Below are 50225 nucleotides of genomic sequence, written 5' to 3'. Positions count from 1 at the left end.
GGAACTAGCATTACGAACAGTCTCTAATGACCAATGACACAAAATAGCTTTTATCTTTCTCTTTCTTCTGTTGAAATAAATTTATAAAATTTTCAAAGAACTTCCTCTTGCAAACATAGGATGACAAAATTGTTTGAAAACTGGGACTGAAAACTGCTAACTTAGCACTGACGCCTAGCCCCGATTGTAATGGAAAGCACGGCTTGTTGGGTTTGTGTAAGGCTTGCTTTGCCAAAGCGACCAACGGAAGCTCTTGGCAGAGCTTAGCCGAACCAAACCCAACAAACGGACTTGGAATGAAAAGCGGGAAATAGCTTCAAAAAAAAAACAGCCATTTACCGAAGTAAACAGCTGATTTTTTCAATATAAGATACGATTAATCTAAATTTTTAATCCTCTCTAAAAAGGAGTAATTTTCTTTTATTTTATAATAATACTTAGATGTTTGAGGATTTTTAATCATTTCATCATTGTTTATGATGTCATTATGAAAATCGTCATTAATCGAATAGTTAAGTATTAAATTTGCATTCTCTTTAACAAATTTCGGATCATTGGATTTTAAGGCTTCTAATGCATTAAAAAGTAAACAGTATCCTAAATATTTTGACTCTACTAAGTCATTTACGTATTGTTTTACTTTTTTATTGTAAACTTCACTTTCTTGGTTAGATTTTAATAATCCAATCAAGTCTTTCTGAGACAAAATTATATAAGCTAAATTTTGCTTTTCGGCAGCTGTTAACTCATCTTTATAAAGCTTATCAAAATCTTCCCATGAATAATTTATGTTTACTAACATCTTTTCAACTTTTTGAAATATTTCAGATTTGACATTTACCTCTGCTTCTGAATTTAAATAGGGTAATTGACCTTTATAATCAAATTCATTTATTTCATAAAATGACTTGTGAGTCTCTATTTTTTTATTCAATTCATCATTTTTGATTTCTGATGTGTTTTTATCTTCATTACATGACGATAAAACTATTACAAAAATTAAAAAACAAACAGATTTTGAAATTGATGATAAATTTGTATAATTCATAATTATCTTTTTTAAAATTTAACAACTCATTGTAAATGATTGCGTGACACCTTGATCTATAATTACAGTTCTTTTGCCCGGTCCTCCCATAGCTATAGCATATGAAACGTTGCCATTTTGTGGTCTTTGACAAGTCGTGCCGTCTGGTTGAGACCATGCATAAGCATATCCAACTATCGTAGTCGAACCATCGGAATTACTGAAAGAATTTGCACATGATATTGTACAAACCTGTGCGTTTAAAGTTAAACTTAAACACATAAGACTTAATAAAAAAAATCTCTTCATATTGGCTAATTTTAAAATTAGCCTTAAAGAAAAAAAAAAAAAAGGAATTTCCAAAAAAAATGTAAAAAAAATCGCCTTAAAAAATTAAGACGATTCAATATTTATAATAAACATAAATTATTACGATCCGCACATTTCACAATCTTCCGGATCGGCGTTTTTGGCCATTTCGATCATGGCTCGGTATTCTTCTTGCGTCATTTCGACCGGTTCGTTTAAAACCGCAATTGATTCTAATTTTTTGGTCACAATTGGTTGCTCAATTACTTCTACCGGTTCTGCTTTTTTGTCATTATTTAAGGTGAACTTAATTGCATCAACGGCTGATTTTGTTCGCAAATAATACATTCCGGTTTTTAGACCCGATTGCCAAGCGTAGAAATGCATTGAGGTTAACTTGGCATAGGTTGCTCCTTCCATAAACAAGTTCAGGGATTGTGATTGGTCAATGAAATACCCACGTTGACGTGACATATCGATGATGTCTTTCATACTCATTTCCCACACGGTTTTGTATAAATCTTTGATGTCTTGCGGAATACCTTCGATGTTTTGCACAGAACCGTTGTGACGCATGATTTCTTGTTTCAACGTATCGTTCCACAAACCGAGGTTTACTAAGTCTTCTAATAAATGCTTGTTTACGACGATAAATTCACCGGAAAGCACTCTTCTGGTGTAAATATTAGATGTGTACGGTTCGAATGCTTCGTTGTTTCCTAAGATTTGCGAGGTAGAAGCGGTTGGCATTGGAGCGACTAACAATGAGTTTCTCACACCGTGTTCTACTACTTCTTTTCGTAAACTTTCCCAATCCCAACGACCTGATAAATCGCTGTCTTTTAATCCCCAAAGATTGTATTGAAATTCTCCTTGCGAAATTGGCGATCCTTTGAAAGTGGAATACGGTCCTTCTTCTTTTGCCATTTCCATGGATGCGGTTACGGCTGCAAAATAAAGTGTTTCAAAAATATCTTGGTTCAATTGTTTTGCTTCGTCGCTGGTGAACGGTAAACGCAATAAAATGAAAGCATCGGCCAACCCTTGCACACCTAATCCAATTGGACGGTGTCGCATATTTGAATTTTCTGCTTCAGGAACCGGATAATAATTTCTGTCGATTACGCGGTTTAGGTTTCGGGTTACTCGCTTGGTTACTTCAAATAAGCGTTGGTGATCAAACTGACCGTTTTCCACAAACATTGGCAATGATATAGAAGCTAAATTACATACGGCAATTTCATCCGGTGCGGTATACTCTAAAATCTCCGTACATAAATTAGACGAACGAATGGTTCCCAAATTTTTCTGGTTTGATTTTCTGTTGGCTGCATCTTTGTACAACATATACGGCGTTCCGGTTTCGATTTGTGACTCTAGGATTTTCTCCCATAGCTCACGGGCACGAACAGTTTTTCTGCCTTTCCCGGCGGTTTCATAGGAAATATATAACGCCTCAAATTCGTCTCCATACACATCACAAAGACCCGGACATTCGTTAGGACACATTAACGTCCACGTAGAATCTTCCTGCACACGTTTCATGAACAAATCGGATGTCCACATGGCAAAGAATAAATCTCTGGCACGCATTTCTTCTTTTCCGGTATTCTTCTTTAAATCTAAAAATTCAAAAATATCAGCATGCCACGTTTCTAAGTAAATGGCAAAACTTCCTTTTCTTTTTCCACCACCTTGGTCTACGTAACGAGCCGTATCGTTGAAAACACGCAGCATCGGAACGATTCCGTTAGAGGTTCCGTTGGTACCACGAATATAAGAGCCGGTTGCACGAACATTGTGAATAGAAAGTCCGATTCCACCCGCAGATTGCGAAATTTTCGCGGTTTGCTTTAAAGTATCGTAAATTCCGTCAATGCTATCGTCTTTCATTGTTAATAAGAAACAAGACGACATTTGCGGTTTTGGTGTACCGGCATTAAATAATGTAGGTGTGGCGTGTGTGAAGAATTTTTTTGACATCAATTCGTAGGTTTCTTTCACGGCTTCAATGTCATTCAAATGAATTCCCACTGAAACACGCATCAACATATGTTGTGGTCTTTCAACAATTTTCCCGTTTATTTTTAGCAAATAGGAACGTTCTAATGTTTTGAAACCGAAATAATCATAATTAAAATCTCTGTTGTAAATAATCATAGAATCTAATGCTTCTGCATTGACCATGATAGCTTCATACACCTCATCAGAAAGTAATGGTGATTTTTGTCCCGTACGTGGATTCACGTAGTGGTACATATCGGACATGGTTTCTGAAAACGATTTTTTGGTGTTTTTGTGTAAGTTAGAAACAGCAATACGTGCCGCTAACTGAGCATAATCCGGATGAGCAATCGTCATCGAAGCGGCAGTTTCTGCGGCTAAATTATCTAATTCTGATGTAGTTACACCGTCATACAATCCTTCAATCACTCGCATGGCGACCTTTACAGAATCAACCAAATCATTTAAACCATAGCACAGTTTTTTAATTCTATCTGTGATTTTGTCAAACATTACCGGTTCTTTGTGACCGTCTCTTTTTACTACATACATACTGTTACATGTTTTTAAAACAGAAAATCCCTTTTCTGTTTTAGGTTATTTGTTAGTTGAATTTGGGAAGCTAATCCCGGTTTTGAATCCTTCAAGGGTTTGAAACCCTTGAAGGATTATCTTTTAAAAATCGGCGTCGAAGCTAATTTTTTGTGCATCAGAATCCGTGTTCATTACACCTGCTTTTTGGTATTCTGCCACGCGTTTTTCAAAGAAATTGGTTTTTCCTTGTAGCGAAATCATATCCATAAAATCAAATGGGTTGGAAGAATTATAAACTCTTTCGCATCCTAATTCTACTAATAATCGGTCGGCCACAAATTCTAAATATTGTGTCATCAATGTCGCATTCATCCCAATTAAACTCACCGGAAGTGATTCCGTAATAAATTCTCTTTCGATTGTTAATGCATCGGTAATGATTTCTTTGATTCTGGCTTTAGATACTTTGTTTACCAAATGATGGTTGTGCAAGTGAACAGCAAAATCACAGTGAACACCTTCGTCACGTGAAATTAATTCGTTAGAAAAGGTCAATCCCGGCATTAAACCGCGTTTTTTCAACCAGAAAATAGAACAGAATGCACCGGAAAAGAAGATTCCTTCCACAGCGGCAAAAGCAATTAAACGTTCAGCAAACGAATCAGAACCAATCCATTTCAAAGCCCAATTGGCTTTCTTTTGAATAGCAGGAAACACTTCAATAGCATGAAATAATTGGTCTTTTTCTTTTTCGTCTTTCACATAGGTATCAATCAACAAAGAATAGGTTTCGCTGTGGATGTTCTCCATCATAATTTGAAAACCGTAGAAAAATTTTGCTTCCGGATATTGCACTTCGTTCACAAAATTTTCAGCTAAATTTTCGTTTACAATTCCGTCTGAAGCGGCAAAAAAGGCTAAAATGTGCTTGATGAAGTATTTTTCATCTGCACTTAATTTTGTATTCCAATCGGATAAATCTTGGTGTAAATCAATTTCTTCTGCGGTCCAGAAACTTGCTTCCATTTTTTTGTACCATTCCCAAATGTCATGATGTTTAATGGGGAAAATCACGAATCTGTCTTTATTTTCTTGCAAAATTGGTTCTACTGCTGCCATCTTTTTCTTTTTTAAGTATTTTTGAGGATTATTATTTGGTAATTGAGAGTTACAAAGATTGTAATTCAATTTGGTAAATGAAAGTCAAACTTATTCACAATTGGGGATAGTTTTTAACAACGGTTAGTTTTTTTCCTACTTTTAAAATTATCTTTTAATAAGCTAATAAACAAGCACTTAAAAACCTACTTATTAGCGGTCACGAAGTAAATTTGATAATTTTTAGGAATTATTGGGAAGGAAATTTGGAGAAAAACTTACTTCTCTTTTTGATATTCTTCACCCACTTTTTCGAGTTCATGGTACCACTCTTCACCGAATTTTCGGACGAGTGCTTCTTTAACAAATTTATACACCGGTACTTCCAATTCTTTACCTAAAGAACAAGCCGGACTGCAAATATCCCAACGGTGGTAATTCACTGCTGCAAAATCGGAGAAATCTTTTACTCTAATTGGATACAAATGACAAGAAACGGGTTTTTTCCAAGAAACTATTCCTTGGTTGTAGGCCTGCTCGATACCACACAAGGCTGTTTTTCCGTCAAAAATAACGTAAGCACAATCTTTTCCGTCAATTAACGGTGTTTCCAATTCGCCATCTTCGCCTTTAATCCAATTCCCTTGACTTTCAATTGCTTCGATTCCTTCTTTCCGGAGAAAAGGTTTTACTTTCGGATAGATCTCTTCTAAAATTTTTGTTTCTTCTTCACTCAAAGGTGCACCGGCATCGCCATCAACACAACATGCTCCATGACAAGCAGTAAGATTACAAACGAATTCTTTTTCAAGAATTTCTTCCGAAACGATAGTTTTACCTAATTGAAACATTTTAAAGATGCAAGGTTTAAAGGCACAAAGGTACAAAGGTTTCCGATAAACTGATTGTTATAATTTATCGTATTTTATGGAAAAGCCGTTTTAAAACTTTAATTTTGCCACAAAATTGGAAAATATGGAAATTGATTTGAGAGAAATTTTTACGGCTACCATGGTACTTTTTGCAGTGATTGATATTGTAGGAAGTATTCCCATTATTATTGATTTACGTCAAAAAGTAGGTCATATTCATTCTGAAAAAGCCTCGTTAGTGGCTGCCATCATGATGATTGCTTTTTTGTTTGTGGGAGAAACAATCCTTAAATTAATTGGTATTGATATTAACTCTTTTGCAGTTGCCGGTTCATTTGTACTTTTCTTTTTGGCTTTGGAAATGATTTTGGGCATTAAATTATACCGTGATGAAGAAACAGGCTCCACTTCTATTGTGCCTATCGCTTTCCCGTTGATTGCCGGTGCCGGGACGATGACGACAATACTTTCTATACGAGCGGAATTTCAAACGATAAATATCATTATCGCCATTATTCTCAATATTGTTTTGGTATATGGCGTTCTAAAATCATCGGCTAGAATTGAACGTTTTCTCACCAAAAATGGTCTGAGTGTCATTAGAAAAGTCTTTGGCGTTGTGCTACTTGCTATTGCTGTTAAATTATTTGCAGCGAATGTTAAAGGTCTTTTTGTATAGGTTGATAAAACTTATCTTTGCGTCATTATTATATTAGAAATGAAGATTTTCACTTACATCATTATTGCACTGGCTTTTGGATTAATCATCTTTAACGTGACTCAATTGGATTTTAATAATCTTTTTGAACAGGAAAGTATGATTGCGTTAATCGGAATTGTCGCTGCGTTTTGTGCGATAATTATCCTTCTTATTTTTAGAATGTCTAAATCAATTGAAGACAAACTGAAAGACCAATAATATGTTGGATGTACTCATCATTGGTGGTGGCGTTTCCGGAGTTTCTTGTGCTCTTTTGCTTGGTTCCGCTCATTCAAAACCATTTGCTTCCGACAAAAAAATCGCATTGATTTCTCACCAAAAAGCTTCCTCACTTCAAGATGCCTTGTTTAATAATGCCTACGGTATTGAAGCCGGAAAATTAGGCAGTGAATTATTAGTTGAAAGTCTAGTTCATTTGTCGTCGGTTTATCCGCACATTCAACAAATTCCAAACGAAAAAGTATTGAAAATTGAAGGTGAAATCGGGAATTTTTCGGTTACAACCAACAAAAATATATTTCATACAAAATTAGTTGTCATTGGCATTGGAGCAGGAAATCCTTTTACGATTGAAGGTTTGGAAGAGTTCGTGATCCCGCACCAAAAAGCAAATCCGGAGAAAAACCGCATTCAATTGAAAAACCAAGACCATTTAGTAAAAGACGGTATTTATGTATGTGGCGTGTTAGCCGGATGGCGAAGTCAGTTGCCTATTGCTGCCGGAAGTGGTGCAGCTGTGGCTAGCGATATTTTAACGTTGTGGAATGGCGGTGTGCACGTTCAGGTGCATGATAGTGTAAGACCTTGAAATAAATAAAGTAAATTTTTCCCTTCCTACAAAAATAAAAAGCATTTAAGGTATTTTTATGATACTAGCTTTTAATTATGGATAATGTCTGTCTTGTAGGTTCGAGATGATTATAAATCATGATAAGTATCAACTTTGTAACATCGTCTAATCCTCTTTTAATTAACTCCAAAGTTATATCTGTTTTTTTAAATTTTGATGTCGTACATCATGATTTAATTAAAAAAATAGGTTTTTATTCTATTATTTAATCCTTTCTAACTCCTAGTGAATAATTAAAATATCATTCATGAAAGTTTAAAGAAATAGTGTAACAATGGTTTCGCAAAAAATCTTCTTTTTTAACTTTCCAATGTTAAGTTTTCATCTAATGTTACCAAATTGTTAAGTAAAAGTTTTTTTATTGTAAAATAATGTGTATATTTGTTTAGTAATTGTTAACCTGCTAAAACGAAAGATTATGAAAAAGCTATTTATTACAGCAATGCTGGTAGTTTCAGGAGCATTATTTGCTCAAGATGATAACGCAAAACACGAAGTAGTTGACCAAATGGTTAAGTCTACTTTTTATCACGATAATGGTCAAGTGCAACAAGAAGGTTTTTATAAAGACGGGAAAGTGCACGGACAATGGGTTTCGTATGACGAAAACGGAAACAAAGTGGCTATGGGTCAATATCAAAACGGAATGAAAATAGGTAAATGGTTCTTTTGGACCGGAGCTGATTTAACAGAAGTGGATTACTCAGATAGCAGAATTGCACAAGTGAAAAAATGGTCACAAGGTGCTATAGTACAAGTAAATAAGAATTAACTACCTGAATATTTAACCAAAAAAAGAGCTTCAAAATGAAGCTCTTTTTTTATTGTATTTTCTTTTTGGTACGATTTAGTTCTTTAAAGGATGAAATGATATTTTCCATCGCTTCAGAATGTTCGTCTTTACGTTTAAGTTCTGTCCAATTGACAATTTGGTAGTATCGATTTTTTCCTTTCACAAATCCAAATTGATAATAAATGTCAATATTATCAACAGTTCCGCTCACGTTCATGAGTTTTGCATCCATTCCATTAATTTTAGTGTCTTCAAAGTTGGAGAATTTTGCATTTTTAACTGCTACCGATAAATTATCTTTCAGTAAGTAGGAGTATCCTGTTAAATTGGGCTTGTAGCTTTCTGCTAAATATTCATCTTGCGTAACTAAATCATTAAAATCGGAAATTGGCTCGTCAATTACTATTGTATAAAATTCACTAAATAGATTTTGATATTGCAGCGACGCATCTTCATGCAAATTATCTGCTTTGGAAAGTGTTGTAGGTAATTCTATTTCGTATTTCCCTTTCACTTTGATGGATTGAACATCTTCTTTTGCACAACTAAAAGCAAGAAAAATCATTAAAGCAAAACTGATGAAGCGGATTGTTTTCATAAGAAATATTTTGTGCAAGATAAAAAAAACCACGCTTGCACGTGGTTTAATTGGTTAATTTGTTTGTGGATTTATATCAAATTCTTTCTTCTTTTTCTTTTTGACTTTGATTTTTCCTTTGTGTAATAAAAAGAACATAACGGGTACAATTACCAATGTAAGGAAAGTAGCAAAAGTTAATCCATAGATAACCGTTTTAGCCAATGGTCCCCAGAAAATTACGTTATCACCTCCCATGTAAATATTAGGATTGTAATCGATAAATAAACCGAAAAAGTCAATATTTAATCCAATTGCTAAAGGAATTAATCCTAAAACAGTGGTAATAGCTGTTAATAAAACCGGTCTTAAACGAGAGCGACCACCCTCTACAATCACTTCTAAATATTCTTGTTTGGATAATAAGCCGTTTTCGTCTAATCCTTTTTCGTGTAATTTTCGGTCAATCAACAATTGGGTGTAATCTATTAACACAATCGCATTGTTTACAACAATTCCCGCCAAGGAAATAATTCCCATCATGGTCATAATGATGACAAAATCATCGCCGAAAATTGCCATACCAAAAAACACACCGCCAAAACTCAGTAAAACAGAAACCATGATAATGATTGGTTTGGAAACCGAATTAAATTGAGCCACCAAAATCAAGACAATTCCACCCAAAGCAATTAATAAGGCAGTTACTAAGAAGCCCATGTTTTTGGATTGTTCCTCTTGCTCACCCGTGAATGAGAATTGAATGTCATCGCTAATTTTATAATCTTCCAATTCTTTTTTGATTTTTTCTACAATTTCATTACCGTTGTAACCGGTCACTACATTTGAGTAAACAGTGATTACACGTTTTAGATTTTTACGTTTAATTGTATTAAATGTGAAGGAATCTTCTCTATTAGTTAATGACGCAATAGGTACTTGAACCAATTTTCCGGTGGCTTGGTCTCTAAACGTAATGGGTTGGTTATATATTAAATTATTGTCATTACGTTGCACCTCCGGTAATCTGACATTGATTTCAAAATCGTCTTTTCCATCTTTGTAGGTAGAAATTTTTTCGCCAAAAATTGATCTTCGTAACGTTTGCCCTACTTGTCCGGATGTAATTCCGAGTTGTCCGGCTTTGTCTAAGTCAACTTTTACATCAACACCGGGTTTGGCTTTGTTGACATCAATTTTTAGTTCTTCTATTCCGGCCATGTTTTTAGCATCGATAAAGTCTTTCATCTTTTGAGCTTCAAGTAGCATCGCATTGTAATCTTCTCCTGAAATTTCAATGTTTATCGGATAACCCGCCGGTGGACCGTTTTGTTCTTTTTCAACAATGACCGAAACTCCGGCATAACCTTGAACAGCAGAGCGAATTTCTTCCATTACTTCCAAACTGTTTTTGCCTTTACGGTATTTGAATTCACGCATGGTTAAGGTTACTTTTCCACGGTGTGGCATATCGTTTTGAGAACCGCCGTCAGTTTGTGGATTTCCGGAACCGTTACCCACTTGACCAATGGCACTTTCTACCATATAGTTTTCACCCTCTTCCACATATTTATTCGCAATGGCATATACTTTCTCTTCTATTTTCTTTACAAATTCATTGGTTTTTTTAATATCGGTTCCTTCCGGAAATTCGATATACACCATGATTTGATTGGGTTGGTTTTCGGGGAAGAAAAGCACATTCGGTTTTGCAATTCCAACAGCAATAAATGAAAGAATCAATAGTCCGAAAGTTCCAAAGAAAAATACTAAGGGTTTTTTACCATTTAGAGCAAATTGCAAAAAGTTTCGGTATTTGTTTTCCATCCAAACCAAAATAATTTGTTGGAAGAAATCTTGTGCACGAATTAAGAAATACTTGTATATCCAAAGCATAATTGCGAAGAAAAGCATCAGATTTCCTAATCCTTTTAATCCACCGGATTTTGAAACAAATCCAAGAATAAGCACTACCAAACCAATTCCGCCTACAAAACCACTTAATTTAATAAGTGTCTTTTTGGTCATTTCTTCTTCTTTCAGTTTCATGAAATCAGCTGTTAGCATTGCATTAATGACCAATGCCACAAACAACGACGAAAATAACACCACCGAGAGTGTCATCGGGAAGTAAATCATAAATTTACCCATAGTTCCAGGCCATAATCCAAGAGGTATAAAAGCAGCTAATGTTGTTGCAGTAGAAGCAATAATTGGCCAAGCAATTTCGCCAATTCCTTCAATGGCGGCTTGTTTTCTAGGCATACCCTGACTCATTAATTGATGAACGTTATCAACAACTACAATCCCGTTATCTACTAACATTCCAAGCCCCATAACTAAGGCAAAAAGTACCATAGTGTTAAGTGTGATCCCAAATGATGCTAAAATCATATATGACATAAACATAGATAATGGTATAGCAAATCCTACAAACACAGCACTTCTGAATCCTAAAAAGAACATCAATACACCTATAACCAGAATTACCCCGAAAATGATGTTGTTAACTAAATCATCCACTTGAGCAATCGTTCGCGTGGATTGATCGTTGGCATAGGTGATGGTTAATCCTTCCGGAAAATAATTTTCCTGAGCTTTTTCAATGATTGTTTTTACACCATCAACGGCTTCCACCATGTTTTTTCCACTACGTTTTTTGATGTCGAGCATGACTACCGGTTTTCCATAATCGCGAGCAAAGGTGGTGCGTTCTTTTTCCTTAAAGGTAATCGTAGCAATATCTCGTAGATAGACATTTCCGTTTTGGTGTTTTACAATAATGTTTTCCAAGTCAGCTGGTTTTTTGATTTCACCAATTACTCGAATATTCTTTTTTATACCATTGTTGGAAACACTTCCGCCGGAAACCGTTTTATTTTCAAATCGAACATTATTGATGATATCATCAAAACTCACTTGTGCTGCCGCCATTTTATACATGTCCACGGCAATTTCTACTTCTTTATTTTCGGCACCGCGAATGGCTGCTTCCTTGATTTGTGGTAATCGTTCGATACGTTCTTCTAAATATTCTGCATACTCTTTTAGCTTTTCTGAGGTGAAATCGCCTGTAAGATTGATGTTTAAAATGGGTACTTCTTCAGCAATATTTAAATCAAAAACATTGGGTTCAACTTTCCCTCCGCCGTCCAATGTAGGCCATTCCGTATCAGATTTAACTTTGTCAACTTTGTCTTTTACCTTTTGTTTGGCATCTTCAACAGAAATATCTTCGTCAAACTCAACCAAAATCATGGAATAATCTTCCAAAGTATTGGATGTAATTTTAGTGACACCCGAAATGTTGTTGAATTCTTCTTCCAATGGTTTGGTAATCAGTTTTTCAACATCTTCTGCCGAATTGCCGGGATTGATGGAACTCACATAAATTTTCGTTTCAATAATTTCAGGGAAACTTTCTCTCGGCATGGAATAGTATGACATTAATCCACCAATCAATAGAATGGCTGTAATGACATAAACCGTCATTTTATTGTTAATTGCCCATGTTGAAATGGCAAATTCTTTGTTTATTTTATTACTCATCAGAGGTTTTGTTTTATGAGTTTATTTATTTGATAATTTCAACCGTGATGCCGTCTTTTAACGATTTTGCACCATCAGTAACCACCATTTCTCCCGATTCTAAGCCGGATTTCACTTCAACAAAAGAACCGGAGGTATAACCAATTTCGATTTTCTTTTGGCTCACTTTGGCCGTGTTGTTTGATTCAACTTTATTTACGACATATACAATTTTACTGCCGTCTGCGGTTTCTTGAAGAATATTTTCCGGTAACAATAATGCTTTCGGATTTTTGTAATCTTCAATTTTTAAAACCGCTACCTGATTTGGGCGAAGTAAATTATCCGGATTTGGCACAGCAATTTCAATGCTAAATGTTCTATTGTTTGGATTAATATAATTGCCAATTTGACGAACTTTTCCTTGGTATGATTTTCCTAAAGCATTCAAATAAACGTTAACGATTGCACCCAATTTTAGTTGTGCAATATAGTTTTCCGGAACATTTGCCGTCACATACATGTTACTTAGATTGACAATTCTGAATAAATCCATCCCGGGAGCAACCACTTTTCCTCTTTCGGTGATTACTTCGTCAATTGTTCCTGAGAAAGGAGCTACTACATTTGTTTTATTTAATTGTGATTTAATTTGAGCAACCACTTTTTGTTGACTTTCTAACGATGTTTTAGCTTGTAAGAACTGAATTTCAGAACCAATTTTTTGGTCCCAAAGATTTTTTTGACGTTCAAAAGTGGTTTTGGCTAAAGCTAATTGCGTTTCGGCTTGAGCCAATTGGGCACTCATACCGCCATCATCAATTCGGGCTAGAAGTTGTCCTTTTGAAACTTTTTGACCGGCTTTCACATACAATTGAGTTAAAATCCCCGAATATTCTGGGCTAATTACAATGTTTTCTTTGGTTTCTACATTTCCTTGGATTTCGATGTAATGGTTAAACAGCGTATCTTTTAATGTAATAGTTTTTACCAATGGACTTTTTTTGTTTGGGTCTAATTCAGCAATTGCTTTGTCTAGTTTTGCCAATTCGGCTACTAATTTTTCATATTCTTTGTGAACGATTTCTCTGGATGATTTGATTTTGTTTAAATCTTTTGATTTAACCACTTCATCAACGTTTACCTCACTGTTTCCGCCTGAGCAAGAAATGATTAAAAGTGAAAGTGTAACTAGGTATAGAATTTTTTTCATGATATATTGGTTGAGTTTGATTGATTTATTTTACTTGTCCGATTGCTTTTTCCAAAGCGGCTTTTTTACTAATTATATCTACCATTGATTGTAGATAACTTTGTTGAGCTGAATATAATTGACGTTGTGCATCTGTAAAATCAAAACTGGTGGAAAGACCTTCCGTAAATTTCACTTGTTGCTTTTTTTCGATACGTTCTGCCAGAGATAAATTTTCTTTGGAACTGAAATACTGTTCTACGCTGTACTCATAATCACTCTTGGCATTTTGGTATTGCAGTTTCAAGCGTTGTTCGGTTTCAGTCAACTGTGTTTGGGCTTGTTCTAAAGCAATTTTTGCTTGTTGAACTTTGGCTGTTTTCCCAAAACTGCTAAAAATAGGAACGTTTAGACCAACACCTAAATTGGAATAGTTGAACCATTTTTGATTGCTTGTAAAAAACTCAAATTGATCACCAAAAGCATTGTATCCGAAATTCAAATTAGCTGAAAGCGAAGGTAAAAACTTGCTTTTTTCCAATTTCATTTCTAACGTTCGTTGTTCTACAAAGTTGGTTGAAAGTGCATAATCGATACTGTTTTTTACTTCAAATGATGAACCGGTTAAAGCCATATCTAAATTGGAAGTTGTGAGGTTTTCTAATTTGTCTGTTAATGAAAGTTCCTCTTCTAATTCAATTCCTAAATTGATTTTAAGCATATTGTATGAAATATCTTTTAATCGTTTAGTGTAATTTAAACTGCTGTTAATGCTGGAAAGGGTAATTTTTAATTGTTCAACATTTTCTTCTTCAATTAAACCGTTTTTAAACGTTTGTTCGGAGTCAAATAATGTCTTTTCTAAGGTTGCTTTATTTTTTTCTAAAATCGAGATATTTTCTTCGGCTAATAATACATTTCCATAGGAATTGATAATCATTTCACGCACTTCCAAATCGGTTTTCTTCTTTGAACTTTCATAATATTGCAAATACGTTTTTGAAGCTTGAAGTGCCACAATATAAGAACCGTCAAAAATTAATTGACTTAATGTTGTTCGAGCTAACATAGAATGTTTGGTGCCAAAAGCAAAAGTTGAAATTTCATCAGGTTCACCACCCGGAATAAACGCATTACCTGTTGCGGCTTGTGTTTGCAAGGTAAAGTTATTAGTATAGTCTAAACCGGCATTAATTTGCGGTAAACCTGATGCAGTGGTTTCCCATTTTTTCTTTTTAGCCGCTTCAATATCTAAACCCGAATTTTTGGCCGTGTAATTATATTGTAAAGCATGTTCAATCGCCTGCTGAAGCGAAAACGAATAGCTTTTTTTAGTTTCTTGAGCCTGTATACCTAAACAAGCGAGCAAGAGGAAGAGTGATAATTTCTTCATAGTATAGATTGATGATTATGATTTATTGGTTATTTTTTCTAAAACTTGGAGTCCTTTGGTGGTTGAAATTGCACGCACATGATAGTCGAGGTATAATTCTTCCATCATCCTAAAGTTGTATGATTCATCTGAAAATACATTTTTATCTTTTAAAGCATGAACACAGGAATAGTATATTTTACTGATGAATTCAATGTCAATTTCCGGTCGATAAAGACCCGTTTCAACTCCTTTTTTGAGATTGGTTACAACGCAATCTTGCATTTTGCAATATTCCTTCCCATGTAAAGTTTTATAGATTTTTGGAAAATATTTTTGCAATTGAAAAATGGGAGAAGCTTTTTCGTCCTTTAATTTATGTAAAACAAAATCTTTAATTTCAAATAACTCTTCAATTGCATTTTTGTCCGGTTGACAAATTTGATCTATCCCACAAGAAATAGAATCAAACATTTGCATGGTCACGGCTTCAACCAAGTCATTTTTATTAGCAAAATGCTGGTAAATCGTTTTTTTTGAAATCCCCATTTCATTGGCAATGTCATCCATTGTAACGCTTTTAAAACCAAGCGTTAAATACATTTCCGTTGCTTTTTCAATTATTTGTTCTTGCATTATGATGTTGATTTTTATGACTAAAATTCGCCGCAAATGTATAACGGAAACTTTTAACACCAAAATAGTTTCCAAAGTATTTACAATTATTTAACATTTGTTTTGGATGTAATTATTCATCCGGTTTCTGCATTCGGTTTTTTTTGGTTTACTTTGTATTCCATTCAAACAAAAATTTTTCATCAATGCATTCTATTGCGGTTTACCAAGAACATTTTCTTGCTCATTTAGAAAATGAAAAAATTTTAAAAGAGCCTAAAAATTTATATGAACCCATCGATTATATTTTGCGTTTAGGCGGAAAAAGAATGCGTCCGGTTTTAACCCTATTATCAACCGAAATTTTTGATGCCGATTTTAAAAAAGCACTTTCTGCGGCAACAGCTGTTGAAGTTTTTCATAATTTTTCGTTAGTTCACGACGATATTATGGACGATGCTCCATTAAGAAGAGGAAAAGAAACCGTCCACGAAAAATGGAATTTAAACACCGGAATTTTATCAGGAGATGCCATGTTGATTTTAGCTTATCAATATTTTGAAAGTTATGAACCAACTATTTTCCGGGATTTAGCGAAACTATTTAGCAAAACTGCTTTGGAAGTATGTGAAGGACAACAATATGATGTTGATTTTGAAACCAGAGAAGATGTTTCCATTCCCGAATATTTAAAAATGATCGAATTTAAAACCGCTGTTTTGGTAGGAGCTGCAATGAAAATGGGAGCCATTATCGCCGAAACATCAAAAGAAAATGCCAATTTAATTTATGATTTCGGTTTGAATTTAGGCATCGCCTTTCAATTGCAAGATGATTATTTAGATTGTTTCGGAAATCCGGAAACGTTTGGAAAACAAGTGGGTGGCGATATTATCGAAAACAAAAAAACGTATCTCTACTTAAAAGCAATGGAGTTTGCTAAAGCTGAAGAACGAGAGCAATTATTGCATTTATATTCCATCCAGCCGAATGATAATTCCGAAAAAATTGAATCGGTAAAAGAATTTTTCAATCAAACCGGAGCATCAAAAGCCACTCAAAAAGCAATAGAAGAGTACACGATGAAAGCCTTCGAAACCTTAACCAAAATGCAAATTGGCGAGGATAAAAAAATGGTTTTAAGAGCGTTTGGAGAAAAGTTGATGAAGAGGGATGTTTAAGTTACGGGTTTGCAAGTTGCGGGTTTCGGGTTATAAGTTTCAAGTTTTTAATTTGATATAAAAGAAAAGTATACAGAATAAAATCCATCCAAATCCATTTTCGCCTGCGAACAAAAAAATCAGCGAACATCCATTCAATCTATCCGAACCGTGTTCCATTCAAATCAAAAATCCAAATTCTTCAATCAAAAAAAAATGTATCCCATCCCAACATCAACCGACCATCTTTTAACCGAAGCAGAAAAAGAAAATCTCTACCTTAAACTTATTGAACAACTCAACAAAGATTTCAATTTTGCCAATGAACCAGTTGATTTTCCGTTAAGCACATCGCCAAACGAATTGAAAATTCAATTGCACGAAAAAGTGTATCGACTCATTCAATACAAATTTGCCGAATATTTGAATTTGCTTTATATCATCGATGTTTCCGAAGAAGAAGTCAAAAAACTAAATGGTGATGACATTGCTGAGCTGTCTGAACAAGTGGCGTTTTTAATTTTAAAAAGAGAATGGCAAAAGGTTTGGTTTAGAAATAAACTCTAACAAACGGCATCCAAGCCTCCGAATACACATTTCGATTGTCATTGTGTAACACATTATAACGCAGACCAATTGTAACATTATTCGTTTGATAACCTGCTCCTAAAAACAGTCCGGTGTTCCAAAAATTATCTTTTATAGAATTGAAACTGTTTTCGTAAGTGGTGTTTACACGCAATTGTTCTAACTCAGCCGAGAGCTGTATTTCCGGAATTGGATTCCCTAAAACAATCATGCTTGCACCATAAATATAGGATTCAAAAAAATTCTTTTGTTTCACATAACTTCCTTGAATTCCAAAACCTAAACTAATGTATTGATTAAAGTCATAAATCGCCCCGGGTGCGAGAGTAATATCGGTGTAATTGTTTCCTAAGGCCAAGCCAAAATTTCCGCCAAAACGAACTTTTGACCAAAATTCACTTTTTTGAGCTGTTGAAACGGATTGTTCAGACTGGGCAAACGTGTTTTCCACACAAAAAATAAATACTAAAATGAAAATTAAAATGGGAAGTTTTTCAGCGTTTTTCATATCTATATCTTTTTAGCAATTTAAAACATAAAAGTATGCAAAAATAAATGAAAGATTATGGCAATTATTGTACTTTTGCAAAACTATTTTTAACAAATAAGGTTTATTACTACTAATTATGGATAGGTTTTCCTTTTTAAACGCAGCACACACCCAATTTTTTGCCGATTTATACGAACAATATACCGTTAATCCGGATAGCGTTGAACCTAGTTGGAGAGCCTTTTTTCAAGGTTTCGATTTTGGTCTGGAATCGGCAAATGACAATGAAGCCGTTACACAATTGGCCGATTTTTCTGCCGGAAATCAAGACTTTAGTCTCGTTTCCGATAAATTACAAAAAGAGTTTAATGTTCTTAAATTAATTGACGCTTACCGAACACGAGGACATTTATTTACCAAAACCAATCCCGTACGTGAGCGAAGAGTGTATGCTCCAACATTAGCCATTGAAAATTTCGGATTAGTTTCATCTGATTTAGACACTGTTTTTGATGCTGCAAAAGTGTTGGGTCACGAACCAAAGCCATTGCGTGAAATTGTTAAACATCTTGACAACGTTTATTGCCAATCCATCGGAATAGAATACATGTACATCCGTAAACCGGAAGTCATCGAGTGGATTCAAAGACGCTTGAACATCAATGATAATTTACCAAATTTCAACGTAGATCAGAAAAAGCACATCCTTAATAAATTAAACGAAGCCGTTTCTTTTGAAAACTTTTTACATACAAAATATGTAGGTCAAAAACGATTTTCATTAGAAGGTGGCGAGAGCATCATCCCAGCTTTAGATGCATTAATTGAATCTGCTGCCGAAAAAGGCGTTGAGCAATTTGTGATGGGAATGGCTCACCGTGGTCGTTTGAACATCTTAGCCAACATTTTTGGCAAACCAACCCAAGACATTTTCTCCGAATTTGACGGAAAAGATTACGATAAAGAATATTTTGACGGCGACGTAAAATACCATTTAGGTTTAACTGCCGATAGAAAAACAAAATCCGGAAAAAACATCAACATCAATTTAGCTCCAAACCCTTCTCATTTAGAAACGGTTGGTGCGGTGATTGAAGGAATTACCAGAGCAAAACAAGACAAATATTTCCCGAACGATTTCTCAAAAGTATTGCCAATCGCTGTTCACGGAGATGCCGCAGTGGCAGGACAAGGAATTGTGTATGAAATTGTTCAAATGTCCCAATTAGACGGTTACAAAACAGGAGGGACGATCCATTTGGTGATTAACAACCAAGTCGGATTTACAACCAATTACCTTGATGCTCGTTCGTCTATTTATTGTACGGATGTTGCAAAAGTGACACTTTCACCGGTTTTACACGTCAATGCAGACGACACCGAAGCGGTGGTTCATGCGATGCTTTTTGCGTTAGATTTCAGAATGACTTTTGGTCGTGATGTATTTATCGATTTATTAGGTTATAGAAAATATGGTCATAATGAAGGAGATGAACCTCGTTTTACCCAACCGGTTTTATACAAAATCATCGCAAAACATAGAAATCCAAGAGATATTTATGCCGAAAAATTAATTATTGATGGAATTGTTGACCAAGCCTACATCAATAAAATAGAAAGCGATTACAAAGCTAAATTAGATCAAAATTTAGAAGCTTCTCGCAAAAAAGAATTGACCATCATCACTCCTTTTATGCAAGATGAATGGAATGGTTTTGTACAAGTTTCAGACGATGAAATGTTGAAAAAAGTCAAAACAACTTTCGACAAAAAGAAATTAGATATCATTGCCGAATCCATTTCAACTTTGCCATCGGATAAAAAATTTATTAGTAAAATCAGCAAAATTGTTACCGACAGAAAAACGATGTACGACAATGATGCTATTGATTGGGGAACTGCCGAGACTTTAGCTTATGGTACATTGTTAATGGAAGGCTACGACGTTCGAATTTCCGGTCAAGATGTGGAAAGAGGAACTTTCTCTCACCGTCACGCCGTTGTAAAAGTGGAAGACAGCGAAGAAGAAGTCATCTTATTAAACGGATTAAAAGATAAAAGAGGAAAGTTCAACGTGTTCAACTCGTTCCTTTCTGAATATGGTGTTTTAGGTTTCGACTACGGTTATGCCTTAGCCAATCCAAACGCTTTAACCATTTGGGAGGCACAATTTGGAGATTTCTCCAATGGAGCCCAAATTATGATTGACCAATATATTTCGTGTGGCGAAGACAAATGGAACAACCAAAACGGAATCGTGATGCTATTGCCTCACGGTTACGAAGGTCAAGGTGCCGAGCACTCTTCTGCCAGAATGGAACGCTACTTGCAACTTTGTGCCCGTCACAATATGTATGTAGCCGATTGTACAACTCCGGCGAACTTTTTCCACTTGTTGCGTAGACAAATGAAAACCAAGTTCCGCAAGCCATTAGTCGTGTTTTCACCTAAAAGTTTGTTGCGTCACCCTTTATGTATTTCCAGTAAAGAAGAATTATACAACGGAAGTTTTCAAGAAACTATCGATGATAATTCGGTAGATAAAAAGAAAGTAAAAACACTCGTATTCTGCACCGGAAAATTCTACTATGACATCTTAGCCGAAAGAGAAAACTTAGGCCGAAATGATGTAGCTTTGGTACGAATCGAGCAATTATTTCCATTACCGGTTGAGCAATTAAAGGCGATTATTGCTTCTTATCCGAATGCAGATGATTATGTGTGGGCACAAGAAGAACCAAAAAACATGGGAGCCTATAGTTTTATGTTAATGAATTTTGACTTGGTAAAATGGAGATTAGCGTCGTTAAAAGCCTATGCAGCACCAGCCGCAGGAAGTCACACCAGAGACAGAAGACGCCATGCCGATGCAATTAGAATGGTATTTGATAAAAATTTATTTAGATAATAATTCGTTTCATGTTTTAAGTTTCAAGTTGAAAAAAACCTGAAACTTAAAACCTGAAACTTTTAAACCAATATTAGACATGATTTTAGAAATGAAAGTTCCCTCTCCGGGAGAATCTATAAAAGAAGTAGAAATCGCAACTTGGTTGGTAAAAGACGGCGATTACGTAGAAAAAGACCAAGCTATAGCTGAAGTTGATTCAGACAAAGCCACATTAGAATTACCAGCAGAGGCTAGCGGAACCATTACGCTAAAAGCAGAAGAAGGTGACGCCGTAGCGGTTGGAGCAGTCGTTTGTTTAATTGATACTTCAGCTGCAAAACCAAGCGGTGATGCTCCAAAAGAGGAAGTAAAACCAGCTGCTGAAGCTCCAAAAGCAGCACCAGTACCTGAAAAAACCTATGCTACGCAAGCACCTTCGCCGGCAGCTCGCAAAATATTAGACGAGAAAAATATTCAACCTTCCGATATCGTTGGAACCGGAAAAGGTGGTAGAATCACAAAGGATGATGCCGTAAACGCTATTCCGTCTATGGGAACACCAACCGGCGGAAACCGTGGTTCAGAAAGAACTAAATTATCGATGTTACGTCGTAAAGTAGCAGAGAGATTGGTGTCTGCCAAAAACGAAACGGCCATGTTAACGACGTTCAACGAAGTAGATATGACCGCGATATATGATTTAAGAGCAGAATACAAAGATGCTTTTAAAGAAAAACACGGATTAGGATTAGGTTTTATGTCGTTCTTTACCAAAGCGGTAACGAGAGCTTTACAATTATACCCTGACGTAAATTCAATGATTGACGGTCAAGAGAAGATTTCGTATGATTTCTGCGATATTTCGGTAGCTGTATCCGGTCCAAAAGGATTAATGGTTCCTGTGATGCGAAATGCAGAAACCTTATCGTTCAGAGGTGTAGAAGCAGAAATCAAACGTTTGGCAATTCGTGCCCGTGATGGTCAAATCACCGTTGACGAAATGACTGGCGGAACATTTACCATTTCAAACGGAGGTGTTTTCGGTAGTATGTTATCTACACCAATCATCAACCCACCACAATCCGGTATTCTTGGAATGCACAATGTGGTAGAAAGAGCAGTAGTTAAAAACGGTCAAATCGTAATAGCTCCAGTGATGTTTGTCGCTTTGTCTTATGATCACAGAATCATCGACGGAAGAGAATCAGTAGGTTTCTTAGTAGCTGTGAAAGAGGTATTAGAAAACCCGGTAGAACATTTGATGAGTGGAAATGCAAAGAAAGCGTTGGAACTATAGTTTTCCAATTGATATAAAAAGTAAAATCCCGATTAGAGTTTCTAATCGGGATTTTTTTATGAAGTAATAATTTATTTATCTTCTAGAAATAAAATCATTTAATTCATCTGCACTCGAGGTAAAATCAAAGACATTATTTACTTTAAAGTAATTTTGAGGCTCTACACATGCATCATAAGCAAATTTTGCAAAGTCTAATTTAGTTTCTTCAAAACCAAAAATTTTACAGATCTCTACAATTTGATTCGTATTCAAACAATTGTTTTGAGCAATTTGTTTGGCAGTTTTTAGTCTTGATTCATCAAAACCTTGGTTTCTGATGGTTTGCAAAGCACTGTTAAAATTACCATTATTCATCGGTATTGCTCCATAACAACCTTCTTGCAAAGGTTCCTGAACTACAACAGCAGTTCCACCACCGGTTGTAACAGTAGTTGTTTCGGTAATTGTTGTACTACCTGTCATAATTGGGTCATTGATCGAAATGTTTACCCCAACACCGCCAACACTTACACCGGCATTCACTCCACCGGTTGTAGTAGTTGTGGTTGTGGTTTGTTGCACAACTCCAACCGGAGCAGTTTGTTGCACAATTACTTGTTGAGGTGGAGCAGGCTGACCCCAACGTCGTACATATACATTGGAGGGCGGTACAAATCCATCTACAACCGGAATCATCGAAAAGAAATTCAATTTCATTTTTGAAGGTTTGTTTTTGTCGCGACGAATTTTATACGTTACATCCATAAAAGCACCATCCACATCTGCAATTTGAAGAAAGTTTTTCGATATTTCCTGACGTGTTTTGTCTTCAAAAATAATTTTGGCATTGTAATAAGGTTATACTAATTCTTCTACACGAAGATTCGTTTGAGGTTCGTCATTCATTCGTTCGCCATTCAAAATCAAGTAAAATTTATCACCGTCTTCCGAAAAAATGGTTAAATGACCAAACGGCTGAATCTGTCCAAAAGAAAGGGCAGAAGCCACAAGTAATAAGCAAGTTAAAGTAGTTTTTAGTTTCATATACAATTATTTTAAAGTTCTAAAATTAAGTATTATCAACAGAGATTTCCAAAAATAATGCCAAATTTTTTATATTTATTAATTCAAATACAAACAATGATTATAATAGTCAATAATTGCTTTGCCTTCTAATAAAATATCTGCACCAATAATGCCATGAACGGGTTTGGCTTTGTATTGGGTCAAGGCTAAATTAACATGCGTTAAATCGAAAATAACCAAATGAAGATTTTTTGTTTTCCAACGACCAATTTTCAAAGCTACATTTTTACCAATTTGCGTTTCCATTCCGGTTGCTCCGGCTCCGGCTGCTTTGGTTTTGGATGCTTTAGCGGTTACATTAAAATGGTCTACTTGATCAAATCCAATGCAACTGTTTGATGCTCCTGTGTCTAAAATAAAATTTCCTTTTACTCCATTTATAGTGGCTTTTATCAACAAATGTTGGGTTTTAGAAACCTTAAAACCAATTTTTTTATATCCTGAATCCTTTAAAAGTTCTTGTAAATTCTTCATTTTGCAATTTTGAAGTCCAAAAGTAACTTAAATTAAGGTCAAAACAAAGGCGTATAAACTATCTTGAAATTTACTTATTTTTGCCGCATGATTTTAACCGACACCCATACGCATTTATATTCCGAAGAATTTGATTTGGATAGAAACGAAATGATGCAGAGAGCTCTTTCAAAAGGTATATCTCGTTTTTTTGTCCCGGCTATTGATTCTACTTGTACAAAAGCTATGTACGAACTAGAAGTAAATTATCCGGAAAACGTTTTTTTAATGATGGGATTACACCCGTGCTATGTCAAAGAGAATTATGTAGACGAATTAAACCACATTGAAGCCGAATTAGCCAAAAGAGAATTCATCGCTATTGGCGAAATTGGTATTGATTTATTTTGGGATAAATCAAGCCTTGAAATTCAGAAAATCGCTTTCAAGCACCAAATACAATTAGCCAAAAAATATAAATTGCCTATTGTGATTCATTGTCGCGAATCATTTGATGAAATTTTCGAAGTGTTAGAATCGGAAAGAAGCGATGATTTATTCGGAATTTTTCATTGTTTCACAGGAAATTTCGAGCAAGCTCAACAAGCGATTTCGCTCAATATGAAGTTGGGAATTGGAGGTGTTGTGACCTTCAAAAACGGAAAAATAGATCAATTTCTTCGCCAAATTGACTTGAAACATATTGTTCTTGAAACCGATTCGCCTTATTTAGCTCCAGTTCCTTTTCGCGGAAAGCGGAATGAAAGCAGTTATGTTCATTTGGTTGCTGAAAAATTAGCTGCTATTTATGGTATTTCAGTAGAAGAAATTGCTAAAATCACTACTGAAAATTCAAAAGCAATTTTCGGGATTTAACGTTATCATATCTCAAAAGTCACATTTTTTTTGTTCATTTGTGCATTAAATAGCTGATTAATGTCAAAATTTGATACGATTCGACCTTATTACGACAGTGAAGTAAACGAAGGAATTCGTTCGGTCATTCATCACCCCATGATGAAAGCTTTAATGAATTTTACTTTCCCCGAAGTGGAGGAAAAAGCTTGGGCAGAACAACTTCAAAAAACGCATTCAATCAGAGATTTTCAGATTAATTTCGTCTATCATTCGGTTCAAAAAGTGCTTGAACGCAGTTCGGATGGACTAACAACTTCCGGTTTTGAAAAGTTAGAAAAAAACACTTCATACCTTTTTATTTCTAATCATCGCGATATTATTTTAGATACATCACTATTAAATGTATCATTGTATGAGCATGGTTTGGTGATGACTGCATCTGCCATTGGGGATAATCTGGTAAAAAAAGATTTTTTGCTCAAATTATCTAAATTAAACCGTAATTTTTTGGTTCAAAGAGGGTTGTCTCCAAGAGAATTGCTACAAAGTTCTAAATTAATGTCCGAATACATAGGTCAGTTATTATTACGAGAGAACCGTTCTGTTTGGATAGCTCAACGTGAAGGCAGAACCAAAGACGGTAACGATGCCACACACCAAGGTGTTTTAAAAATGCTTGGAATGGGTTCTGAGGAAGCAAATGTGATGGATTATTTCAAGAAATTAAAAATTGTACCCGTTTCCATTTCCTATGAATACGATCCAACTGATGCTTTAAAAATGCCTCAACTGATGGCTGAGGCAAATAATGAAGTATATATTAAGGAGAAAAATGAAGATTTCATTACATTGCTCAGTGGTATCATGGGACAAAAAAAGCGAATCCACATGCATGTAGGCGATATTTTGAATACGGAAATAGATCAAATTAAGCAGCAGGAAGATAATTCCAATCGTCAAATTCAAGCATTAGCACAAGTAATTGATGATTCTATTTTGAGTTCTTATAAGTTGTGGCCAACTAACTTTATTTCTTATGATTTAATGCACAATACCAATCAATACAATCATTTGTATACTGAAGAGGAAAAATCATTGTTTGAAAGAAGATTGGAAATGAAAATTGATGCCAACAATCCAAAAATGGTGGAGAGTTTCCTTGCCATGTATGCTAATCCGGTGACTAATAAGATGAAATACCACGATGCATTCTAAAGCCAACATACTTTTGATTTATACGGGCGGAACCATCGGAATGATGAAGGATTTTGAAACCGGTGCTTTAAAGGCATTTAATTTTAAAAAGTTGCTTCAACGGATTCCTGAGTTAAAGCAATTGGACTGTAATATTGAAACCATTTCATTTGAAAAGCCTATCGATTCATCCAATATGAATCCGCAAAAGTGGATTGAAATGGCTCAAATTATTGAGGACAATTACGAAAAATTTGACGGATTTGTAGTGCTTCATGGCTCTGATACCATGTCGTATTCTGCCTCGGCTTTGAGTTTTATGTTTGAGAATCTATCCAAACCGATAGTTTTTACCGGTTCTCAATTGCCAATTGGTGATTTGCGAACCGATGCCAAAGAAAATTTAATTACAGCCATTCAAATTGCTTCCTTAAAACAAAAAGGAAAACCTGTTTTTAAAGAAGTTTGTCTTTATTTTGAATACAAACTATACCGAGGAAACCGAACAAGTAAAATTAATGCGGAACATTTCATGGCATTTGCATCACCTAATTTTCCTGCTTTGGCAGAGTCTGGGGTGCATATTAAAATTAACACCGAATCACTTTTTCAGGTAAATTCAACCAAAAAAATGATGGTTCACAAAGATTTGGATTCAAATGTAGCTATTATAAAGATGTTTCCCGGCTTAAATGAAAATGTTTTGGCTTCTTTATTTGAAATACCAAATCTAAAAGGAATTGTGCTGGAAACCTACGGTGCTGGAAATGCTCCCACCGAAGAATGGTTTATTTCTGTCTTGAAAAAGGCAATAAAAAAAGGAATTTACGTTATAAATGTGACACAATGTTCGGGTGGAAGTGTCAATATGGGACAATATGAAACAAGTACGTATTTAAAAAAGATAGGAGTAATCTCAGGAAAAGACATTACCACAGAGGCAGCTATCACAAAATTGATGTACCTTTTAGGGCAAAATGTTTCTGCTAAAGTGTTCAAAACCATTTTTGAAACTTCTTTGCGAGGAGAATTGTCGTAAAAATAACAAAATTAATTTTTTCAAGTGAGTTTTTTTTTGTTATTTGGCACTCTTAAAATACGTTGTAAGCAATGAGGAGAGGTGTCCGAGTGGTCGAAGGAGCACGCCTGGAAAGTGTGTATACTCCAAAAGGGTATCAAGGGTTCGAATCCCTTTCTCTCCGCCATTTTTTTATAATGTGTAATTAATTAAAAATAAATTTATACCTTTAACCTGATTAACTAATTAAATTAAGAACAAAAGCAATGAAAAGACTATTTTCTATTTTGGCAATCACAGGTCTATTGATGTTTGGAACCGTTCAAGCACAAGACTCTACAACTACACAAACTACAGAACCGGCTGTTGAAGCCGAAGCGGCACCAGCAGCAACAACTGAAACTGAAGAAGTTGTTTCCGTTGATGATTCTGAAGTACCGGCAGAAAAATCATTTACTCAAGAAATGAAGCAACGTTTCATTGAAGGAGGCCCTGAATACATGGGTGCTGTACTTTTGTGTTTAATTTTAGGTCTTGCAATAGCAATCGAAAGAATTATTTATTTAAATCTTTCTACAACAAATTCAAAAAAATTAATTAAAGATGTTGAGGATGCTCTTCAATCAGGTGGTGTTAATGCTGCAAAAGAAGTTTGTAGAAATACTCCTGGTCCTGTTGCATCTATTTTTTATCAAGGTTTAGATCGTTCTTCACATGGTATCGAATCTGCTGAAAAATCTGTCGTAGCTTATGGAGGAGTTCAAATGGGATTATTAGAGAAAAACGTATCTTGGATTTCCCTTTTTATTGCCCTTGCTCCAATGTTAGGATTCTTAGGAACTGTAATCGGTATGATTATTGCTTTTGATAAAATTGAAGCGGCTGGTAACATGGATGCATCACTAGTAGCCGGAGGTATTAAAGTAGCGTTGTTAACAACCGTATTTGGTTTGATTGTTGCAATGATTCTTCAAGTGTTTTACAATTATATTACTGCAAAAATTGACTCAATTGTGAACGATATGGAAGATGCTTCTATTAGTTTAATAGATATTCTTTCTGATCACTTAAAAAAATAATTTATAAATAAATTAAATATGAATATTTATAAACTAACAAAAATTTTTGCTGCAATTATTGGAATAATAAGTGTCGTGCTGTTTTTTGTGACGTTAAGTCAAACACAAACAATGGAAAGTACAGTTACAGATGTTTTTATTCTTTTGTCTTACATTGCTCTGTTTCTAGCAGTTATTGCGGTGTTGTATTTTGTGTTTAAAAATTTATTTACACACAAAGACAAATTAAAACAGACTTTGGTGACTGTTGGATTGTTTTTAGGTGTAGTTATAGTAGCCTTTATCTTTGCGGATAGTACTGAATACAATTTGAAAGACATTTCAGTTGGCTCTGGTTATTCTAAGGCAATTAGTACTGCTTTAAACACATTTTATATTTTAGCAATTGCATCGGTTGGAACATTGGTATATTCAAGTTTCAAAAAATTTAAATCATAAGTTATGGGCAGAAAAAGAAGTGCACCACCAGAGGTGAACGCAGGTTCTATGGCGGATATTGCTTTCTTGCTCTTGATCTTCTTTTTGGTTACAACAACCATTCAAACAGATCAAGGGATTAACCGAAAGTTGCCACCTATAGATGAAACTAATCAAGAGCCGCCTCCTGTAAAAGAGAAAAATATCTTTACTGTATTGATAAATAAAAATGATCAATTATTAGTAGAGGACACCCCAATGGATTTGAAAGACTTGAGACAAGCAGCAATTGATTTTCTAGATAATGGAGGAGATGGTTCATGTGCTTATTGTAAAGGGGAGAAAAATTCAGCTTCTTCAGACAACCCTGATAAAGCAATTATATCCCTACAAAATGATGCTGAAACGTCCTACGAAGCTTACATATCGGTTCAAAATGAATTAGTAGCTGCTTACTATTTTTTGAGAGATAGGGAGTGTATGGCTAGATATGGAAAAACTTTCCGTGAATTAGAGGCGATGTTTGATGATCCGAAAACAAAAGAAGCTCAACGTTTAAGAATTGAGCCACTTATTAAAGATATTCAAACGCTATTTCCTCAAAAGCTGTCTGAAGCAGAACCAAAAAGGTAATTAATTATAAATTTTAGAAATATGTCTAGATTTAAAAAGAAAAAGCAAGACGGAGTCCCAGCAATTTCAACTGCATCATTACCGGATATAGTGTTCATGTTATTGTTTTTCTTCATGGTTTCTACTGTGATGAAGGATACTGATTTAATGATTGAAAATTCGTTGCCAAAGGCAGATCAAGTAACCAAGCTGGAAAAAAAAGATAGAGTTATGTTTATCTTCGCTGGAAAGCCGCATGAAAAATATGTTAGACAGTATGGCGAAGGAGCTCGGATTCAATTGAACGATCGTCTTTCTGATGTTTCTGAGATAAAGAATTTTGTCTTAGCTGAAAGAGCAGCAAGAGATCCTTCACTGGAGAAGGTTTTGACAACTTCACTAAAAGTTGACAAAGAAGTAAAAATGGGGCTTGTTACAGAAATAAAACAAGAACTTAGAAGAGTTGAAGCTTTAAAAATTAATTACACGACCAACCAAGGTAAAGTAACGAATTAATAAGGCAAAATTTAAATGTATAAGCCACGCTTTTGCGTGGCTTTTTTTGTAATTTTATATTCAGATTTGATTTTTATGAAAGTAACTATTTTTATGCTTTTCTTTTCATGCTCACTATTTGCACAAGATACGCTGTATTTTGAAAAAAAAATAGATTCATTATACCGTGAAGACCAATTCTATTTTGGAGTAACCTATAATGTACTGCAAAATAGACCGCGAGGGGTTTCACAAGATGGGTTTTCAACCGGACTTCATTTTGGATTTCTACGGGATATGCCAATAAATAAGAGTAGAACCTTTGCTGTTGCAGCCGGATTTGGCTTGGCATACCAAGCATATAATCAAAATTTGCTTATTTCTAACTTGAATAATAACTTCACTTATTCGGTAATAGACCGTGATATTTCATTTAAAAAAAATCAATTTTCATTCATCAATGTTGATTTACCTATTGAGTTTAGATGGCGTACCTCAACACCGGAAAGCCATAAGTTTTTTAGATTATATACCGGTTTTAAATTGAGTTATATGATTTTCAATGATTCTCGGTTTATATCAAACACTGGCGATTTAAAAATCAACAATAATAAACAATTCAATGAATTTCAATATGGTGTTTATCTGGCAACTGGATATAATACTTGGAATTTTTATGCCTACTATGGTTTCAATACCATCTTTAAATCAGAGGCAAAGTTTGACGGGAGACCTATGGAGTTAAGTACCCTAAATTTAGGTTTACAATTTTACATCTTATAACCAGAAATACCACAAGCAAAATTGGGGAATTGCTCCACAAAAGAATCCTACGAATAATTCAAATAATGTGTGAGCTTTCATGTGTAATCGTGAAGAAGCAACAAATCCGTTGATGGTAATGAAAGTTGCAATTGTGTAAAGTAAAGATACTTCTACTTTAGAACTTAAACCAATAATAAAAAATGTCAATGCAGCTATTCCAAGCATATGTAAGCTTGCTTTTACTTTTAGGAAAAGAAAAATAATGGCTAAAATTGTGCTCCAAAAAGCTCCAAAAAAGAAAAAATATAATTCAGGAATTCTGTCAATTGTAATACTTTTTTGAGTAAGAATCAATAACAAAATACAATTTACTGTCAATGGAATTTTTCGTTGTGAAAGTTGAGCAATCATAATGGAGTCTACTTTTCCCAGAGACAAGAGAAGATAAAACAACGAAATTGGAATCAATACGGTAATGATTACAATCTGAATCATATATAAATAGATTTCTTGCATGACAAAGAAATCCCAAAATAAAATAAAAAAGAAAGCCGCCGCATAAACCGATATAAAAAGCGGATGAAAAAGATAGGAGAATATGGGGAGAATTTTTTTCAAAAAAATTATATTTTTTTCCGCATTCGAGCAACCGGGATATCCAATTGTTCACGGTATTTGGCAACAGTTCTTCGGGCAATGGGATAACCTTTTTCCTTTAAAATTTCAGCCAATTGATCATCCGGAAGTGGTCTCTGTTTATCTTCTTCCTCAATCACATTTTGAAGAATCTTTTTTATTTCTAACGTAGATACATCTTCTCCTTGGTCATTCTTCATGGCTTCTGAAAAAAATTCTTTGATGAGTTTTGTTCCATAAGGAGTTTCCACATATTTACTATTGGCAACCCGAGAAACAGTAGAAATATCTAAACCAATCATATCGGCAATGTCTTTCAAAATCATCGGACGAAGCTTGGTTTCATCACCTTCTAAAAAATATTCTTGCTGATAGTGCATAATGGCATTCATCGTGACAAATAACGTTTCTTGTCGCTGTCTAATGGCATCAATAAACCATTTAGCCGAATCTAATTTTTGTTTAATAAACTGAACCGCATCTTTTTGTGCATTCGATTTGTCACGAGAATCTTTATACGTTCGCAACATATCTTGGTAATCTTTGGAAACATGAAGCTCGGGTGCATTTCTTCCATTTAATAAAAGTTCAAGTTCCCCTTCAACAATTCGAATAGTGAAATCGGGGACAACATGTTCAATCATTTTGTTGTTTCCGGTAAAAGCTCCGCCCGGTTTGGGATTTAACTTTTCAATTTCTTCAATTGCTTTTTTAAGCTGTTCTTGCGAAACACCATATTTATGAAGCAGTTTATCATAGTGTTTTTTTGTAAATTGTTCAAACTGATTTTCTATAATATCAATCGCCAAATCTACAAATTCTGAGGGTGTTTTGTGTTTAAGTTGCAACAACAAACACTCTTGCAGGTCGCGAGCACCCACCCCCGAAGGTTCTAATTCGTGAACAATATGTAAAATGCGTTCAACCGATTCTTCATCAGTATAAATACCTTGTGTAAACGCTAAATCATCTACAATATCGGCGACAGATCGACGGATATAACCCATATCATCGATACTTCCCACCAAAAACTCAGCAATTTCTCTATCTTCTTCCGAAAGAATAAAAGTATTAAGCTGATTTATCAAATCCTGATGAAAAGTAACCGGTGCAGCAAAAGGCGTTTCACGGTCTTCGTCATCATCGCTGTAATTATTGGCTTGGAGTTTATATTCAGGAGTTTCGTCGTCGCTTAGGTATTCATCAATATTAATGTCTTCTGCATCAATTCGATCGTATTCATCCTCTTCGTAATCGTCGAATTCTTCTTTTTCAAATTCATCTGCATATTCATCTTCCTCTTTTCCGCCTTCCAAAGCCGGATTTTCATTCATTTCCTCTTTCAATCGTTGTTCAAAAGCCTGTGTTGGCAATTGAATCAACTTCATCAACTGAATTTGTTGCGGAGATAATTTTTGAGATAATTTGAACTGTAGATTTTGTTTTAACATTTTTATATTCTTTTACTACTTCACTCTGAAATTTTTGCCACAAAGTCACCAAGTATTTTTCTTTAATTTTTTTGAAGGCACAAAGCTCATTGTAACTATAATAATTTAGTAATTCTTTGTGTAAATATATCTTTTAATGCCTTCTTTTATCAAAGGAACATTAAAATTAATTAAAAAGCCTAATTGATTTTGTGTTAATTTTAAATGACTTATCAATTGTGCTTTCCAAATAGGATTTACAATATCAACTGCTTTTATTTCAATGATGATTGACTCTTCAACATATAAATCAAGGCGTAAACCTTCATCAAAATATAATTCATCATAAATAATTGGCAAATCAACTTGTCTTTTGACTTTCAATCCTGCTTTTTCTAATTCATAAGCTAAACAAGATTCATAAATTTTTTCTAATAAACCTGGCCCAAGTTTTTTATGAACTTGATAGGCTGAGTTAACAATAATTTTGGCTATTCTTTCTTCTTCGTCGGTAATCATAATCTTCGTGACTTCTTTTCCTCGTGGCAAATAAAAAAACTTTTGTTTGAAAGTTTAAGGTTTTTAGTTGCTGCACTTACAATAACTTGAAACTTGAAACAAATTTAGAACTCTGCATTTTGTGGTGTTCTCGGAAACGGAATTACATCACGAATATTAGTCATTCCGGTTACAAAAAGCACTAATCGTTCAAAACCTAAACCAAAACCGGAGTGAACTGCTGTTCCAAAACGACGCGTATCCAAATACCACCATAATTCTTCTTCATCAATTCCTAATGCTTTCATTTTTTCAACCAAAACATCATGACGTTCTTCTCTTTGTGATCCTCCAACAATCTCACCAATTCCTGGGAATAAGATGTCCATTGCTCGAACGGTTTCCTTTCCTGGCTCTGTATTGTCATTCAAACGCATATAAAACGCTTTAATTTTTGCCGGATAATCGTATAAAATTACGGGACATTTAAAGTGTTTTTCAACTAAAAAGCGTTCGTGCTCACTTTGTAAATCGGCACCCCATTCTTCAATTAAATACTGGAATTTTTTATTCTTATTTGGTTTTGAATTTCTTAAAATATCAATCGCTTCAGTATAAGTTACACGTTTGAAATTATTTTCTAACACAAAATTTAATTTTTCCAACAAACTCATTTCGCTGCGTTCCGCTTGTGGTTTGTTTTTTTCTTCGTCTAACAAACGTTGCTCCAAAAACTTCAAGTCATCTTCGTGCTTGTCAACAGTATATTTAATCACATATTTGATAAAATCTTCTGCCAAATCCATGTTATCTGCCAACTCATTGAAAGCTACTTCCGGTTCAATCATCCAAAACTCGGCTAAATGACGAGATGTGTTTGAATTTTCGGCTCTAAATGTTGGTCCAAATGTATAAACTTGCCCTAACGCCATTGCATAGGTTTCAGCTTCCAATTGTCCGGAAACGGTTAGATTAGTTTCTTTACCAAAAAAATCTTCTTTATAGTTTACTTTTCCTTCCTCCGTTCTTGGTGTGTTATCGAATGGAAGTGCGGTTACTTTGAACATTTCACCGGCACCTTCAGCATCAGAACCGGTAATAATAGGTGTGTTTACATAGTAAAAACCTCTTTCTTGAAAATACTGATGTACTGCAAATGATAATGTAGAACGCACTCGCATAATCGCCCCAAATGCATTGGTTCGCACACGAAGATGAGCATTTTCTCTTAAAAATTCTAACGAATGTTTTTTAGGTTGCATCGGATATTTTTCAGCATCTGAATCGCCTAGAATTTCAATTTTTGATACTTGAACTTCTACTTTTTGACCTGCTCCTTTGCTTTCAGTCAAAGTTCCGGCTAGCGAAACGGCTGCTCCGGTAGTGATTCTTTTTAAGGTTTCTTCCGGTGTATTTTCAAAATCTACGACACATTGGATATTATTAATGGTAGAACCATCATTTAAAGCAATAAATTGATTGTTTCTAAATGTTCTAACCCAACCTTTAACGGTTACTTCGGTTAAAACAGGTGTGGCAGTTAGTAATTCGTTAACTTTCGTATGCTTCTTCATTTTGTTTTAAGTTTACTATGCAAATATACTAGATTATAATTTTTTTGACTACGATTTGGATTGAGTTTCTTTGTCATCTTCTTCCACCAAAATATCAATAGTGGGTTGAAGAAATTCTTCTTGATTGGCAATTGTTTTTTCTAATGATAACAATAATGCCGGCAACAATAATAAATTGGATAACATAGCAAAAAGTAATGTTGCCGAAACCAATCCACCCAAAGCAACTGTTCCCCCAAAACTGGATATCATAAATACTGAAAAACCAAAGAATAGAACAATGGAAGTATAGAACATACTCACGCCGGTTTCTCGCAAAGCATTAAACACAGATTTACGAATTTTCCAATTATTAGCTTGCAATTCTTGGCGGTATTTGGCTAAGAAATGTATTGTGTCATCAACCGAGATTCCAAAAGCAATACTAAATACTAAAATGGTTGAAGGTTTTATCGGAACACCTAAATAACCCATCAAACCGGCGGTTATAAGTAATGGCAACAAGTTTGGGATTAAAGATATTAGTACCATTTTAAACGAACGAAACAAATAGGCCATAAAAAGTGAAATCAAAAAAATGGCAAACAAAAGTGACATTACCAAGTTGTCTACCAAATAATTAGTCCCCTTTTGAAAAACCAATGCTTTTCCTGTCATTGTTACAGTATATCGATCCGGTGGAAAAACTTTATTGATTTTATCCCACAGTTTTTCTTCTATTTTTTCCATTTTATCAGTGCCGATGTCTTTCATAAAAGTGGTGATTCTGGCATATTGACCTGTGGAATCCACATAGCTTTTCATGAAATTTTCTTTGCTGTTTCGGGTTGCATTTTTAGCATAGCTTAAAATGAATCCTTGTTCCTGAGCGGTTGGTAATTCATAATAATCGGGATTTCCATTGTAGTAGGCTTGCTTCGAATATTTTACCACATTTACAATTGACATGGGTTGCGAAAGTTCCGGAATTTCACTGATTATTTCTTGCACTTCTTCCATTTTTCGCAATGTAGAAAGTTTCATAACACCTTTTTTTCGTTTGGTATCAATCATGATTTCCAACGGCATTACACCGTCGAATTCTTTTTCAAAGAATAAAATATCTTGAAAGAAACCCGTTTTTTTTGGCATGTCTTCAATCAAACTACCGGAAATTTTCATCTGATATATTCCTATGATGCTCACAACAAGAAGGATAATGGAAGTAATGTAAATAGAAATACTTCTGTTTTTTACTGTTCTTTCAACCCAATTTACAAATGTTCTGGTGTAGGTTTTGTCAAGATGCTCCAAATGTTTATCCTTTGGCAAAGGCATAAAGCTGTAAATAATTGGAATAATCAACAAACAAAGAATAAATAATAAAGTGACATTGATAGAAGCAATGATTCCAAACTCTGTCAGTAATTCACTGTCCGTTACGATAAAGGTAGCAAAACCGGCGGCAGTAGTCAAATTCGTCATCAAAGTTGCATTCCCAACTTTTGAAATAACACGTTGTAATGATTTGGCCTGATTCCCGTGCTTTTTAACTTCCTGCTGGTATTTATTAATTAAGAAGATACAATTTGGAATTCCGATGACGATGATTAATGGCGGAATGATAGCCGTTAAAACCGTGATTTCAAATCCTAATAAACCTAACGTTCCAAAAGCCCACATTACACCAATAATTACCACACACATGGAGATGAAGGTTGCCCTAAAACTTCGGAAAAAGAAAAAGAAAATTAATGAAGTAACCAATAGTGCTGCTCCAATAAAAATGCCGATTTCATCCACAATATTTTGCGAATTGAGTGTCCGGATATATGGCATTCCGGATACTTTTAAATCGATATTGGTTTCTTTTTCAAACGCTTCTATTTGCGGAATCAAATTTTTAACTACAAAATCTTTACGAATACTTGTATTTACAATTTTCTTGTCTAAATAAATTGCAGTTCTTATCGTTCCTGCTTTTTTACTGAATAACAAATGTTCATAAAACGGTAGCCGTTCAAAAAGTTCTTCTCGTTTGTCAAGTAAGTATTTAGCGTCTTTTATTTTAGTAGTATCAATTAAATTTACCAATTCAAACGTTTCTAAGGCTTCGTTTTTATTAAGTTTTTTTAAATCATCTACAGAAATAATCAAATCAACTTCCTTTGATTTTTTTAAGTTAGTCATTAAAGTGTTCCAGGCACCAAATTGTTTTGGGGTAAAAAAAGTTGAATCTTGAATTCCGATGATAATTAGATTTCCTTCCTCACCAAATTTGTCTAGAAATTGATTGTATTGTTCGTTTACTTCATGATGATCTGGTAAAAGATTCGCTTCTGTATAAGTAAAACGCATGTGTTTCCATTGCAGTGCCAAAAACACAGTCAATAGAAAAACGATGGAAAGAATTGTGATTCTGTTTCTAAGGATTATTCGGGCAATCGATTCCCAAAAACCTACGCTAAACCATTTAGCCATACGATAATTTTAACGGATGCAAAGGTAATGAAATCAATACTAAATCGATGGGTTTAAGTATAATTTAATCTTTAAAAATAAAGCGTTTTTATTATAGCCCTAAATCAAGTTGAAAAGTTAATTTAATGGCAATGTTATCTTCAAATCGACTTAACTGATTAGGTCCATAACGATAAAATCCGGCTAGACCCAAGCCACTAAAAATTTGGTTTAATTCGATACCAGACTCAAAATAGCCTTCGCTAATGGTTTTATAATTCAACCCAACATGTTGTTCAGGCTTTTTCATGTTACCCCAAGCCATTCGACTCACCAAAACTAAAGAAGGTTTTACTTTTTTAAATAGTTCCACTCGTTTAAATCCGTGTTTAAAGTGAAGCATCACATATTGACTGGAGAAAAATTCATTGAAACGCATGGTTTCAAAGCTGTTTTTACCGGCCACCGTTAAACGTTGTAAAAGCACCTCCCGATCTAAATTGTTTGGAGAGTTGTTGTATAGATGCGTCAAGGGAACATCACCGTGTGCATATCCAGCTTGAATTAAAACCGTTGATTTTTGACCGTTTATAAATTGCTTTTCATATTCAGCTCGTGCATCAATTTTTCCAAACTGAAAATCATTACCTAAAAAATCCGGTAGTGACTCTGTAAACTGAAAAGTAAATTTGGGATATCGCTTTTCAATTTCAATTTTCCCACTTGGCGTATGCATATAATCGCTGAAAGGATTCCACTGAATCGAAACAGATGCGGTTGTCATGGTATAACGATTGTATAATTTTTCGCCATCAAAAAAAGCATAATTAAACAAAGGTTCTATTTCGGAATGGTTCAATTGCCAAATGCTTTCCGTTTTGGGTAAAAAATTAGTTTCCACATAGCCTTTCCACGTTTGATGATGATAAAATGTACTCACGTTAATTGGGCGAGGATCATAAATTTTAAAAACTCGCTTATCGATGTTGAATTTAGTACTACCAATCTCTTGTACATCATCAGTATAGGAAAGACCGGCCCAAGTGTTTGAAAAATTTCCCACTCGCGTAGAAGCTCCAAGGTGATATTTTAATTCATCATCTTTTAAACCATAAGCAAGATATCCATCCAATTTGTAATTTTTAGAAAATCGCTCGTTGGTTATTCCTCCTACTCCAAATCGGAAACCTTCATAATTGTTATAGCTCATTAAATACCTTAAATCAAAGTCAAAAAAGCCAACCGGAACATAACCGTTAATAATTTTTCTGCCAAAAAAAAGCTTGGCATTTATTCCCTTAAAAAAAGCTAAACTGTCTTTCACAGCAATGGTGTTACGGTCTCTTTTGGTAAAGCGTTCTTTTCTGTTTTTTATCCAAAAAGTGGTGTCTTTTTTGGCAACATCCTCATCAATTTCGATGGCCACGGAATTTCTTGCAATTGTAAAAGGACTATTTATTTCACGATCATAATAAACTGTTTTGGATTGCAAATAGGAATAATCAGATGCGGCTTTTTCACGTTTCGTGCCCAATTCATCATATTCTCCTTCAAATTCAATGGTTCCGCCTAAGATTTTAATAGGGTCATCATTTTTCCCTTTTATAATTTTCAGTTCATAAACAGTAGGGAACCATATTTTTTCATTAGGTAGATATTCAAACTCATGTACCGCAGTTAAATCGATAATTCCTCGAACACGCATGATAGCTTTGGCTACAGCAAAATTTTCCTGATCAATGAAAAGCAATCCCTCCAATCCTTTTTTGTTAATTTGTTTTTTGTTTTTAAAATATACCAGAACGGTTTGTCGGTTAGTAAGTGAAATGGTGTCTATTATTTCAAATTCATAATCTCGAAGACCCGCCTTGGAAATAGGATTTACATATTTTGTTTCCAATAATTCATAGCGTGGTTCATAAACAGAGGAAGATTGAAGGTTAAAACCAATCACTTCATAAATCGGACTTTTAAAACCCGACATCTGCGAGGCTAAAACCGTTTCTTTGAATTTTTCATTGCTAAATTGAAATAACGAGACTTTTTCAGTAACAAATAAATGTTGTTTTCGAATCAGTTTTTGGAATTTAAAATCTGTGGAGTCAATTTTGATTTTACGAAATTTTTTGATGGTATCAATTTTCCCTCTTATAGAATCCGGATGTGCTGTGACCACAATCTTGTTATAGCCTTTGTATTGAAAGGTTGAAAGGGCTTTCTTGGGATTGTTCAATCCAATTGATTGGTAAACTTTATTCAAAAATGATTCAGCGTTCTTTTGATTTTGATTTAATTCATTATCAGAAAGTTTCCTTTTAGACTGAAGAAAAACAGAATAGCTGGCAGTTTTGTCAATTATGAATTCTTTACTACTAAAATTGAAATATGAAACAACCATTTTTTCACCCGCCGTTGAACTGATGAATTCAAATTGTCCGGTAACATCAGCAATGGTTATTCTTCCTGATGAAGATTGAATAGTGGCAAACGGTAGTGGTTTTTTGGTACTTTCGTCTTTAATAATTCCTGTTACTCGAAATTGTGCTTGAACACAAAATGAGCAAAAAAGAAAAAGAAAAGCGAGGTACTTCATGAGTTATAAAAAATGCGAATCACAAATGTACTTGATTAAAACAAAAAATCCACTTTTTCAAGTGGATTTCGATTTATACTTTCATGATTTCAGCTTCTTTAACGGCTAAAATATCATCTATTTTTTTGATATATGCATCAGTTAATTTTTGAATGCTTTCTTCAGCAGATTTACAAATATCCTCTGAAGTACCGTTTTTTTCCTCTTTTTTGATGTCGGTATTCGCATCTTTACGAGCGTTTCTAATTCCAATTTTGGCGTCTTCTGCTTCTGATTTAGCTTGTTTTACTAAATCTCTGCGGCGTTCTTCAGTTAATGGTGGTACAGAAATGATGATATTATCACCATTATTCATCGGATTAAAACCTAAATTGGCAATCATAATGGCTTTTTCAATCGGATGTAACATACTTTTTTCCCAAGGAGTAACCGTAATGGTTCTTGCATCCGGTACATTAATATTGGCCACTTGCGAAAGCGGTGTTTGCGAACCGTAATAATCTACAAAAACGCCACCTAACATTTGAGGTGTTGCTTTTCCGGCTCTAATATTTAAAAATTCTTTTTCCAAATGAGCAATCGAACCATCCATGTGCTCTTTTGCGGTATCAATGATAAAATCTATTTCTTCTGTCATGATAGTATATTTTTAATCGTAATCTATTATTCAAAAACCTAAATTAAATCGTAACGGTTGTTCCAATGGTTTCTCCATTACATACTTTCAATAAATTGCCCGGTTTATTCATATCAAATACAATTATAGGCAATTTATTTTCCTGACTTAGCGTAAATGCAGTGGTATCCATCACATTTAATCCTTTACTCAATACATCTTCAAACGAAATATAATCAAATTTTACGGCATCTTTGTGCTTTTCTGGATCGGCATTATACACACCATCTACGCGAGTTCCTTTCAAAATAACATCGGCTCCTACTTCAACACCTCTTAAAACGGCCGCAGTATCTGTTGTAAAGTAAGGATTCCCTGTTCCTGCTCCAAAAATTACAATTCTTCCTTTTTCTAAATGGCGAACAGCTCTTCTTTTGATATACGGTTCTGCAATCGCTTCAATTTTTAATGCGGTTTGCAAACGAGTTAACATTCCGGCTTCTTCTAAGGCTCCTTGCAATGCCATTCCGTTGATTACAGTAGCAAGCATTCCCATATAATCGCCTTGCACTCTGTCCATTCCGTTGCTTGCTCCGGCTACACCTCTAAAAATATTTCCCCCACCAATCACGATGGCAATTTCTACTCCTTGATCGTGAATTTGTTTAATTTCTTGAGCATATTCTGCTAATCTTTTAGGGTCGATGCCATATTGACGTTCACCCATTAAAGCTTCTCCACTTAGTTTTAGAAGTATTCTTTTATATTTCATCGAATAGATTTTTGTGGTGCAAATATAAAGAATTATTGATTTTATCAATATAAAAAACAGTGTAGTTTATCTATTTTCAATCAATGACTGAAAATCTTGAAAAGAATTTTTTGCCGCTTCATAACCAAGTTGGTAAATGGCTTCCATTTTAACTTTGTTCGTTTCAAATGTGCTGTAATTTGATAATTCTTCCGGTTCAATTACCCAATCACACAGATTAAATTTTTGCATCGTTGTGTTGGCCGTAACAAATCAAATGCTCTGGAAGTAACGGCTTTAATGGAATTCAAATCTTTTGCTTCGATTTTTTGAATCGGACTCACATATACACCAATAATAAAGTCACATCTTCCTTGCAAAATATCGGTGGGAAAATGATTTAGAATCCCACCATCACTATACCAATTTTCCTCAATTACATAAGGAGAAATTATTCCCGGAAATGCACTAGAGGCTAAAATGGCATCAACAATTTTAGTGTCTTTGTCAAAGATTTTAATTTTTCCTTTCACCATATCCGTAGCTGTGATGTGAATGGGAATAGCTAAATCACCTAACGTTTGTTCTTCAAAAATATCACTAAAATATTTTTTAAACGACTCGCTATCAATAATTCCGGCTTTTGAAAAGGTGAAATGCTTCCAATGAAAGAAATAAATGGATTGAAAAAAAGATAAAATTTCTTGAGGTGTTTTGCCAAAACTATACAACGCCGCAACAATAGAACCAGCACTACTTCCGGCGATTTGGTTAGGTTTGATGTGTTGCTCTTCAAGAAATTGCAATACCCCGGCATGGGCTAATCCTTTTGATCCGCCGCCGGAAAGAACTAAACCTATATTTTTTGATTTCATATCCATATAGTTCCAAAATTACAGTTAAATAGTAACTGTTACAAACGTTACAGTGTAAAAGCAAAATAAATTCTATTTTTGCATTGTAAAATTACAATTCATGCAAGAGATTATAAAAAAAAGTTTAGCAAAAAGTTTTACTTATGCTGATTATCGTAAGCAAGTTGCCGATTTATTGAAAGAAGGAAAATCAACCGGAAATGAACAATCGGAAAGCCTAACAAAATATAGCGAACTGAACGAAGTTCGTATGAATCGTTTAGAAAAAACTATTCAAATTTCTGATGAAGTTAAAACTAGTTTAAGTAATCTACAAGCCAATTACACATGGATAGTTATCTCGGAAGGTTGGTGCGGCGATGCAGCTCAACTGTTACCAATCATTCATAAAATGGCTGAACTTTCGAAAAAAATTGATTTACGAATTGTTCTTCGAGACGAAAATGAAAAATTGATGAATCAGTTTTTGACCAATGGTGGAAAAGCCATTCCAAAATTATTGATTTTGGATGCAGAAACCTTGACCGTTTTAATTGATTGGGGACCACGACCCGAAGGAGCTAAAAATTTAATTTTAGACTACAAAGCTCAACATGGCGTTGTGGATGAAACGGCCAAAACTAACTTACAAAAATGGTATTTGCACGATAAAGGTCTAAGTACACAAAATGAAATTATGGCTTTGGTTGAAAAACTAGAAAAGCAATTAGTTTAATTTTCCAACAATTTTTATTTTTTTAGAAGTAGAAATTCCGCCCGGATTACATCCCAATTCTCCCTCTGGAATTTCTATTTTTAGGTTTTGATAATAATCTATCCAAGCAGGGAAAAATTCATTTGTATTGGGTTGCTTGAATGTCATCGGTTGCAATTCAAAAAAAGGTTTTCCGTAAGCTTTTAAAAAAGCATCGTAAATCAATTCAGAACAATAATATTTTCCGTTATCGTATAAGTAATCATCATCATACGGAATTCCGATTTGTTGTTTAGAAAATGAAATCACTTGCGGAATCAGTTTTTTGTATTTCGATTTTACTCTTCCAATATACATAGTCGTTTGCGTGTTCTTTGAAAACTGTTCCAACGTTACTTTTCGGACGGCATTTCCGGCTGCTTCGATGATGAAAACAGTGTCGTTTTCGATGACAACTAATCCTAAATGACTAAAATCATTGCCGTCAAAACCTTCTGTTACGGCATGAATGGCATCACACAATTCGCCACAATTCATTTTTTGAAACAGTAAATCGCCGTTTTTTAATTTTGAGGTCTGTCCAAAAACAAAAAAGGATACAAAAAGAAAAGTAGTGAAAAGTGAATTGCGAATCATGGTTTTATTTTTCTAACTTGTTTGATGATTTTGGGTGAACGACTTCCATGAAAAGCTCGTAATACTTCTATTTTGTTTGCTCGAATGCGATAAGAACCTAATATGATATTTCGGTACATTTTGGTTTTGGTTTCCAAATGACGACATTCTGGATGAAGTAGGTATTGGGTTTCGAGGTTGTCAAGTAATCGATAAATTTCATCAATAAAACTATCAGCTAATTTTTGACCAAAAGTAGCTTCTCCATATTCGTAAATATCAAGTAAATCTACAGTGTCAAACGGAGTGGAAGTAATTACTTTTTTCTTTGTAATCTCCATTCGTTAAATTTTCGTTTAGATTCTTCTAAAGTCATAAATTCACCATCTTCTGCTTCTTTAATAAGCGAGACAAATTCGTCCTGTGACATCGGTTTGCCTGGAGTGGCTAAATTTTTAGATTTATCTTTTGAAGTTTTCATGGCTATGAATTGAATAGTAAAGATATGAAAAAAATAAATGCTTCTTACTTATTCGATAAATTGGATTCAAAATCATCCGGAGAAACGGCATTTTCAACTGAATAATCACCAATTTTTGTGCGTCGTAAAACTGTTAAATGAGCACCTGAATTAAGAGCTTTTCCGAAATCATGAGCTAACGAACGAATATAAGTTCCTTTGCTGCAAACCACTCTAAAGTCAATTTCAGGTATATCAATTCGTGTAATTTCAAATTCGTGAATGGTGGTTTTTCTACTTTTCATTTCCATTTCTGTACCGGCACGAGCGTGTTCGTACATCCGAATTCCGTCTTTTTTGATGGCTGAAAAAACAGGTGGTTTTTGATCAATTTCGCCAATAAATTGCGGTAAAATATTCTGAATTAATGTTTCATCAATATGATTTATCGGAAAAGTTTCATCAACTTCAGTTTCCAAATCATACGATGGAGTAGTGGCTCCCAAAAGAAATGTTCCCGTATATTCTTTAGCTTGACCTTGAATTTCGGTGATGCGTTTGGTGAATTTTCCGGTACAAACGATTAACAAACCTGTAGCCAAAGGATCTAGTGTTCCGGCATGACCAATTTTAAATTTTTTAGAAAGTCCCAAATGACGAATCAAGGCGTACTTGAGTTTATTAACCGCCTGAAACGAGGACCATTTCAAGGGTTTATCTATCAAAAGCACTTGTCCTTCCAGAATTTCTTCAGCTGTCATTAGTTTACAGAAAAATAAATCAATAAAAGCACACCAACTATAATACGATAGTAACCCCACGGTTTAAATCCGTATTTTTTGATGACTTCAATAAACAATTTGATAGCCAAAACAGCCACCACAAAAGCAATAGCGTTTCCGATTAAAAAGAATTTGAAATTATTGCCTTCTGAAAGGAGTTCGTATCCTTTGAGCTGACTTACTTCGTAGGTTTTTAAGAATAAGGAATAAACGGTTACGGCCAACATGGTTGGTACAGCTAAGAAAAATGAAAACTCAGCTGCCACAGCACGCGTTAAACCTTGTTGCATGCCACCAATGATTGAAGCGGCACTTCTACTGGTTCCTGGCATCATAGCTAAACATTGCCAAAAGCCAATGGTTACCGCTTTCTTGAGGGTAATTTCTTCTTCAGTTACAACTGTAGGGTTTTGAAATTTTTTATCAATAAAAAGTAAAACGACTCCTCCTAAAATTAAAACTATTGCAATCGGAATTGGATTTCCTAAAACTGCATCTATTTTGTCATCAAATAATTTTCCTAAAACCAATGCCGGAACCACTGCTGCGGCTAATTTGATATAAAAATTAAATTTAGAGAAGTTGAAAAACTTTCGCCAATACAAAAAGACAACAGCTAAAATGGCTCCAAATTGAATGGAAACTTGAAATAATTTAACAAAATCATCTTCTTGAATCCCAAAAAAGGAACTTGTAAAAATCATGTGAGCTGTTGAAGAAACCGGAAGATATTCGGTTAAACCTTCAATTATGGCGATAAGTATTGCGTGTAATAAATCCATTGGAAGTAGATTTTTAGATTGTTAGATTCTTGGATTATCAGATTATCTAAAAATCTAATAATCTAAAAATCTTTTAACCCTTTTTAGGGTTTTTTAAAATAGCATAAATCACTACCCCAAATCCGGCCAAAACTACTGTTGGAGCTACTTTTATTCTTCTGGCATCAAAAATCGCTTCACTAAAAACTTTTGGGTCATCACTACCGCCGCCACTCATCAAAATAAAACCCAAGGTAATAATGGCAATACCAATTAATAGAATTTTATAATTTACTTTTTCAAAAAGAAATTCCTGTTTTTGTTCGTTTTTATTGCTCATGTTTTTAGTATAAATCGTCTGTTCTGAGGTTCAAGAATTTTTGAGTAGCAAAGAAAGTACTAAACCAGGAAATTAAGATTCCCAATACCAATACGCCTAATAAAACGGCACCAATCATCAATTGGTTTTCTAAAATTCCCAATTTAGGAAAATTACTATCGATGTAAAATAATACACCAATAATCCCCAATATAGCCAATAAAGCACCTACAATTCCTAGTTTAATGCTTCGCATGATAAAAGGTTTGCGAATAAACGATTTGGTCGCACCCACCATTTGCATGGTTTTGATGATAAATCGGTTAGAATAAATGGATAACCGCATAGAACTATTGATTAAAAGCACTGCAATTAATGCCAAAAATCCGGCAATTATCAACATCCAAAACGTAATTTTTTTCACATTATCGTTGACCAAATCTACCAAATGTTTGTCGTAAACGATATCGGAAATCATTTTATTTTGTTTGAAATCCTGTTCAATTTTTTTAATGCTATCCCCTTGAACAAAATCGGCTTTGAGATGAATATCATATGAATTTTGCAACGGATTGAATCCTAAAAACTGCATAAAATCTTCGCCAATAATATCTTTGTGTTTAGAAGCGGCAGTTTCTTTTGATACAAAAGTATCTGTTTTTACAAAAGCTGAAGCTTTCAGTTTTTCGCCAAAAGCTTTCAGTATACTATCGTTGGCTGCATCTTTAAAATAAACCGACATTGGAATTTCTTCCTTGAAATCATCAGATAGTTTTTTAGAATTAATCACAAATAGACTCAACAAACCCAACAAAAAAAGTACTAAAAAAACACTTAATACTACTGAAAAATAGGAGGAAATGAGTCGTCTTCTTTGATACTTTTCGTAAGATGATGCCATAGAAATTAATTTAAGCCGTAAAATTAAAAAAGAAATTGGTTAAACCACAGTTTATAACGTTGAAAGTTTTGAGTTTAGTACAATAAACGTAAATTTGCCCTTTACAATTGAAAAAACTCAGCAACTTAGCACCTCAGAAACTCAGCATCTCAAAAAAATGAAATACTTCCACGAACAAATCGAAGCCAAATGGCAAGAATATTGGGCCAAAAATCAAACATTTGCCGCAGAAAATAACTCCGACAAACCAAAATATTACGTACTGGATATGTTTCCGTATCCCTCCGGTGCCGGTTTGCACGTGGGTCATCCACTGGGTTATATTGCTTCAGATATCGTGGCTCGCTACAAAAGACATAAAGGTTTTAATGTTTTGCATCCGCAAGGCTATGATTCGTTTGGACTTCCGGCGGAGCAATATGCCATTCAAACCGGACAACATCCTGAAAAAACAACTAAAGAAAATATCGCTCGTTACCGTGAGCAATTAGATAAAATCGGTTTTTCATTCGATTGGAGTAGAGAAGTTCGCACCTCCAATCCGGAGTATTACAAATGGACGCAATGGATTTTTATTCAATTGTTTGAATCGTATTATTGTAAACAAGCCGATAAAGCATTTCCAATTTCTGAACTTATAAAAGTATTTGAAGCAGAAGGAAATGCCAACGTTGATTTGGTATGTGATGATAACATAGAACTTTTTTCAGCTGCCGAATGGAATGCGTTTTCATCAGAAAAAAAACAAGAGATTTTATTAAATTATCGTTTAACGTATTTAGCTGAAACCGAAGTAAACTGGTGTCCTGCTTTAGGAACCGTTTTAGCGAACGACGAAATTGTGAACGGTGTTTCTGAACGCGGTGGTCATCCCGTAATTCGTAAAAAAATGACACAATGGAGTATGCGAATTTCTGCCTATGCCGAACGTTTGTTGCAAGGTTTAGACTCGATTGATTGGAGCGAATCTATTAAAGAATCACAAAGAAATTGGATTGGAAAATCAGTCGGAGCGTCTGTAAAGTTTAATGTCCTCCCCCCAACCCCCTCCAAAGGAGGGGGAGGCGAGCCGGGATATATGACCGGTGATCCTTTATTAGCTAAGGATTTATTGCCTCATGCGGTTGAAATGAGAAAAGAACCCACATTCACAGAAGCTCTATTGTGGGAAGAATTAAGAAAAGAGAAGCTTGGCGTTAGATTTAGAAGACAACATTTAATCGGAAAATATATTGCAGATTTTGTTTGTTTAGAAAAAAAATTAATTGTTGAGGTAGATGGTGAATATCACAATACACCTGAACAACAAGCTTTAGATACAGAACGCACATTAGAATTAGAGCAAAAATATTTTTTCAAAGTAATTCGCTTTACAAATGATGAAGTAAAACATCATATCAGTATTGTTTTGAATAAAATCAAAGAAACGCTTGAACTGCGTGAAAGTTACCGTTCCGTCTCCCCCTCCTTTGGAGGGGGCCGGGGGGTGGAAATAGAGGTGTTCACAACCCGCCCCGACACCATCTTTGGCGTGACCTTTATGACCCTCGCCCCTGAACACGACTTAGTTTCGCAAATTACCACTCCCAAACAAAAAGCAGCCGTCGAAGCCTATGTGGAAGCAACATCAAAACGTTCTGAACGCGAGCGAATGGCAGATGTAAAAACCATTTCCGGTGTTTTTACAGGAGCGTATGCTGAACATCCGTTTACGAAAGAACCGATTCCGGTTTGGATTGGCGATTATGTGTTGGCCGGTTATGGAACAGGAGCTGTAATGGCTGTTCCATGTGGCGATGAACGCGATTATGCGTTTGCCAATTTCTTTAAAGGGACTCAAGGAATGCCCGAAATTAAAAATATTTTCAACCAAGATATTTCAGAAGCCGCTTTTGCCGAAAAAGGAGGATTTGAATTAGTAAATTCCGATTTCTTAAACGGATTGGATTATAAAGAAGCCACCAAAAAAGCCATCGAAGCCTTAGAAAAAATCGGTCAAGGAAAAGGTAAAACCAATTACCGTTTGCGTGATGCGGTTTTCTCCCGTCAACGTTATTGGGGCGAACCGTTTCCAGTGTATTATGTGAATGGTTTACCGCAAATGATTGATGCAAAATATTTACCCATCATCTTGCCTGAGGTAGAGAAATATTTACCTACCGAAGACGGACAACCACCGTTAGGAAATGCAACGCATTGGGCGTGGGATAGTGTTCAGTGTGCAGTGGTTAGTAATCAGTTAATTGATGACAAAACCGTTTTCCCATTAGAATTAAACACGATGCCGGGTTGGGCAGGAAGTTCTTGGTATTGGATGCGGTATATGGATGCTCACAACGAAAACGAATTTGCCGGCCAAGAGGCCTTGAACTATTGGGAAAATGTAGATTTATACATTGGTGGAAGCGAACACGCTACCGGACATTTGTTGTACTCTCGTTTTTGGAATAAATTTCTAAAAGACCGCGGATTCATCACACCCGAAGAACCGTTTAAAAAATTGATTAATCAGGGAATGATTTTGGGGATGAGTGCTAAAGTTTTTTTAGCTGATAAATTTGAAATTTCTAATAATGATGAAACGTCCATAGTCATTGAATTGTCAAAAGATATTATTCATTCTTCCAATATGTTTGATTTAATTACTGAAACTGGCAATGAAAAACTTTTTAGTGTTTTTTTAGATAAAGTTCTTTCACTTTCAAAAAACAAAATTGATGTTGATGAGTTGTCAAAATATAATGGTATTAATTTTAAGTTTTCCAGACATATAAATATACCTATTGATTGTGTTAATTCTAATTGGCTTGTTAATATTGAAATATTGAAAAATTGGGAAATGTATGAATCATTTTTTGGGAATGCTGAATTTGTAGATGGAATTGATCTATTTGCAGATTCTGAAGTCGAAAAAATGTCCAAATCCAAATACAACGTCGTTAATCCCGACGACATTTGCAACCAATATGGAGCAGACACCTTACGTTTATACGAAATGTTCCTCGGTCCATTAGAACAAGCAAAACCTTGGAATACCGCCGGAATTACCGGAGTTTCAGGTTTCTTGAAAAAATTATGGCGTTTGTATTTTGACGATAACGGTTTAATCGTAACCAATGAGGAGCCAACGGCAGAAATGTACAAATCTTTACATAAAACCATTAAAAAAGTAACAGAGGATATCGAGAATTTCTCGTTCAATACTTCGGTTTCACAGTTTATGATTTGCTTGAACGAGTTGGCTCAATTGAAATGCAACCACCGAAAAATCTTAGAACCGTTGGCCATTTTAGTTTCGCCGTATGCTCCGCATATTGCTGAAGAATTATGGAGTCAATTGGGTCATGAAGGTTCGGTTTCAACCGTTGCTTTCCCTATTTTTGAAGAGAAATATTTAGTAGAATCTGAAAAAGAATATCCGGTTTCCTTCAATGGAAAAATGCGTTTTACCATCAAATTACCGTTAGATTTAACGGCTGCTCAAATTGAAGAAATTGTAATGGCAGACGAACGTACACAAGCACAATTGCAAGGAAGAACACCCAATAAAGTAATTATTGTTCCGGGGAAAATTATCAATTTGGTTGGATAAAAGCGTACAGATGAAACAACTAGTTTCTTTATTTTTTCTTTTAAATGCAATGTTTTTGAATGCTCAAGATACATTGAAGTATGTTGAAAAAGACCATTTTAAATTATTTGTAGGAGCGGGTGCTTCTTTTGTAAACACCTATGAAATAAATAAATTTCTATCCCAAAACAATATTCAAACCATTGTTCCGGTAGATATTAATGCCACAGCCGGAATAATTTTTTATAATGATAATGTGGATATTGATTTGGGTTATGAACTTTTTGCTTCTGGAAAAAGCAATGAAACAACCAAAACAAGAGTTATTTCAAACGGAGTGAAATTGAGAGCTCATTATGTTTTTCAAGTATTCAAAGATTTTGAAATAGGAACAGGTTTTAATATTAGTTATGCAAAGCGAAAATTGTCCGTTTTTTACACCGATTATGTGTTGGATTTTGATAATTTAAATCCGAATTTAAACGGAAATCAGTTTACGTTGTATTTGGAAAAAGGGTTTATTGGGCCATCGATTTCGTTTAAAATAAAAGAAACCGGAAGAAATTTCCAACAAACAAAAATTACATTTGCTTACGAATTTTCAATCAATAACAAACCTTGGCATAGCGATGCATTAAAGTTACAAAATGTTATTTATGAAAAAAACTTAAATCAGTTTGTTATGAATGTGATTTTCTGTTTGTAAGTTTTTGATTGTCCGCAATTACCCATAATTAAATAAAAAGCCTTATATTTGATAAAAAAAAGCGATGAATTTATTCAGTTTTACGGCAAATTTTGGAAGTGAAGAAGCTTGTAGACTTCATTTTAAAG

49 protein-coding genes and 1 tRNA gene are annotated in these 50225 nt (G+C 34.7%); 20 read left to right on the top strand and 30 right to left on the bottom strand.

Going from position 1 to position 50225, the window contains the following annotated elements; genetic code table 11:
- Positions 1–376: 376 nt before the first annotated feature.
- From ACIQ0M_RS08440 to ACIQ0M_RS08425, 4 genes are all read right to left on the bottom strand, one after another.
- A complete protein-coding gene (locus tag ACIQ0M_RS08440; protein WP_396151410.1) occupies positions 377–1048 on the bottom strand; it encodes a hypothetical protein in 672 nt (223 codons plus the stop codon).
- A 408-nt stretch (positions 1049–1456) separates the two neighbouring features.
- A complete protein-coding gene (locus ACIQ0M_RS08435) occupies positions 1457–3892 on the bottom strand; it encodes a ribonucleoside-diphosphate reductase subunit alpha (RefSeq protein WP_396151409.1) in 2436 nt (811 codons plus the stop codon).
- A 123-nt stretch (positions 3893–4015) separates the two neighbouring features.
- On the bottom strand, positions 4016–4993 hold the full coding sequence (locus tag ACIQ0M_RS08430; protein WP_396151408.1) for a ribonucleotide-diphosphate reductase subunit beta: 978 nt from the start codon (positions 4991–4993) through the stop codon (positions 4016–4018).
- A 257-nt stretch (positions 4994–5250) separates the two neighbouring features.
- A complete protein-coding gene (locus ACIQ0M_RS08425) occupies positions 5251–5823 on the bottom strand; it encodes a DUF3109 family protein (RefSeq protein ID WP_396151407.1) in 573 nt (190 codons plus the stop codon).
- A 124-nt stretch (positions 5824–5947) separates the two neighbouring features.
- On the opposite strand from ACIQ0M_RS08425, the gene ACIQ0M_RS08420 reads away from it, so the two are divergent.
- The 4 genes from ACIQ0M_RS08420 (at position 5948) to ACIQ0M_RS08405 (ending at position 8187) form a co-directional block, all read left to right on the top strand.
- A complete protein-coding gene (locus ACIQ0M_RS08420; RefSeq protein ID WP_396151406.1) occupies positions 5948–6523 on the top strand; it encodes a MarC family protein in 576 nt (191 codons plus the stop codon).
- A gap of 39 nt (positions 6524–6562) precedes the next feature.
- Positions 6563–6763 (top strand): hypothetical protein, encoded by a 201-nt coding sequence (locus tag ACIQ0M_RS08415; RefSeq protein WP_248436639.1) that lies wholly within the window; start codon positions 6563–6565, stop codon positions 6761–6763.
- Between the two features lies 1 nt (position 6764).
- Entirely contained in the window at positions 6765–7373 is a 609-nt protein-coding gene (locus ACIQ0M_RS08410; RefSeq protein WP_396151405.1) for an FAD-dependent oxidoreductase, read from the top strand.
- A 460-nt stretch (positions 7374–7833) separates the two neighbouring features.
- Positions 7834–8187 carry a toxin-antitoxin system YwqK family antitoxin gene (locus tag ACIQ0M_RS08405; RefSeq protein WP_396151404.1) on the top strand — a complete coding sequence of 118 codons (354 nt, stop codon included), beginning with the start codon at positions 7834–7836 and terminating at the stop codon, positions 8185–8187.
- A 49-nt stretch (positions 8188–8236) separates the two neighbouring features.
- Here the strand turns inward: ACIQ0M_RS08405 and ACIQ0M_RS08400 are convergent, their stop codons facing one another.
- The 5 genes from ACIQ0M_RS08400 to ACIQ0M_RS08380 are packed head-to-tail and all read right to left on the bottom strand — an operon-like array spanning position 8237 to position 15513.
- Positions 8237–8806, bottom strand: a complete 570-nt coding sequence (locus ACIQ0M_RS08400; RefSeq protein ID WP_396151403.1) for a hypothetical protein — start codon at positions 8804–8806, stop codon at positions 8237–8239.
- Positions 8807–8860: 54 nt separating this feature from the next.
- Positions 8861–12334, bottom strand: coding sequence for an efflux RND transporter permease subunit (locus ACIQ0M_RS08395; RefSeq protein ID WP_396151402.1), 3474 nt, complete (start codon positions 12332–12334; stop codon positions 8861–8863).
- A gap of 25 nt (positions 12335–12359) precedes the next feature.
- A complete protein-coding gene (locus tag ACIQ0M_RS08390; RefSeq protein ID WP_396151401.1) occupies positions 12360–13526 on the bottom strand; it encodes an efflux RND transporter periplasmic adaptor subunit in 1167 nt (388 codons plus the stop codon).
- A 25-nt stretch (positions 13527–13551) separates the two neighbouring features.
- The gene (locus ACIQ0M_RS08385) at positions 13552–14898 is read right to left on the bottom strand and encodes a TolC family protein (protein WP_396151400.1); all 1347 of its coding nucleotides are present in this window, start codon (positions 14896–14898) and stop codon (positions 13552–13554) included.
- A gap of 15 nt (positions 14899–14913) precedes the next feature.
- Positions 14914–15513 carry a TetR/AcrR family transcriptional regulator gene (locus ACIQ0M_RS08380; protein ID WP_291091684.1) on the bottom strand — a complete coding sequence of 200 codons (600 nt, stop codon included), beginning with the start codon at positions 15511–15513 and terminating at the stop codon, positions 14914–14916.
- A gap of 185 nt (positions 15514–15698) precedes the next feature.
- Here ACIQ0M_RS08380 and ACIQ0M_RS08375 point away from each other — a divergent pair, with 185 nt between their 5' ends.
- Together ACIQ0M_RS08375 and ACIQ0M_RS08370 are read left to right on the top strand one after the other, a co-directional pair.
- On the top strand, positions 15699–16673 hold the full coding sequence (locus tag ACIQ0M_RS08375; protein ID WP_396151399.1) for a polyprenyl synthetase family protein: 975 nt from the start codon (positions 15699–15701) through the stop codon (positions 16671–16673).
- Between the two features lie 195 nt (positions 16674–16868).
- Positions 16869–17219, top strand: coding sequence for a hypothetical protein (locus ACIQ0M_RS08370; RefSeq protein ID WP_396151398.1), 351 nt, complete (start codon positions 16869–16871; stop codon positions 17217–17219).
- Here ACIQ0M_RS08370 and ACIQ0M_RS08365 read toward each other — a convergent pair.
- The gene (locus ACIQ0M_RS08365; protein ID WP_396151397.1) at positions 17203–17748 is read right to left on the bottom strand and encodes a hypothetical protein; all 546 of its coding nucleotides are present in this window, start codon (positions 17746–17748) and stop codon (positions 17203–17205) included. The genes ACIQ0M_RS08370 and ACIQ0M_RS08365 overlap by 17 nt on opposite strands.
- A gap of 118 nt (positions 17749–17866) precedes the next feature.
- Here ACIQ0M_RS08365 and ACIQ0M_RS08360 point away from each other — a divergent pair, with 118 nt between their 5' ends.
- A complete protein-coding gene (locus tag ACIQ0M_RS08360; RefSeq protein ID WP_396151396.1) occupies positions 17867–20638 on the top strand; it encodes a 2-oxoglutarate dehydrogenase E1 component in 2772 nt (923 codons plus the stop codon).
- A gap of 79 nt (positions 20639–20717) precedes the next feature.
- Positions 20718–21917, top strand: a complete 1200-nt coding sequence (odhB, locus tag ACIQ0M_RS08355) for a 2-oxoglutarate dehydrogenase complex dihydrolipoyllysine-residue succinyltransferase (RefSeq protein WP_396151395.1) — start codon at positions 20718–20720, stop codon at positions 21915–21917.
- Positions 21918–21992: 75 nt separating this feature from the next.
- On the opposite strand, the gene ACIQ0M_RS08350 is transcribed toward odhB, so the two are convergent.
- From ACIQ0M_RS08350 to ACIQ0M_RS08340, 3 genes are all read right to left on the bottom strand, one after another.
- Positions 21993–22679: a DUF4476 domain-containing protein gene (locus tag ACIQ0M_RS08350; RefSeq protein ID WP_396151394.1), complete on the bottom strand. Its 687-nt coding sequence runs from the start codon at positions 22677–22679 to the stop codon at positions 21993–21995.
- Positions 22680–22757: 78 nt separating this feature from the next.
- Positions 22758–22943: a hypothetical protein gene (locus tag ACIQ0M_RS08345; RefSeq protein WP_396151393.1), complete on the bottom strand. Its 186-nt coding sequence runs from the start codon at positions 22941–22943 to the stop codon at positions 22758–22760.
- A 78-nt stretch (positions 22944–23021) separates the two neighbouring features.
- Positions 23022–23459, bottom strand: a complete 438-nt coding sequence (locus tag ACIQ0M_RS08340) for a retropepsin-like aspartic protease (RefSeq protein WP_396151392.1) — start codon at positions 23457–23459, stop codon at positions 23022–23024.
- A gap of 87 nt (positions 23460–23546) precedes the next feature.
- Here ACIQ0M_RS08340 and ACIQ0M_RS08335 point away from each other — a divergent pair, with 87 nt between their 5' ends.
- From ACIQ0M_RS08335 to ACIQ0M_RS08295, 9 genes are all read left to right on the top strand, one after another.
- Positions 23547–24314 carry a TatD family hydrolase gene (locus tag ACIQ0M_RS08335; protein WP_396151391.1) on the top strand — a complete coding sequence of 256 codons (768 nt, stop codon included), beginning with the start codon at positions 23547–23549 and terminating at the stop codon, positions 24312–24314.
- Between the two features lie 60 nt (positions 24315–24374).
- Positions 24375–25511: a 1-acyl-sn-glycerol-3-phosphate acyltransferase gene (locus ACIQ0M_RS08330; protein ID WP_396151390.1), complete on the top strand. Its 1137-nt coding sequence runs from the start codon at positions 24375–24377 to the stop codon at positions 25509–25511.
- On the top strand, positions 25501–26529 hold the full coding sequence (locus ACIQ0M_RS08325) for an asparaginase (RefSeq protein WP_396151389.1): 1029 nt from the start codon (positions 25501–25503) through the stop codon (positions 26527–26529). The genes ACIQ0M_RS08330 and ACIQ0M_RS08325 overlap by 11 nt, the downstream gene beginning before the upstream one ends.
- 75 nt (positions 26530–26604) lie before the next feature.
- Positions 26605–26695: transfer RNA gene (locus ACIQ0M_RS08320), tRNA-Ser, on the top strand.
- Positions 26696–26774: 79 nt separating this feature from the next.
- On the top strand, positions 26775–27587 hold the full coding sequence (locus tag ACIQ0M_RS08315; RefSeq protein WP_396151388.1) for a MotA/TolQ/ExbB proton channel family protein: 813 nt from the start codon (positions 26775–26777) through the stop codon (positions 27585–27587).
- 18 nt (positions 27588–27605) lie between these two features.
- Positions 27606–28025 (top strand): hypothetical protein, encoded by a 420-nt coding sequence (locus ACIQ0M_RS08310; protein WP_396151387.1) that lies wholly within the window; start codon positions 27606–27608, stop codon positions 28023–28025.
- A 3-nt stretch (positions 28026–28028) separates the two neighbouring features.
- A complete protein-coding gene (locus tag ACIQ0M_RS08305) occupies positions 28029–28637 on the top strand; it encodes an ExbD/TolR family protein (protein WP_396151386.1) in 609 nt (202 codons plus the stop codon).
- A gap of 21 nt (positions 28638–28658) precedes the next feature.
- Complete coding sequence (locus tag ACIQ0M_RS08300) at positions 28659–29132, top strand: ExbD/TolR family protein (RefSeq protein ID WP_396151385.1); 474 nt, start codon at positions 28659–28661, stop codon at positions 29130–29132.
- 75 nt (positions 29133–29207) lie between these two features.
- A complete protein-coding gene (locus ACIQ0M_RS08295; RefSeq protein WP_396151384.1) occupies positions 29208–29894 on the top strand; it encodes a porin family protein in 687 nt (228 codons plus the stop codon).
- Here the strand turns inward: ACIQ0M_RS08295 and ACIQ0M_RS08290 are convergent.
- The 10 genes from ACIQ0M_RS08290 to ACIQ0M_RS08245 all read right to left on the bottom strand — a co-directional run bounded on the left by ACIQ0M_RS08290 (position 29889) and on the right by ACIQ0M_RS08245 (position 41288).
- On the bottom strand, positions 29889–30494 hold the full coding sequence (locus ACIQ0M_RS08290; protein WP_396151383.1) for a hypothetical protein: 606 nt from the start codon (positions 30492–30494) through the stop codon (positions 29889–29891). The two genes, ACIQ0M_RS08295 and ACIQ0M_RS08290, sit on opposite strands and share 6 nt — an antisense overlap.
- 5 nt (positions 30495–30499) lie before the next feature.
- A complete protein-coding gene (gene rpoN, locus ACIQ0M_RS08285; RefSeq protein WP_396151382.1) occupies positions 30500–31963 on the bottom strand; it encodes an RNA polymerase factor sigma-54 in 1464 nt (487 codons plus the stop codon).
- Positions 31964–32068: 105 nt separating this feature from the next.
- Positions 32069–32491: a GxxExxY protein gene (locus ACIQ0M_RS08280; protein WP_396151381.1), complete on the bottom strand. Its 423-nt coding sequence runs from the start codon at positions 32489–32491 to the stop codon at positions 32069–32071.
- A gap of 74 nt (positions 32492–32565) precedes the next feature.
- Positions 32566–34014: an asparagine--tRNA ligase gene (asnS, locus tag ACIQ0M_RS08275; RefSeq protein WP_396151380.1), complete on the bottom strand. Its 1449-nt coding sequence runs from the start codon at positions 34012–34014 to the stop codon at positions 32566–32568.
- A gap of 48 nt (positions 34015–34062) precedes the next feature.
- Positions 34063–36474, bottom strand: a complete 2412-nt coding sequence (locus ACIQ0M_RS08270) for an RND family transporter (protein WP_396151379.1) — start codon at positions 36472–36474, stop codon at positions 34063–34065.
- 91 nt (positions 36475–36565) lie between these two features.
- Positions 36566–39046, bottom strand: coding sequence for a DUF5686 family protein (locus ACIQ0M_RS08265; RefSeq protein ID WP_396151378.1), 2481 nt, complete (start codon positions 39044–39046; stop codon positions 36566–36568).
- A 73-nt stretch (positions 39047–39119) separates the two neighbouring features.
- On the bottom strand, positions 39120–39683 hold the full coding sequence (frr, locus tag ACIQ0M_RS08260; RefSeq protein WP_396151377.1) for a ribosome recycling factor: 564 nt from the start codon (positions 39681–39683) through the stop codon (positions 39120–39122).
- Positions 39684–39726: 43 nt separating this feature from the next.
- A complete protein-coding gene (gene pyrH, locus ACIQ0M_RS08255) occupies positions 39727–40434 on the bottom strand; it encodes a UMP kinase (protein ID WP_396151376.1) in 708 nt (235 codons plus the stop codon).
- Between the two features lie 66 nt (positions 40435–40500).
- Complete coding sequence (locus ACIQ0M_RS08250) at positions 40501–40665, bottom strand: DUF6363 domain-containing protein (RefSeq protein WP_396151375.1); 165 nt, start codon at positions 40663–40665, stop codon at positions 40501–40503.
- Positions 40635–41288: a patatin-like phospholipase family protein gene (locus ACIQ0M_RS08245; RefSeq protein ID WP_396151374.1), complete on the bottom strand. Its 654-nt coding sequence runs from the start codon at positions 41286–41288 to the stop codon at positions 40635–40637. The genes ACIQ0M_RS08250 and ACIQ0M_RS08245 overlap by 31 nt, the downstream gene beginning before the upstream one ends.
- 100 nt (positions 41289–41388) lie before the next feature.
- On the opposite strand from ACIQ0M_RS08245, the gene ACIQ0M_RS08240 reads away from it, so the two are divergent.
- Complete coding sequence (locus tag ACIQ0M_RS08240; protein WP_396151373.1) at positions 41389–42003, top strand: thioredoxin family protein; 615 nt, start codon at positions 41389–41391, stop codon at positions 42001–42003.
- Here ACIQ0M_RS08240 and ACIQ0M_RS08235 read toward each other — a convergent pair.
- From ACIQ0M_RS08235 to ACIQ0M_RS08205, 7 genes are all read right to left on the bottom strand, one after another.
- Positions 41995–42618 (bottom strand): YiiX/YebB-like N1pC/P60 family cysteine hydrolase, encoded by a 624-nt coding sequence (locus ACIQ0M_RS08235; RefSeq protein ID WP_396151372.1) that lies wholly within the window; start codon positions 42616–42618, stop codon positions 41995–41997. The genes ACIQ0M_RS08240 and ACIQ0M_RS08235 overlap by 9 nt on opposite strands.
- Complete coding sequence (locus tag ACIQ0M_RS08230; RefSeq protein WP_396151371.1) at positions 42615–42938, bottom strand: type II toxin-antitoxin system RelE/ParE family toxin; 324 nt, start codon at positions 42936–42938, stop codon at positions 42615–42617. The genes ACIQ0M_RS08235 and ACIQ0M_RS08230 overlap by 4 nt, the downstream gene beginning before the upstream one ends.
- The gene (locus tag ACIQ0M_RS08225) at positions 42914–43078 is read right to left on the bottom strand and encodes a hypothetical protein (protein ID WP_396151370.1); all 165 of its coding nucleotides are present in this window, start codon (positions 43076–43078) and stop codon (positions 42914–42916) included. Before ACIQ0M_RS08225 ends, ACIQ0M_RS08230 begins: the two co-directional genes overlap by 25 nt.
- Positions 43079–43122: 44 nt before the next feature.
- Positions 43123–43818 carry a tRNA pseudouridine(55) synthase TruB gene (truB, locus tag ACIQ0M_RS08220; protein ID WP_396151369.1) on the bottom strand — a complete coding sequence of 232 codons (696 nt, stop codon included), beginning with the start codon at positions 43816–43818 and terminating at the stop codon, positions 43123–43125.
- Positions 43818–44621 (bottom strand): undecaprenyl-diphosphate phosphatase, encoded by an 804-nt coding sequence (locus tag ACIQ0M_RS08215; protein WP_396151368.1) that lies wholly within the window; start codon positions 44619–44621, stop codon positions 43818–43820. Before ACIQ0M_RS08215 ends, truB begins: the two co-directional genes overlap by 1 nt.
- A gap of 73 nt (positions 44622–44694) precedes the next feature.
- A complete protein-coding gene (locus ACIQ0M_RS08210) occupies positions 44695–44940 on the bottom strand; it encodes a DUF3098 domain-containing protein (protein WP_396151367.1) in 246 nt (81 codons plus the stop codon).
- A gap of 4 nt (positions 44941–44944) precedes the next feature.
- Positions 44945–45820, bottom strand: coding sequence for a cell division protein FtsX (locus ACIQ0M_RS08205; RefSeq protein WP_396151366.1), 876 nt, complete (start codon positions 45818–45820; stop codon positions 44945–44947).
- A 157-nt stretch (positions 45821–45977) separates the two neighbouring features.
- Here ACIQ0M_RS08205 and ACIQ0M_RS08200 point away from each other — a divergent pair, with 157 nt between their 5' ends.
- Both ACIQ0M_RS08200 and ACIQ0M_RS08195 read left to right on the top strand, forming a co-directional pair.
- Positions 45978–49412 carry a leucine--tRNA ligase gene (locus ACIQ0M_RS08200; RefSeq protein ID WP_396151365.1) on the top strand — a complete coding sequence of 1145 codons (3435 nt, stop codon included), beginning with the start codon at positions 45978–45980 and terminating at the stop codon, positions 49410–49412.
- Positions 49413–49422: 10 nt separating this feature from the next.
- Entirely contained in the window at positions 49423–50097 is a 675-nt protein-coding gene (locus tag ACIQ0M_RS08195; protein WP_396151364.1) for a hypothetical protein, read from the top strand.
- Positions 50098–50225: the final 128 nt, after the last annotated feature.

The organism is Flavobacterium sp., assembly GCF_044339515.1.
Lineage (GTDB): Bacteria > Bacteroidota > Bacteroidia > Flavobacteriales > Flavobacteriaceae > Flavobacterium.
Note: the sequence above shows the minus strand (reverse complement) of the source record. Positions and strands in the feature narration are given on the sequence as shown.

Bases quoted from the DNA above. Each gene is read 5' to 3' on its own strand.
- ACIQ0M_RS08440 (WP_396151410.1), bottom strand. From the start codon at position 1,048: ATGAATTATACAAATTTATCATCAATTTCAAAATCTGTTTGTTTTTTA.
- ACIQ0M_RS08435 (WP_396151409.1), bottom strand. From the start codon at position 3,892: ATGTATGTAGTAAAAAGAGACGGTCACAAAGAACCGGTAATGTTTGAC.
- ACIQ0M_RS08430 (WP_396151408.1), bottom strand. From the start codon at position 4,993: ATGGCAGCAGTAGAACCAATTTTGCAAGAAAATAAAGACAGATTCGTG.
- ACIQ0M_RS08425 (WP_396151407.1), bottom strand. From the start codon at position 5,823: ATGTTTCAATTAGGTAAAACTATCGTTTCGGAAGAAATTCTTGAAAAA.
- ACIQ0M_RS08420 (WP_396151406.1), top strand. From the start codon at position 5,948: ATGGAAATTGATTTGAGAGAAATTTTTACGGCTACCATGGTACTTTTT.
- ACIQ0M_RS08415 (WP_248436639.1), top strand. From the start codon at position 6,563: ATGAAGATTTTCACTTACATCATTATTGCACTGGCTTTTGGATTAATC.
- ACIQ0M_RS08410 (WP_396151405.1), top strand. From the start codon at position 6,765: ATGTTGGATGTACTCATCATTGGTGGTGGCGTTTCCGGAGTTTCTTGT.
- ACIQ0M_RS08405 (WP_396151404.1), top strand. From the start codon at position 7,834: ATGAAAAAGCTATTTATTACAGCAATGCTGGTAGTTTCAGGAGCATTA.
- ACIQ0M_RS08400 (WP_396151403.1), bottom strand. From the start codon at position 8,806: ATGAAAACAATCCGCTTCATCAGTTTTGCTTTAATGATTTTTCTTGCT.
- ACIQ0M_RS08395 (WP_396151402.1), bottom strand. From the start codon at position 12,334: ATGAGTAATAAAATAAACAAAGAATTTGCCATTTCAACATGGGCAATT.
- ACIQ0M_RS08390 (WP_396151401.1), bottom strand. From the start codon at position 13,526: ATGAAAAAAATTCTATACCTAGTTACACTTTCACTTTTAATCATTTCT.
- ACIQ0M_RS08385 (WP_396151400.1), bottom strand. From the start codon at position 14,898: ATGAAGAAATTATCACTCTTCCTCTTGCTCGCTTGTTTAGGTATACAG.
- ACIQ0M_RS08380 (WP_291091684.1), bottom strand. From the start codon at position 15,513: ATGCAAGAACAAATAATTGAAAAAGCAACGGAAATGTATTTAACGCTT.
- ACIQ0M_RS08375 (WP_396151399.1), top strand. From the start codon at position 15,699: ATGCATTCTATTGCGGTTTACCAAGAACATTTTCTTGCTCATTTAGAA.
- ACIQ0M_RS08370 (WP_396151398.1), top strand. From the start codon at position 16,869: ATGTATCCCATCCCAACATCAACCGACCATCTTTTAACCGAAGCAGAA.
- ACIQ0M_RS08365 (WP_396151397.1), bottom strand. From the start codon at position 17,748: ATGAAAAACGCTGAAAAACTTCCCATTTTAATTTTCATTTTAGTATTT.
- ACIQ0M_RS08360 (WP_396151396.1), top strand. From the start codon at position 17,867: ATGGATAGGTTTTCCTTTTTAAACGCAGCACACACCCAATTTTTTGCC.
- odhB (WP_396151395.1), top strand. From the start codon at position 20,718: ATGATTTTAGAAATGAAAGTTCCCTCTCCGGGAGAATCTATAAAAGAA.
- ACIQ0M_RS08345 (WP_396151393.1), bottom strand. From the start codon at position 22,943: ATGAAACTAAAAACTACTTTAACTTGCTTATTACTTGTGGCTTCTGCC.
- ACIQ0M_RS08340 (WP_396151392.1), bottom strand. From the start codon at position 23,459: ATGAAGAATTTACAAGAACTTTTAAAGGATTCAGGATATAAAAAAATT.
- ACIQ0M_RS08335 (WP_396151391.1), top strand. From the start codon at position 23,547: ATGATTTTAACCGACACCCATACGCATTTATATTCCGAAGAATTTGAT.
- ACIQ0M_RS08330 (WP_396151390.1), top strand. From the start codon at position 24,375: ATGTCAAAATTTGATACGATTCGACCTTATTACGACAGTGAAGTAAAC.
- ACIQ0M_RS08325 (WP_396151389.1), top strand. From the start codon at position 25,501: ATGCATTCTAAAGCCAACATACTTTTGATTTATACGGGCGGAACCATC.
- ACIQ0M_RS08315 (WP_396151388.1), top strand. From the start codon at position 26,775: ATGAAAAGACTATTTTCTATTTTGGCAATCACAGGTCTATTGATGTTT.
- ACIQ0M_RS08310 (WP_396151387.1), top strand. From the start codon at position 27,606: ATGAATATTTATAAACTAACAAAAATTTTTGCTGCAATTATTGGAATA.
- ACIQ0M_RS08305 (WP_396151386.1), top strand. From the start codon at position 28,029: ATGGGCAGAAAAAGAAGTGCACCACCAGAGGTGAACGCAGGTTCTATG.
- ACIQ0M_RS08300 (WP_396151385.1), top strand. From the start codon at position 28,659: ATGTCTAGATTTAAAAAGAAAAAGCAAGACGGAGTCCCAGCAATTTCA.
- ACIQ0M_RS08295 (WP_396151384.1), top strand. From the start codon at position 29,208: ATGAAAGTAACTATTTTTATGCTTTTCTTTTCATGCTCACTATTTGCA.
- rpoN (WP_396151382.1), bottom strand. From the start codon at position 31,963: ATGTTAAAACAAAATCTACAGTTCAAATTATCTCAAAAATTATCTCCG.
- asnS (WP_396151380.1), bottom strand. From the start codon at position 34,014: ATGAAGAAGCATACGAAAGTTAACGAATTACTAACTGCCACACCTGTT.
- ACIQ0M_RS08270 (WP_396151379.1), bottom strand. From the start codon at position 36,474: ATGGCTAAATGGTTTAGCGTAGGTTTTTGGGAATCGATTGCCCGAATA.
- ACIQ0M_RS08265 (WP_396151378.1), bottom strand. From the start codon at position 39,046: ATGAAGTACCTCGCTTTTCTTTTTCTTTTTTGCTCATTTTGTGTTCAA.
- frr (WP_396151377.1), bottom strand. From the start codon at position 39,683: ATGACAGAAGAAATAGATTTTATCATTGATACCGCAAAAGAGCACATG.
- pyrH (WP_396151376.1), bottom strand. From the start codon at position 40,434: ATGAAATATAAAAGAATACTTCTAAAACTAAGTGGAGAAGCTTTAATG.
- ACIQ0M_RS08250 (WP_396151375.1), bottom strand. From the start codon at position 40,665: ATGCAAAAATTTAATCTGTGTGATTGGGTAATTGAACCGGAAGAATTA.
- ACIQ0M_RS08245 (WP_396151374.1), bottom strand. From the start codon at position 41,288: ATGAAATCAAAAAATATAGGTTTAGTTCTTTCCGGCGGCGGATCAAAA.
- ACIQ0M_RS08240 (WP_396151373.1), top strand. From the start codon at position 41,389: ATGCAAGAGATTATAAAAAAAAGTTTAGCAAAAAGTTTTACTTATGCT.
- ACIQ0M_RS08235 (WP_396151372.1), bottom strand. From the start codon at position 42,618: ATGATTCGCAATTCACTTTTCACTACTTTTCTTTTTGTATCCTTTTTT.
- ACIQ0M_RS08230 (WP_396151371.1), bottom strand. From the start codon at position 42,938: ATGGAGATTACAAAGAAAAAAGTAATTACTTCCACTCCGTTTGACACT.
- ACIQ0M_RS08225 (WP_396151370.1), bottom strand. From the start codon at position 43,078: ATGAAAACTTCAAAAGATAAATCTAAAAATTTAGCCACTCCAGGCAAA.
- truB (WP_396151369.1), bottom strand. From the start codon at position 43,818: ATGACAGCTGAAGAAATTCTGGAAGGACAAGTGCTTTTGATAGATAAA.
- ACIQ0M_RS08215 (WP_396151368.1), bottom strand. From the start codon at position 44,621: ATGGATTTATTACACGCAATACTTATCGCCATAATTGAAGGTTTAACC.
- ACIQ0M_RS08210 (WP_396151367.1), bottom strand. From the start codon at position 44,940: ATGAGCAATAAAAACGAACAAAAACAGGAATTTCTTTTTGAAAAAGTA.
- ACIQ0M_RS08205 (WP_396151366.1), bottom strand. From the start codon at position 45,820: ATGGCATCATCTTACGAAAAGTATCAAAGAAGACGACTCATTTCCTCC.
- ACIQ0M_RS08200 (WP_396151365.1), top strand. From the start codon at position 45,978: ATGAAATACTTCCACGAACAAATCGAAGCCAAATGGCAAGAATATTGG.
- ACIQ0M_RS08195 (WP_396151364.1), top strand. From the start codon at position 49,423: ATGAAACAACTAGTTTCTTTATTTTTTCTTTTAAATGCAATGTTTTTG.